This is a genomic window from Pseudomonas sp. A39, assembly GCF_058145955.1.
The window spans coordinates 1-53,564 of sequence record NZ_JBYVMD010000011.1; the positions used below are offsets into that span (position 1 = coordinate 1).

A 53,564-nucleotide genomic window follows, 5' to 3' on the forward strand; every position below is an offset into this window, starting at 1 on the left:
TGTCCCCTTCGTCTAGTGGCCTAGGACACCGCCCTTTCACGGCGGTAACAGGGGTTCGAGTCCCCTAGGGGACGCCATTTGCGGGAATAGCTCAGTTGGTAGAGCACGACCTTGCCAAGGTCGGGGTCGCGAGTTCGAGTCTCGTTTCCCGCTCCATATTCAACGAAAACGCCGATCAGTGATGATCGGCGTTTTTGTTTGCGTGGGATTTATGCCGGACGAAAAAAAACGCCATCGCGACGGGCTCATTCGGCTATCAGAGCTTCGGCAACTGCCCGATACGCCCCATCATTTCAGTAACGATCTGCAGGTCCAGCAAGAACTGGTCGACGGTCTTGAACTCTTTATTGGTGTGGCCGGTGTACTTAACGTCGAGCCTGGCCAGGCCGAACTGCACGCCATTGGGCAGGTCATGCACGGAGGTTGAGCCGGCAGAGGCGCCGAATTTTCGCGGCATGTCGAGGTTTTCGCTGGCGACGTCCAGCAACGCCTTGACCCACTCACCCTCAGGGTCGCGGAGCATCGGTTCGGTCATCAAGTAGTCCACGTCCATTGCAATGGCGTTCTTCGTGCTCCAGGCGCCCAACTTGTCGGCAATCTCGGCTTTCAGCACGTCCAAGCGTTTTCCCTTTGGTATGCGTAGGTTGACCGTCAGCGTGAAGGTCTTTTCATCCATGCCGATAAAGGTCAGTGATGTAGTCAGAGGCCCCATGAATGCATCCGAAAAGCCAATACCCAGTTTGCCTCCCAGGTAATCCAGCCCCCAGTTGTCGGCAGCGTAGCGCGCGGCATCGGAAATAGGGTTTTGCTTGAGTGCGATGTTCCCGTCCAGGCTGTGGATGAAGCCCAACATCCTGGCGACGGGGTTCACACCGGATTCGGGTTCTGATGAATGCGCAGACACGCCGGTAACGGTCAGTTGGACTTCCTTGCCGATGACTTGGGCGATTACGTTGAAATTATCGCCATTGCGCCTCGCATAGTCGTTACCCGCCTTTTGCAGGCGGGCTGCCAATTCAATCGGATTTTCCCCCACCAGTATGGCAACCGAGGTCAGCGGGATCTGGTTGGCGGCGAGGCCTCCGGTCATGGAGATGATTTCGGCGCCGTCGCCCTGTGCAGTACGTCGGGCAAAGTTCGCGGTGACAGTGCCATAGCCTTTCTCGGCAATGACCACCGGATAACCGCCATCCAGAGCCACGTTGTAGTGGGGCGTCGGGTTGCGTTCAAAGTAGTAGGCGATTGCATCGCCGGCGATTTCCTCAGTGGTATCGACCAGCAGCTTGAAGTTTCTCGCCAGCGGTAGCCGCTCCTCCTGGATGACCTTCATGGCGTAGAGCGCCACCACGATGCCGTTCTTGTCATCTTCCGTGCCTCGGCCATACAAGCGGTTGCCGACCTGGGAGACCTTGAAGGGGTCAAGCCGGGTGCCGTCTTCCAATACCCAGTCCTGCGGATTGGCAGGCACGACGTCGGCATGCGCGTGAATGCCCACGATTTCATCGCCGGCGCCGTTGAGCGAGACCTCGAAAACACGGTTGTCGATGTTGCGAAAGGAGAGGTTGAATGATTCTGCCAACGTCTTGAGTGTGTTGCCCATCTTGATGAATTCGGGGTTATCGTGCTGGGCAACACCCTCCACACGAAAGGTCGGAATGGCCACCAGTTCGCGCAGGGTGCCCATGGCGGCGTCGCCGTACTTCAATCGGGCATAGAGGCCAAGCAGGCGATGAATCTGGTTTTGCTGCGCGGTGGAAAGTGCCGTGCCGTCAAGGAAACCGCTGATTGCCGCGCCGAGGTCGCTGCTCATGGGGGGTTCACTCACGCCCAGCTGTCTCAGGAACTCACGGAAGTCAGTGGGCGATGTCTCACTGAAGTGCGTGAGGATGGCGCGGCTTTGTTGCGGGGAAATATTGGCCTGTACGGGCAGGGTGAATGCTGCAAGGGGGACTACCAGGGCAGCGATGAGCAGGTGCTTAAGTGATGACTTCATTGTTGTGGCACTCCTATCTTCGTAGGCAGTTGAGATTGCCTGCCGAAGCTAACACCGTGAGGTAGAAGGAGAGCTGCTCAAAACAAAATGAGATATTTCCTACGAGCGTCTTACCCATGCAAAAACGCCGCTCGGTCACGGGCGGCGTTTTTGTGTGTGCGCAGCCAGGCAGCCAACGCGATGGACCCGCCAGGACGGCGGATCCGAGGGGGCTCAGAGCTTCGGCAATTGCCCGATGCGGCCCATCATTTCGGTAACGATCTGCAGGTCCAGCAAGAACTGGTCGACGGTCTTGAACTCGTTGTCGGTGTGCCCGGTGTATTTCACTTCCGGGCGCGCCAGGCCGAATTGCACGCCGTTGGGCAATTCATGCACGGAGGTCGCACCGGCCGAAGTGCCGAACTTGTGTTCCATGCCCAGATTTTCGCTGGCCACCGCCAATAGGGCTTTGACCCATTCACCTTCCGGGTTGCGGTACATCGGCTCGGCGATCGAGTAGGTGAAGTCCACGTTGACCTTGGTTTTCTTGTCCCAGGCGCTCAGTCTGTCGGCAATCTCGGCCTTGAGCTTTTCCGGGGATTTTCCCTTCGGCACGCGCAGGTTCACCGCCAGCTTGAACGCTTTGTCATCCAGGCCGACAAACGTCAGCGAGGTGGTCAGCGGGCCCATGAACGCATCGGAAAAGCCCACGCCCAATTTGCCGCCCAGGTAATCCAGCCCCCAGTTGTCGGACGCATACCGTGCCGCATCGGTGATGTGGTTGTGCTTGAGGGCGATCTTGCCGTCGAGGCTGTGGATCAGCTCCAGCATGCGCGATACCGGGTTGACTCCGGATTCCGGCTCGGACGAGTGAGCGGACACGCCGGTGACCGTCAGTTTGACGTGCTTGCCGTCGACCTTGGCGGCGACTTCAAAATCACCGCCGTTGCCTTTGGCATATTCAGTCCCGGCCTTTTGCAGGCTGGCGGCCAATTCCGCAGGCTTGTCGCTTACGAACGTGGCAACGGATGCCGACGGAATCTGGTTGGTCGCCATGCCACCGGTCATCGAGATGATTTCCGCGCCTTTGCCTTCACCCTTGCGCCGCGGGAACGTCGCCATCACGGTGCCGTAGCCTTTCTCGGCAATCACCACCGGGTAGCCGCCGTCCAGTGCCAGGTTGTACTGCGGTGTCGGGTTCTTTTCGAAGTAATAGGGAATGGCGTCGCCGGAGGTTTCCTCTGTGGTGTCCACCAGCAGCTTGAAGTTGCGCGCCAGCGGCAGCTTCTCTTCCTTGATCACCTTCATGGCATACATGGCCACCACAATGCCGTTCTTGTCATCCTCGGTGCCCCGGCCGTACATGCGGTCGCCGATCAGCGTGACTTTGAACGGGTCCAGTTGGGTGCCGTCCTTCAGCACCCAATTCTCCGGTGTCACCGGCACCACATCGGCGTGGGCGTGGATGCCGACGACTTCGTCGCCGCTGCCTTCCAAGGAGATTTCGTACACGCGGTTATCGATATTGCGGAAGTTCAGGTTAAAGGCCTTGGCCAAGTCCTGGATCTTGCCGGCGATCTTGATGAATTCCGGGTTTTTGTACTGTGGTAGACCGTCCACGTTAAAGGTCGGGATTTCTACCAGCTCGCGCAGCGTCTCAGTGGCGGCCTTGCCGTATTTCACTCGGGTGTAAATGCCCAGCAGGCGATTGATTTCGTTCTGCTGGTCGGCGCTCAAGGATTTGTTATCAAGGAAGGCACTGATCGCCGGGCCCACATCGCTGGTTTTGCCCAGATCGCCCTTGGCCAGGGTACCGAGGAAACCCCGAAAGTCGGTGACGGACGTTTCGTTGAAACGCTTGATGATTGCCGTGCTTTGCTCTGCGGTGATGTTGGCGAAAGCGGGGCTGGTGATGGCTGAGAGGCTCGCCGCGAACAGGGTGGCCGCGGCCAGTTGCTTGAGTGGAAAGTGCATTGCTGGAGGCATTCCTTTGCAGGTGGTGAGTAGGGTGTTTCTGATCGAACTGTCAGAAATATTTCCACACACTACCACTCTGAAGGAAAGGGGGGGGAGATCTGAATGAAGGAAATGTCCTGCTTTTCATGCGAAAGCGCCGTTCATTACGAACGGCGTGTTTACCGCTTACTGTGGCACCCGATACAAGGTCTGCTTGAATGTTCCATCGGGTCGTGGCTCGGAAGTTACCGACGACAAGGGAGACACACGCCTGGCAGCGCATCAGCCTTTCCCTGGGAGGGCTCGCTCATCACACACAGATAAGGTGTCGTCTCAGTCGATCTCGTAGCGCACCGACAGCGCGCCCTTTTTCTCCGACATCGCGAGGATGCTGACGCGTCCCAACTCGCCCAACGTGTGCACATGAGTTCCGCCGCAGGCGTACGCGGGGAGTTCGCCGAAGCCTACTTGGCGGGTGCCGTCTTCCAAGTTCATGTGGCGCGGGTAGTCTGCGGCGATCCATTGGTTGACCTGCTGCTGGATCGTCTCGGCCTCCATCGCCTGCGCGGCTTCGCCACGGATGAAGGTGATCTTGCCTTCGCCGGGCCAGTGATGGGCTTTGATCGGCATCCAGCCCAAGGTTTCACCCACGTTACCGATCAAATGCCCGGCGGAATGCAATCGGCTGTGCAACGCACGGCGCTGTTCATCGACCCTAGCTGTGACTGGGCCAAGCTCCAGCGGGCGGTCGACGTAGTGCACCACGCGATCGGCTTCCTGGGTCACGCGCAGCACTGAACTCTCACCGAGCCAACCAGTATCGAAAGGTTGCCCACCGCCCTGTGGGTGAAAAATCGTCGACTGCAGGATGACCGCAAACTGGCCCTCATGGGGTGTGCAACTCAGCACTTCCAGCTCGGCAGTCAGGTGGTCGTGGGTGAAAAACAGGCGCTCGGTCATGATCTACATCCGCATCAGGGTTCTGCGGGCAGTATAAATAGTGCGTACATCGGTGATAATCCACTCAACTATCAATGGACCTGTGCACCATGAGCATCAATCTACCGTTGTCGCTGTTGGGCGAAATGGCGATTTTCGTCAACGTGGTGGAAGCCGGCAGCTTCTCCGAGGCCGCTCGGCAGATGGGCGCGTCGCCTTCATCGGTGAGTCGCAGTATCTCGCGACTGGAGAAGGCCCTGGCGACGCGGTTGCTGCAGCGCACCACGCGCAAGTTGCGCCTGAGCGAGGGCGGGGAAGAGGTGTTCAAGCGTTGCCAGGAGATGGTCAACGCCGCGCGTTCGGTGATGGAGGTCAGCGGCCAGTTCAATCATGAAGCCGAAGGGCTGGTGCGGGTCAGCGTGCCCAAGGCGGTGGGGCGATTCGTGGTGCACCCGCATATGCCGGAGTTCCTGCGGCGTTATCCCAAGGTGGACGTGCAGCTGATTCTGGAGGATCGGCAGGTGGACATGATTGATGACAATGTCGACCTCAGCATCCGCATCACTGACAGCCCGCCGCCGGGTTTGGTCGGTCGGCAGTTGTTACCCATCGAGCATCTGTTGTGTGCGACGCCGCAGTATTTAGCGGAGCACGGTACGCCGAGCCACCCCCATGATTTGCTGGAACACAGTTGCATCTATCTGGGAGAAACGCCGGGGGATTCCCGCTGGAAATTTCGCCAGGCCGGCAAGGCTGTGACGGTCTCAGTGCGCGGGCGGTATGCGGCGAACCACACCGGTGTGCGGCTGGATGCGGTGTTGCAGCATGTGGGGATTGGCAGCTTGCCGTACTTTACGGCGCGGCATGCATTGGAGGAGGGGCGGTTGGTGCAGGTGTTGCCGGCGTGGGACTTTATTGCGTCTTACCATGGCGAGGCGTGGTTGCTGCATTCACCCTCGCGGTATTTGCCGCCGAAGTTGCGGGTGTTTATCGATTATCTGGTGGCGTGTATGGCGCGCGAACCGACACTGCGTGGGGTGAGCGGGCTTGTGGAATCGTCGCACGGCCCGCGCTTGGGTTCGAAGCGGCCCTAGAACAGGCAACTGAGATCTGACTAGGTGTTGGCAATGGGGCTGCTACGCAGCCCAGCGCGGGGCAAGCCCGCTCACTGCAGTAAGCCGCGACGTGATGTTCTGCTGATCAGTGCTTGCTCTGGTCGTCCGGCATGGCCAGCAGCTGTTTTTCCTGGTTCCAGTCGAACGGTTCGTCGTTCTGTTCGGCTTCGAAGCGACGTTCTTCCAGGGCCTGGTACAGGTCCAGCTCTTCATCGGGCATGAAGTGCAGGCAGTCACCGCCAAAGAACCACAGCAGGTCCCGCGGCACCAGGTGGGCAATTTGCGGGTAGCGCAGGATGACCTGGCTCATCAGGTCCTGGCCCAGGTACTGGCTTTCGATCGGGTCGATCGGCAGCAGGGCGCGCAATTCGTCGAAGCGCTCCAGGAACAGCGAATGGCTTTCCTCGGGCACCTGTTCGGCTTCGCCGACGGCAACCAGGATGCTGCGCAAATGGTCGAGCAAGACGAGATGATCGGCAACGACGTTGGACACGAGATAAGTCCTCTAAAGCAAAAACGGGCGCGAGAGTATATGCCTCTCGCGCCCGTATTTATATGACTGCCTGTATCAGCGGACTTTACCCTCAGCCTGGGTCAGCTCTTCCTTGCTGAAATCATCCACGTCGATCACCTTGCGCCGCGCTGCTTCAGCGTCACGCAGGGTTTGCGCTTCGGCGGGTTGCAGCACGCCGGCGTGCAGGGCCGCATCGATGGCGTGTTCCCCGGCCGTCGGTTTGACCTGGCCGCTTTTGAGCGCGCTGTGCAGTTTCTTCTGCAGCGGATGGCTGGCGCCGAGCAGGTCGTAGGCATGTTGCAGGGCGCCCACCGGGTCTTCCACGGACTGCGGGCGGTAGCAGCCGGCCAGCAACTCTTCCAGGGTCGGATCACCTTTGGCGCGGCCGATCACCGCCGCCACTTCGGCATCCAGCGCATCGGACGGCCCGGTATGGCGACGCCCGAACGGGAACACGATGACCCGCAGCAGGCAGCCCAGTACCTTGTTCGGGAAGTTGCTGAGCAGTTCATCCAGGGCACGTTCCGATTCGCCGAGGCTTTCTTCCATGGCCCAGGCGAACAGCGGTTCCAGGTGGTCCGGTGAATCCAGGTCGTGATAACGCTTGAGTGCCGCCGAGGCCAGGTACATATGGCTCAGCACATCACCCAAGCGTGCCGACAGGCGTTCGCGGCGCTTCAACTCGCCACCCAGCAGCATCATGCTCAAGTCGGCCAGCAGCGCGAACGCGGCAGCCTGACGATTGAGTGCGCGGAAATAACCCTGGCTCAAACGGTTGCCCGGCGCCTTCTCGAAATGACCCACGCCGAGGTTCAGCACCAAGGTGCTGGCGGCGTTGCTTACGGCAAAGCCGATGTGTTGCATCAACAAGCCATCGAATTCCTTCAGCGCCTGATCATGGTCTTCGCGACCGGCCAGGGCCATTTCCTTCAGCACGAATGGATGGCAACGGATCGCGCCCTGGCCGAAGATCATCAGGTTGCGCGAGAGGATATTCGCGCCTTCAACGGTGATGAAGATCGGCGCGCCTTGCCAGCTGCGACCCAGGTAGTTGTTCGGGCCCATGATGATGCCCTTGCCGCCGTGCACGTCCATGGCGTGGCTGATGCACTCGCGACCGCGCTCGGTCAGGTGGTACTTGAGGATCGCAGACAGCACCGAGGGTTTTTCCCCCAGGTCCACGGCATTGGCAGTGAGCATGCGCGCACTGTCCATCAGCCAGGCGTTGCCGCCAATACGCGCAAGCGCTTCCTGGATACCCTCGAAGGCCGACAGAGGCACATTGAATTGCTCGCGCACTTGGGCGTATTGGCCGGTCACCAGGCTGGTGAATTTGGCCGCGCCGGTGCCGACCGCAGGCAGGGAAATCGAACGGCCCACGGAGAGGCAGTTCATCAGCATCATCCAGCCCTTGCCGAGCATTTCCTGGCCGCCGATCAGGAATTCCAGGGGAATGAACACATCCTTGCCGGAATTGGGACCGTTCATGAACGCGGCGCCCAGGGGCAGGTGGCGACGGCCGATTTCTACACCCGGGGTGTCGGTCGGGATGAGCGCCAGGCTGATGCCCAGGTCTTCCTCTTCGCCCAGCAGGTGGTCCGGGTCATGGGCCTTGAAGGCCAGGCCCAGCAGCGTCGCGACTGGGCCGAGGGTGATGTAGCGTTTTTCCCAGTTCAGGCGCAGGCCGAGGGTTTCCTTGCCTTCCCATTCACCTTTGCAGATCACGCCGGTGTCGGGCATGGCGCCAGCATCGGAGCCGGCCAGCGGGCCGGTGAGGGCAAAGCAGGGGATGTCATCGCCACGGGCCAGGCGTGGCAGGTAATGGTTGCGCTGCTCGTCGGTGCCGTAGTGCAGCAGCAGCTCGGCCGGGCCGAGGGAGTTGGGCACCATCACGGTCGAGGCCAGGTCGCCGCTGCGGGTGGCGAGCTTCATCGCGACCTGGGAGTGGGCATAGGCGGAGAAGCCCTTGCCGCCATATTCCTTGGGAATGATCAGGGCGAAGAAACCGTGAGTCTTGATGTGTTCCCAGGCAGCGGGCGGCAGGTCCATGGCCTGGCCGATTTCCCAGTCGCTGACCATGGCACAGAGTTCTTCGGTCGGGCCGTCGATAAACGCCTGTTCTTCTTCGGTCAGTTGGACCTTGGGGTAGGCCAGCAACTTGTCCCAATCGGGGCGACCACTGAACAGCTCGCCGTCCCACCACACGGTGCCGGCGTCGATGGCGTCGCGCTCGGTCTCGGACATCGGCGGCAGGACTTTCTGGAACCAACTGAACAGCGGCTTGGTGAAGTATTGGCGGCGCAGGTCGGGGAGCAGCAGCGGCGCGGCGACAACGGCAATCAACACCCAGAAGATCAGCAGCAGCCAACCCGGTGCGTGGCTCCAGGCACCCATCGCCAGCAGATAGACAGCCACCACACCCAGGGCGGGCAGGGGGGCGACGCGGCGGTGCGCGAGGTAGGCAATGCCGACCACCAGAACCAGTATCCACAACAACAGCATATTCAATCCTCCGTGAAACCAGGGGCGAAACCACCAGGGAGCTTAGTCGGCATCCGAGCAAGCGGGGTGATCAGGGTGTTACAAGTTGTACTGGGAGCACCTGGCAGCAGGCGCCGACATTTGGCCGAATCGTCGTTATCTCTGTGGCAGACCTGTCGTTAAACTCCAGGCTTCCCCCGGAGATCACGCTCATGGATACGTACCTGAGTCCCAGCCGCTTCATCGATAGTGACCACCCTGCGGTGGTGGAGTTCGCCGAAAAACATCGCGGAACCCGCGCGGCTGCAAGTGACCAGGCAGTCAGCCTTTACTATGCCGTGCGTGAGGCGATTCGCTACAACCCCTACACCTTCAGCCGTGATCCCGACACCTTGAACGCCAGCTTCGCCCTGGCCGCCGGCGAAAGCTATTGTGTGCCCAAGGCCACCTTGCTTGCCGCATGCGCCCGCCACTGCGGCATCCCGGCGCGCATCGGCCTGGCGGACGTGCGCAATCATTTATCGACGCCGCGCCTGCTCGCCTTGCTCAAGAGTGATGTGTTCGCCATGCACGGCTACACCGAACTGTACCTGCATGATCGTTGGGTCAAGGCCACGCCCGCGTTCAACCAGCAACTGTGCGATGTGTTCGATGTACCGCCGCTGGCGTTCGACGGGATCAACGACAGTGTCTTCCACGCGTTCAACCGCCAGGGCCAGCGTTCGATGGAATACGTCATCGACCACGGGCAATTTCCTGACGTGCCCGAGGCGTTTTTCTTCGCCCATATCCGGCAGTGTTACCCCCACCTGTTTGCCGAGGACATGCCGACCCTGCTGGGGGATCTGCAGAGCGATTTAAGCCGCGCGTGAACCGGCGTATGCTGCTGCGTTCATCCAGCCATGTTCATCAACAATAAAGGCGCGGTCATGCTGAAAATCTGGGGTCGTAAAAATTCATCAAACGTCAGGAAAGCACTGTGGTGCGCCGAGGAACTCGGCCTGGACTATGAAGCAATTGATGCGGGCGGGGCTTTTGGTGTGGTCGACACGCCGCATTACCGGGCGTTGAACCCCAACGGTCGAGTGCCGATGATCGAGGACGGCGACTTTGTGCTGTGGGAGTCCAACACCATCGTGCGCTACCTCTGCGCCAAGCAGGCTTCCAGCTGGTATCCCGGTGACCTGAAGGCCCGCGCCAGCGCGGAAAAGTGGATGGACTGGACCACCTCGACCTTCGCTGAACCGTTCAAGACCGTATTCTGGGGCGTGCTGCGCACCCCCGCGGAAAAACAGAACTGGGACAGCATCCACGCCGGTCGCCAGGCCTGTATCGATGTGCTCAAGACGGTTGACCAGGCACTCGCCACACAGCCGTATCTGTCGGGTGAAGAGATCGGCATGGGCGATATCCCCTTGGGCAGCTTCATCTACGCCTGGTTTGAAATGCCTATCGAACGGCCTGCAATGCCCCATCTAGAGGCCTGGTACCAGCGCCTGCAACAACGGCCGGCCTACCGCAAAGCGGTGATGACTGCGTTGACTTAATACCCACTATTAATACGGGTGACTGTACTTGTGCGGCGCGGGCAAGCACCATGCCCGTCATGCGCCGCCGTTGAACTACCTGGGCTGCGCCCTCATCTACTCTTTCTATTCCCTTCTTTTGGTGCGTAATCCGATATGAGTTCCGCTCTGTCCATCCGGCAGCTAACCAAAACCTACGGCAACGGTTTCCAGGCCCTGAGTGGTATCGATCTGGACGTTGCCGAAGGTGACTTCTTCGCCTTGCTCGGCCCTAACGGCGCCGGCAAGTCCACCACCATCGGTATCCTCTCCACACTGGTCAACAAGACCAGTGGCACGGTGAATATCTTCGGCCATGACCTGGACAAATCCCCGGCGGCGCTCAAGCGTTCGATCGGCGTGGTGCCCCAGGAATTCAACTTCAACCAGTTTGAAAAGACCTTCGATATTGTTGTGACCCAGGCGGGCTACTACGGCATCCCGGCGAAAGTCGCCAAGGAACGCGCCGAGCAGTACCTGACCCAGTTGGGCCTGTGGGACAAGCGCGATGTGCCTTCGCGTTCGTTGTCCGGCGGCATGAAACGCCGCCTGATGATCGCCCGTGCACTGGTGCACGAGCCGCGCCTGTTGATCCTCGATGAGCCCACCGCCGGCGTGGACATCGAGCTGCGCCGTTCGATGTGGACCTTTCTCACCGAGTTGAACGAGAAGGGCATCACCATCATCCTCACCACCCATTACCTGGAAGAGGCTGAGCAGCTGTGCCGTAACATCGGCATCATCGACCACGGCACCATCGTCGAGAACACCAGCATGCGTAACCTGCTGGGCCAGTTGCATGTGGAAACCTTTTTGCTCGACCTGAAGAACAACCTGTCGGCGCCGCCGCAATTGCTCGGCTACCCGAGCCGTCTTGTCGACAGCCACACCCTGGAAGTGCAGGTGGACAAAGCCATGGGCATCACCGCGTTGTTCACGCAGTTGGCGACCCAGAACATCGAAGTGCTGAGCCTGCGTAATAAAACCAATCGCCTTGAGGAGTTGTTCGTGTCCCTGGTGGAGAAAAATCTGGCGAAGGTGGCGGTATGAGTTCCGAACTGCAACCCAACCTCGTCGCGCTGCAAACCATCGTTTATCGCGAAGTGAAACGCTTTACCCGGATCTGGCCGCAGACCCTGCTGCCGCCCGCGATCACCATGGTCTTGTACTTCGTGATCTTCGGTAACCTGATCGGCCGGCAGATCGGCGACATGGGTGGCTTCACCTACATGGAGTACATCGTGCCGGGCCTGATCATGATGTCGGTGATCACCAACTCCTACGGCAACGTGGTCTCCAGCTTCTTCGGCAGCAAGTTCCAGCGCTCCATCGAAGAACTGATGGTGTCGCCGGTCTCGCCTCACACCATCCTGATCGGCTACACCTTGGGTGGCGTGCTGCGTGGTTTGATGGTCGGCGTGATCGTGACCCTGCTGTCGCTGTTCTTCACGCACCTGCAGGTGCATCACCTCGGGGTCACCATTCTGGTGGTGGTGCTGACGGCGACGATCTTCTCGTTGCTGGGCTTCATCAACGCCGTGTTTGCACGCAACTTCGATGATATTTCGATCATCCCGACGTTCGTGCTGACGCCGCTGACCTACCTGGGCGGGGTGTTCTACTCCATCACCCTGCTGCCACCGTTCTGGCAGACCGTGTCGCTGGCCAACCCGGTGTTGCACATGGTCAACGCCTTCCGCTACGGCATCCTGGGCGTGTCGGACATCAAGATCAGCGTGGCGATCACGTTCATGTTGGTGGCGACCGTGGTGCTGTACATCGGCTGTGCGAAGCTGCTGGTGAGCGGGCGCGGGATGCGTACCTGACTCAACGGATGTACGCGGTCAAAAATGTGGGAGGGGGCTCGCTCCCGATAGCAGTGGATCAGTCAGTGCATGAGTGACTGACAGATCGCTATCGGGGGCAAGCCCCCTCCCACATTTGTATTGGCGTAACGTCAGGAATTGAGTGCCAGTTCGATCAGCCCATGCAGCGCTTCCACTGTCAGCGGCTCGGTCGAGAACAGAATGCGAAACACTGTGGGCGCTGCGATCAGGTTGATCAAATGGTCCACGCTCGGTGGCGCCGGGTCCGGATAGCGATCGACAATCGCCTGCAACTGCCCACTCAAGATGCTCACGCAGTACCCCGGCGTGATCATGCACTGCAGGTCGCGCATCATGTTGCGCCCCGGCTCCGAACTCATTTCATCCAGGTATTGCTCGGCCCAGGCCTGCAAATCGCCGCGCAGGCTGCCGGTGTTGGCCGGCTCGCTGTCGGGTCGCATGCGTGCCAGGGCCACGTCCGCGAGCAGCACCGAGAGGTCGCCCCAGCGTCGGTAGATGGTCGACGGCGTGACGCCTGCGCGTGCGGCAATCATCGGCACGGTGACGCTGGAACGCTCATGGGTTTCCAGCAGTTCACGCACCGCCGAATGGACGGATTCTTGTACCCGGGCACTGCGGCCCCCCGGGCGAAGGCCTTCTTTTATCGCCATGTTTGTGACCTTAACACAAAGAATTTGCTTTAAGCGCTGACGGGTAGCACACTCCGCAAAAGCAAAATATTAGCTTTAGCGGAGCGTGCGCATGTCCAGTCCTGTTTCCCATCGTTCCAGCCTGGTGTTCCTCGCGATCACCTTGCTGACCTTCCTGGCCGCTTCCAGCGCGCCGACGCCGTTGTACCACCTGTATCAGGAAGGCCTGCATTTTTCGGCGGGCATGCTCACGCTGATTTTCGGTGTCTACGCCTTGAGCCTGCTGGCGGCGCTGTTGACCGTCGGTTCATTGTCGGATCACCTGGGGCGCAAGCCGGTGATTTTTGCCGCACTGGTCCTGGATATGCTGGCGATGCTGCTGTTTATCCACGAAGACAGCGTGGCCTGGCTGATTGCCGCGCGGACCTTGCAAGGGTTTGCCACCGGCATGGCCACCGCCGTGTTGGGCGCGGCACTGCTCGACACCGATCGCCAGCAAGGCCCGCTGGTCAACAGCGTGGCACCGCTTCTGGGTATGGCGTGCGGGGCGATGGGCAGCAGTTTGTTGGTGGAGTTCGCGCCATTGCCGACCCAGTTGATCTATTGGACGTTGCTGGCCTTGATGCTGTTGCAGGCCCTCTATGTATGGCGCCTGCCGGAAACCGTGGACCGTATCCCCGGTGCTCTGGCGTCGCTGCGTCCGACCTTGCATGTACCGCCCCAGGCGCGCCGGGCGTTGTGGTTGTCGTTGCCGGTGGATGTGGCGGTGTGGGCGATGGGCGGGTTCTACCTGTCCCTCGCGCCGTCGCTGGTGCGGGCGGCCACCGGGTCGACCTCCAACCTGATCGGTGGCGGCCTGGTGGCGGTGTTGACCCTGAGCGGCGCACTGATGATTTTTACCCTGCGCAATCGCCCGGCCGATAAGGTATTACGGCTCGGCGCCGGGTTGCTGGCCATCGGGGTAACGCTGATCCTCACGGCGGTGCACAGCGCCAGCCTGCCATTGTTCTTCATCGCCACCCTGATCGCCGGCAGTGGCTTTGGCGCGGGTTTCCTCGGCGCCTTGCGCAGTGTGGTGCCGCTGGCGTTACCCCATGAGCGGGCAGGCTTGATGTCGGCGTTCTATGTGCTGAGCTACCTGGCGTTCTGCCTGCCCTCATTGTTGGCGGGGAACCTGATTCGCAGCTTTGGCCTGATCGAGACCACCGACGGCTACGGCGCAGTCCTGATCCTGTTGTCCCTCGGTGCGTTGATCGCATTGCTGCTGCAGGATTCGGCGCGGGTCAGGGCGACGACAGGCGGCTGATGGGTAATAATCGGTGCTCCGTATTGGCCTGATCGAGATTCAAGCATGAAGATCATCCGCAGCAAGGACTTCACCGGCAGCCGTGCCTGGGAAGCGCTGGACATCGCCACTATGAATGGCATCACCACGCGCCTGCACTGGACCGACCAGCCCTATCGCTGGCATATCAATGACGGCGAAGAAGTGTTTGTGGTGCTGGATGGCCGGGTGCACATGCATTACCGCGATAATGGCTTCGAACGGGTGGCGGAGTTAGAAGTCGGAGACATCTTCTATGCCAGTGTCGGCACCGAGCATGTGGCCCATCCCCAAGGGCAGGCGCGCATTCTGGTGATCGAATGCGAAGGCAGTGTTTGACGCTATATTGGCAAAGTAGATAACAGATAGAGATATTACCCGTTATATAGATATTCGATACGGTTCTACCATGGTCTCAACCTCATGCGAGGAAGAGGATTGCCATCATGACCTGCTCGAATACCCTCAGCTATAAGCCTTTCAGTCACCTCACCCGTCCACGGGAAGTGATCCGCCAGTTCACACCGAACTGGTTTGCCGCCACCATGGGCACCGGCGTGCTGGCGCTGGCCCTGGCGCAACTGCCGGTCCCTCTGCCAGGCGTGCACGCCATCGCCGAAGCGCTGTGGTTTTTCACCCTCGGCCTGTTTGTGCTGTTCAGCGGGTTGTACGCAGCCCGTTGGGTGATGTTTTTCCACGAGGCGCGGCGGATTTTCGGGCACTCCACGGTGTCGATGTTCTTCGGCACTATCCCCATGGGGCTCGCGACGATCCTCAACGGCTTGCTGTTATTCGGCCTGCCGCGCTGGGGCGCCGACGTGATACCGCTGGCCGAGGCGCTGTGGTGGCTGGACGTGGCCATGGCCGTGGCCTGCGGCGTGCTCATCCCGTTCATGATGTTCACCCGCCAGGAACACAGCATCGACCAGATGACCGCTGTCTGGCTGCTGCCCGTGGTCGCCGCCGAAGTTGCCGCCGCCAGCGGTGGGCTGCTGGCACCGCACTTGGCGGACGCGCATTCGCAGTTGGTGATGCTGGTGACCAGCTACGTGCTGTGGGCGTTTTCCCTGCCGGTGGCGTTCAGCATCCTGACCATCCTGATGCTGCGCATGGCCTTGCATAAACTGCCTCACGCCAATATGGCCGCGTCGAGCTGGTTGGCGCTGGGTCCCATCGGCACGGGGGCGCTGGGCATGTTGCTGCTGGGGGGCGATGCGCCGGCGATCTTCGCGGCCAACGGCCTGCCGGGTGTCGGTGAAATAGCCAACGGCCTCGGGCTGGTGGCGGGCATTACGCTGTGGGGCTTTGGCCTGTGGTGGATGCTGATCGCGGTATTGATCACCCTGCGTTACCTGCGCGCCGGTATCCCGTTCAACCTCGGCTGGTGGGGGTTTACCTTCCCACTCGGGGTGTATGCCCTGGCTACGCTCAAACTGGCGAGCCTGTTGCACCTGGCGTTTTTCAGTGTGTTCGGTAGCGTGCTGGTGGTGGCGTTGACGCTGATGTGGCTGATCGTCGCCAAGCGCACCGTGCAGGGCGCCTATAAAGGTGAGCTTTTTGTTTCACCGTGCATTGCGGGACTAGCGAATAAGTAAGCAGGATTAGGTAAAGTCGTGGCCTGAATGCTTTTACAAAAAAATAGGCCACGCAGGAACACGGACGATGAGCCACCCCTCGCAATTCACTTTGCTGCGCACACGGCGTTTCCTGCCGTTCTTCATCACCCAGTTGCTGGGGGCTTTCAACGACAACATCTTCAAGCAATCGCTGATCCTCGCCATTCTCTACAAGCTCACCCTCGACGGTGACCGCTCGATCTGGGTCAACCTCTGTGCGTTGCTATTCATCCTGCCGTTCTTCCTGTTCTCGGCCCTGGCCGGGCAGTTTGGCGAGAAGTTCAACAAGGATGCGTTGATCCGCGCGATCAAGATCGGCGAGATCGTGATCATGGCCGTCGGCGCGACGGGCTTCCTGACCAACCACCTGGAACTGATGCTGCTGGCGCTGTTTGCCATGGGCACGCACTCGGCACTGTTCGGCCCGGTGAAGTACTCGATCATGCCCCAGGCGTTGCACGACGATGAGCTGGTCGGTGGCAACGGCCTGGTGGAAATGGGCACGTTCCTGGCGATCCTGGCCGGCACCATCGGCGCCGGGATCATGATGTCGTCCACTCATTACGCACCGGTGGTGTCCGTGGCGATTGTCGGCGTGGCGGTGTTGGGTTACCTGGCCAGTCGCAGCATTCCGCGCGCGGCGGCGTCGACCCCGCAACTGCGCCTGAACTGGAATATCTTCAGCGAATCCTGGGCCACCCTGCGCCTGGGCCTGGGGCAGACGCCCGCCGTTTCGCGCTCCATCGTCGGCAACTCGTGGTTCTGGTTTGTCGGCGCGATCTACCTGACGCAGATCCCGGCGTACGCCAAAGAGTGGTTGTACGGCGACGAGACGGTGGTGACGCTGATCCTTACCGTGTTCTCGGTGGGTATCGCGCTGGGTTCGATGCTCTGCGAAAAACTCTCCGGCCGTAAGGTCGAAATCGGCCTGGTACCGTTCGGTTCATTCGGCCTGACCGTGTTCGGTCTGTTGCTGTGGTGGCACTCCGGCGGTTTCCCGCAGAACGTGCAGGCCAACGACTGGCTCGCCGTGCTCAGCTACGGTCAGGCCTGGTGGGTGTTGTTCGATATCCTCGGCCTCGGTGTGTTCGGCGGTTTCTATATTGTGCCGCTGTATGCGCTGATCCAGTCGCGTACCGCCGAGAACGAACGCGCGCGCGTGATCGCCGCCAACAACATTCTCAATGCGCTGTTCATGGTGGTCTCGGCCATCGTGTCGATCCTGTTGCTGAGCGTGGCCAAGCTGTCGATCCCGGAATTGTTCCTGGTGGTGTCGCTGCTCAACATCGCGGTCAACACCTACATCTTCAAGATCGTCCCCGAGTTCACCATGCGTTTCATGATCTGGCTGCTCAGCCACTCCATGTACCGCGTGGAGCATCGCAACCTGCAGGCTATCCCGGACGAAGGCGCGGCGTTGCTGGTGTGCAACCATGTGTCGTTTGTCGATGCATTGCTGATTGGCGGCGCGGTGCGTCGGCCGATTCGCTTTGTGACGTACTACAAGATCTATCGTTTGCCGGTGCTTAACTTCATCTTCCGCACCGCTGGGGCGATTCCGATTGCGGGGCGCAACGAAGACATCCAGATCTACGAAAAAGCCTTCACGCGTATCGCGCAGTATCTGAAGGAAGGGGAGTTGGTGTGCATCTTCCCGGAGGGCAAATTGACCGCCGATGGCGAGATCAACGAGTTTCGCGGTGGCGTAACGCGGATTCTCGAAGAGACGGCGGTGCCGGTGATTCCGATGGCGTTGCAGGGGTTGTGGGGAAGTTTCTTCAGTCGCGATCCGAAGAAGGGCTTCTTCCATCGCATCTGGTCGCGGGTGGTGTTGGTGGCGGGTGAGCCGGTGGATGGGCCGACACCTGCCAGGTTGCAGGAGTTGGTCGGTGGGTTGCGGGGGAGTGTCAGGTAGTGTTGGTTTTGGCTATACCGGCCTCATCGGGGGCAAGCCCCCTCCCACATTTTGATCTGTGAATACATTCAAACGGTGGGAGAGGGCTTGCCCCCGATGGCGGTAGTGGCTCAGGTGCTGATCTTGAGCCCAATCAGCCCACAAATGATCAACGCCACACTGGCCAGTCGAAACAACGCCATAGACTCGCCAAACAGGATAATCCCGGCAATCACGGTGCCTACCGCGCCCACGCCGGTCCAGATGGCATAGGCGGTGCCGAGTGGCAGTTCCTTCATGGCCAGCCCGAGCAGGCCGAGGCTGACGGCCATGGCGGCAATCGTCAGGGCGGTGGGCAGCGGCTTGCTGAAACCGTCGGTGTACTTCAGGCCGACGGCCCAGCCGACTTCAAACAGACCCGCAAAAAACAGAATGATCCAGGACATGATGACCTCCTAATATTAGGTGGGGTCGTCCCCGGATTAGGCGCTTGAGAGCGTCGCGGGGTCGTCCCCGCGAAGCCCGGTAGAGTGCCGAAAAGTGCTCGGCTGATCAAGTTTGTGACGTGTTCTCCAGGGCCCGACGGTCTTCCTTTTCGCTCATGCGACGGAAGTAAGTCGACAGCAACGCCCCGGAAATATTGTGCCAGACGCTGAACAACGCACTCGGCACCGCCGCCAGCGGTGAAAAGTGCGCACTGGCCAGCGCGGCGCCCAGCCCGGAGTTCTGCATGCCCACTTCCAGTGCCAGCGACTTGCGCTGCGCCAACGGCAGCTTGAACACGCGGCCGGTGAAGTAACCCAGCAGGTAACCGAAGCTGTTGTGCAGCATCACCACGGCCATGATCAACAGGCCCGACTCGGCGATCTTCGCCTGGCTGGCGGCGACTACCGCCGCGACGATGATCACGATGCTCACCACCGACACCAGTGGCAGCACGTCTACCGCGTGGCGAACCCGATCACCGAGCACGCGTTGTGCCAGTACACCGAGCACGATCGGCAGCAGCACCACTTGCAGGATCGACCAGAACAACTCCATGAACGACACCGGCAGCCAGGCCGAGGCCAGCAGCCAGATCAACGCCGGGGTGAGCAGCGGGGCGAGGAGGGTGGTGACGGCGGCGATGGCCACCGACAGCGCCAGGTCGCCCCGGGCCAGCCAGGTCATCACGTTGGACGAGGTGCCGCTTGGGCAGCAACCGACCAGGATCACACCGACGGCAATTTCCGGCGGCAAGTGAAAGGCCTGGCACAGCAACCAGGCCACGCCCGGCATGATCACAAAATGTGCGACCACGCCCAGCGCCACGCGCCATGGATGGCGGGCGACTTCGGCGAAGTCATCGAGTTTGAGGGTCAGCCCCATGCCGAACATCACCAGGCCCAGCAACGGGACGATGGCGCTTTTGAGGCCGATGAACCAACCGGGTTCGAGGAAGGCGACGACGGCGAAAATCAACACCCAGTAGGCGAAGGTGTTGCCGACGAAGCGGCTCAAGGCGGCGAGTGCACGCATGGGGGTGTCCTTTGTTGTTGGATTGAATCAAATGTGGGAGGGGGCTTGCCCCCGATTGCAGTCTGTCAGTCATAGGTGTTTTAACTGACAGAACGCTATCGGGAGCAAGCCCCCTCCCACATTTTGATTTTCACATGGTTTAGATGCCCTGCGGCGTCTCTTCACCGCCCAGCGCTTCAACCAACGCCGGCAGGAAGTCGCCGAACGTCAGCATCATGAGGGTAAAGCTCGCGTCCAGTTGGCCCAGGGCTTCTTCACCGCCGTCCTGTTCCGCCTGGTCTTGCAGCAGGTCTTCGAACTTCAGGCGCTTGACGGTCATCTTGTCGTCGAGCATGAAGGACAGCTTGTCCTGCCAGGCCAGGGACAGTTGGGTCACGACTTTGCCGGTGGTCAGGTGCAGCTGGATTTCTTCGCTGGTCAGGTCCTGGCGCTTGCAACGCACGATGCCGCCGTCTTCGTGGGTGTCGCGCAGTTCGCATTCGTCGAGGACGAAGAAGTCATCGGCCGGTTTCTGGGTGGTGACCCAGTCGGTCATGATCGCTGTCGGCGCGGTTTTCACCGTCAGTGGGCGAACCGGCAGGGTGCCGATCACTTCACGCAGGGTCGACAGCAGGTCTTCGGCGCGTTTCGGGCTGGCGGAGTTGACCAGGATCAGGCCTTGTTTCGGCGCGATGGCGGCGAAGGTCGACGAACGACGGATAAAGGCGCGCGGCAGGAAGGCCTGGATGATTTCATCCTTGATCTGGTCGCGTTCCTTCTTATAGACCTTGCGCATTTGCTCGGCCTCGATCTCTTCGACTTTCTCTTTGAGTGCGTCACGCACCACGCTGCCCGGCAGGATGCGTTCTTCCTTGCGCGCGGCGATCAGCAGGAAGTCACCGCTGACGTGAACCAGGGGAGCGTCTTCACCTTTACCAAAAGGTGCGACGAAACCGTAAGTGGTCAACTCCTGGCTTGCACAAGGGCGCGCCAGTTTGGTGGCCATGGCCGCTTCCAACGCCTCGGCATCAACAGGCAGATCTTGGGTCAGGCGATAGATAAGCAGGTTCTTGAACCACATGGGGTGAGTCTCTCCTTTATACAAAGGGGGGCATTATTCTCTTGATCACGCCCCAGGCCAACCCTGCCTAAGCCATTGGAAGCTATCAAAAAAAAGATTTAAGAAAGTGCTTGCCAGACCCAGGGTCGCTCCGTAGAATGCGCGCCACACCGAAACGAAGGGTGATTAGCTCAGCTGGGAGAGCATCTGCCTTACAAGCAGAGGGTCGGCGGTTCGATCCCGTCATCACCCACCATTCGCTTCATGTGTTACGCGCAGCGGTAGTTCAGTCGGTTAGAATACCGGCCTGTCACGCCGGGGGTCGCGGGTTCGAGTCCCGTCCGCTGCGCCATATTCGGTTACCTGGAACGCTGAACGCCAGGTCACCACAGAAAGCCCGCTCAATGAGCGGGCTTTTTGCTGTCCGGGATATGGAAAAAATCGCGCGGTAAACTTTTTTTAAATAAAGTACATTTAAATCAAGACATTACGATTTTTTGGTGTATGATGCGCCCACACCGAAACGAAGGGTGATTAGCTCAGCTGGGAGAGCATCTGCCTTACAAGCAGAGGGTCGGCGGTTCGATCCCGTCATCACCCACCACTTCTTGAGAGTTTTGCCCCAGGGCAAGACGCAACGTTAAAGGTTGCACCGACGCGCAGCGGTAGTTCAGTCGGTTAGAATACCGGCCTGTCACGCCGGGGGTCGCGGGTTCGAGTCCCGTCCGCTGCGCCATATTTTCCAGGTTCGATTCGTCGGGCTTGAGATCGAACAGCCGAGGCTGATCGGTCAGATGTTTAAAGACGGTTGAGGCTTTGAGCTCAGCTGGTCAAGCGATACGCAGCGGTAGTTCAGTCGGTTAGAATACCGGCCTGTCACGCCGGGGGTCGCGGGTTCGAGTCCCGTCCGCTGCGCCATATCTGCCTCAAGGCCCACTGAACGCCTTGAAGCACAAAGAAAGCCGTTGGCTACTTTGATCCGATAGCAAAGACCCTGGTCGAAAGACCGGGGTTTTTTGTGTCTGCGATTTGGCTCGGGGTGCGCCTCCATCAAACGGTGGCAGCAAGTGCGCTCCCACGATTGAGTTGGCTCAAAACCCCAGTTTATCCCGCAGCCCGTAATACCAGGCCCCCAACGCCGCGAACGGGGTGCGCAGCAGTTGCCCGCCCGGGAACGGATAGTGCGGCAGGTCGGCAAACGCATCAAAGCGCTCTGCCTGGCCTCTGAGTGCCTCCGCCAGTACCTTGCCCGCCAGGTGCGTATACGTTACGCCATGACCACTGCAGCCCTGTGAATAGTAAATGTTGTCGCCCAGGCGACCCACCTGCGGCAAGCGCGACAGGGTCAGCAGGAAGTTGCCGGTCCAGGCGTAGTCAATCTTTACGTCTTTGAGCTGCGGAAACGCCTTGAGCATCTTCGGCCGGATGATCGCCTCGATGTTCGCCGGGTCGCGCGCGCCATACACCACGCCACCGCCGAAGATCAGGCGCTTATCGTTGGTGAGGCGGTAGTAGTCGAGCAGGTAGTTGCAGTCTTCGACGCAGTAGTCCTGCGGCAGCAGCGTTTTTGCCAGTTCGTCGCCCAAGGGGGCGGTGGTGATCACTTGTGTGCCGCACGGCATCGACTTGGCCGCCAGCTCTGGCACGAGATTGCCCAGGTAGGCATTGCCTGCGACGATGATGAACTTGGCCCTGACCTTGCCTTCGGCGGTGTGCACCACCGGGTTGGCGCCGCGCTCGATTCGCACCGCTGCCGATTGCTCGTAGATCGTACCGCCCAGAGACTCCACGGCTGCCGCTTCGCCGAGTGCCAGGTTGAGGGGATGGATGTGTCCGCCACTCATGTCCAGCAAACCGCCCACATAGTTGTCACACGCCACTACTTCGCGGATACGGCGCTCGTCCAGCAACTCCAGTTGCGTGTGGCCGTAGCGCTCCCACAGGCGCTTCTGTGACTCCAGGTGGCCCATGTGCTTGCTGTTGAGCGCGGCGAACACACCGCCGTCCTTCAGGTCGCATTGGATCTGATACTTGGCCACCCGCTCGCGGATGATCCTGCCGCCCTCAAATGCCATCTCCCCCAGCAGCTGTGCCTGTTTGGGCCCGACGCTGCGTTCGATCACATCGATATCACGGCTGTAGCTGTTGACGATCTGCCCGCCGTTGCGGCCTGAGGCGCCAAAACCCACCTTGGCGGCTTCCAGCACCGTTACGCGAAAACCGTTCTCCAGCAGGAACAAAGCACTGGAAAGACCGGTGTAGCCGGCGCCAATCACGCACACATCGGTTTCGACTTCGCCTTGCAGCACGGGGCGAGGTGGAACGGCATTCGCGGAAGCGGCGTAATACGACTGGGGGTAGGGGGTGTTCGCCATCCTGCAACCTCTGTTTTATATTTTTTACGAGTGCGCCGATCCTACCTGAGTTGAAAATTGCCTGCCAGCCACCCGAAATCCACAGGTGTGCTCCACGCAAATAAAAAATTCGCATATTCATAGGGTTAGCTGCAAAAAAGATGTTGACACCCCTCCGGAATTCCGTAGAATGCCGCCTCACAGCAGGCACGTAGCTCAGTTGGTTAGAGCACCACCTTGACATGGTGGGGGTCGTTGGTTCGAGTCCAATCGCGCCTACCAAACAAAATCCGCTCTGCTGGGCGGTCTAGAAGGGCTCACCGAAAGGTGGGCCCTTTTTTGTTGCTTGTGATTTGAAAAACGTTTGCAAGCGCCAATCAAAAAGGAAGATGGTCATGGCGAGTAAAAAACTTGAATCGTTCCGGGCGTGGTTTACGCCGAAGCGCCGTCGAGGAGCAGGCGGTGCTTTATTGATTATGTGGATCATCGGACTGGTTGCGTATCCAAGCAACCGCTGGCTCTATGTGATGATTCCAGCGGTGATTTTTTTCTTCAGCGCCTGGCCGCCTGAGGTTCAGGATAAACGTTGAAGCACAGCGCCACCCACCGAGTTGGCTCACTCAACGTCGCGTCAACACGCTTTCCCCCGCCTGCGCCGGTAACCGATACACGTCCACCAGCGCCAACATCCCCAACACGGCGACCCCGACAAACGCTACCCGAAAATCCGTGACCTGGGCTTGAACGTCATGCCCCTGCACGCTCATGGACGCGCGCAACAACAACGCCGCCACCGTTACGCCCATGCCCATGGCCAGTTGGAACGACATGCTGAACAACGCCGACGCTTCGCTCATCCGCGCTTTCGGCACGTCGGCGAAGCCAATCGAGTTGTAGCAGGTGAACTGCATCGAGCGTGACAGGCCGCCGACGAACAACACCGCCGCAATCACTGCCAATGGCGTCTGCGCGGTGAACAAGGCGCAGGCTGCAATTGACACCACCCCGATCACACCATTGAGCATCAGCACCTTGCGAAACCCGAAGCGCTGCATGAGGGTCGTGGTAAATGGTTTCATCGCCAGGTTACCGGCGAATACCGCCAGCACCAACAGACCCGCGTCCACTGGCGATAAGCCGAAGGCGACCTGGAACAGCAACGGCAGCAGGAAGGGCAGGGCACTGATGGCCAGGCGGAACAGTGAGCCGCCGTAGATGCTGACGCGGAAGGTATTGATGGAGAGGGTTTCCAGCGGCAACAACGAATCGGGGTAATGCCGGCAATGGTGCACTGCCCACACCGACAGCAGTAGGCCTGCCGCCACCAGCCCGGCGCCAGGGATGAGCATTTCGCCAGCTTGGCTACCCAGCCATTCCAGCCCGCCGAGCAGCGCCACGCAGGCGCCTGCCAGCAGCACAAAGCCCTTGGCGTCGAACTTGCGTACGCTGGCCTCGCGGCCTTCAGGCACCAACCACAGCGCGACGATCAGTGCCAATGCGCCTAACGGCAGGTTCACGTAGAAGATCCACGGCCACGAGGCATGGGTGACGATCAACCCACCTGCCAATGGACCCAGAATCGGTGCGACCAGCCCTGGCCAGGTGATGATCGCGATCATGTTTACCAAGTCTTTTTTGTCGGTATTGCGCAGCACCGCCAAACGCCCCACAGGCACCATCAGCGCGCCACCGATGCCTTGCAGGAGGCGGGCAAACACGAACATCTCAAGGTTCTGGCTCAGGCCGCAAAGCAGTGACGCGAGGGTGAAGACGATGATCGCACCGGCAAATACCCGGCGCGCGCCAAATCGGTCGGCGATCCAGCTGGACAGCGGTATGAAGATCGCCACGGCGAGTAGGTAGGCGGTGATGCCGATGTTCATGTCGACCGGCGTCACGCCGAAGGCCGATGCCATGGTCGGCAGGGCGGTAGCTATCACCGTGGCATCGAGGTTTTCCATGAAGAAGGTCACGGCGACCACCAAGGCAATCAGGCGGGTTTGTACGCTGAGGCCGGTGTCGGCGCGGGTATCTGAAGGGGGTGTAGTCACCGATGCAGGCCCTTGTTCAGTGAAGGTCGCTTGGGCCTGACAATACCGGGTGGCCGTCTCAGCCGCTATCTCCGAGGAAAATCTGCAGCAACACCGGTTCAACGACCACCACCCCTTCAAGCCGCCTGTACGCCAAACCGATGTGCTTCCCGATACATTCGAGACATGCGCGCTCGGTGACGGTTTACTTGGCCTTGGCGTTCTTGATGTCGCTGATCATCTGCTTGGCAATGGCCTGTACTTGCTTCTGTGTCATGGCCGAGGCAATCCCTTCCCAGGCGGACGATGACGTGTCGTAGGTGCGCGAGCCAATGGGCGCGCCAGTCTTCAGGTCTGAGTAGTCGGCGCGGGAGAACACCCAGGCGTTGCCTACCAGCGCACCGGCGACGTACCGCGAGCCCGGTTCGATGTAACGGAACTTACTCACATTGATGCTGATGCCGACACCCTCTTCGCCACTCGGCGTCACCGAGGCACTTGGCGTGACATTGAAACCTGCCTGGCGGGCTTCCACCTGGAGTGCGTTGTTCCAGTCACGGGTCAGCAGGTTCCAGTCCGGGTTTTGCTCGACCTGACTGTCGCCTTTGATGCTGACCACCAGGTTTTGCTTGGCGGCTTCCGGGATGGCCAGTGCGACGCTGCCGCCGCTTTTGACCTTGGCGGCACATCCGCCCAGCATGGACAACGCCACAGCGCAGGAGAGCGCGATCAGGACCTTTTGGGTTTTCATAGAATTTCCATATCCATAACAGTAATGGGGAGGCGTGTGCTGATTTGAGGCGCACGCCTCGTAAAACAGGCGGCGCTAAGATGCGCGAATCCCTGCTGGTCTGTCCACATCTCGTTACATGCGCGCGCTTCAATCACCCACAAAATTTATTGGTTCGCAGCAACAACTTTTCTTGTTGGACACCTCCCGCTCTCAGGCAGCAAAGTTGCCGCCACTGACGCTCACCCTTTCGGGTCAACAATAAAAAACCGAGCCGACTGTACGCCACTTCTTGCTGTGAACCCTTTGTTCACATCCTGCTGTAATGGCGCCGCAGCGCGCACTTAAGGACCTCACCGCCATGCAAACTGTTGTGAACTTATGGCCGTTGATCGGCGTACTTGTGATCGTGGTTGGCTTCGTTTTGCGCTTCAACCCGCTGTTGGTGGTCACCGCCGCCGCTATCGCCACCGGGCTTGCCGCCCATTTCCCGCTGGAAAAAATCCTCGCCACCATGGGCGATGGCTTCCTTCAGACCCGTGCCCTGCAATTGATTCTGTTATTGCCCCTGGCGGTCATCGGCCTGTTGGAGCGCCATGGGCTGCGCCTGCATGCGCAGAACTGGATTGCACGGTTCGAGCGCGCCACCGTGGGGCGCTTGTTGATCATCTATCTGTTTGTGCGTGAATCCACGGCGGCCATGGGCTTGACCAGCCTGGGCGGGCACCCGCAGATGGTGCGCCCGTTGCTGGCACCGATGGCTGAGGGCGCGGCGGAAAAGCGCTACGGCAAACTGCCGGACAAACTGCGTCACAAGGTGCTGGCCATGTGCGCCGCGACGGACAACGTCGGCCTGTTTTTTGGTGAAGATATTTTTGTCGCCTTTGGTGCGATCGCGTTGATGCACACCTTCCTGCTCGGCTCGGGAATTGATGTGGAGCCGCTGCATATTGCGGTGTGGGGTATTCCTACGGCGATCTGCGCTTTCATCATCCATGCCATTCGCCTGCATCGGTTCGACCGACGGTTGACCCGTGAGATGACGCCGGCCGCCACGGCTGTGGAGGCCGCGCAATGATCATTTCCATTCAATACCTGTACTGGCTGGCCGGGGTTCTGCTGCTGATCACGGCGGGTATGATCCTGTTGGACAGGACCCACCCTAAACGCTGGTCCACTGCTTTGTTCTGGCTGTTGTTCGCCATTCCATTCCTGGTGGGGGAGCGCCTGCCGTCGGTGGTCATTGGCGCTGGCGTAGTGGTGATGGCGTTGATCGCAGGTTTAGGCGGTGTCGGCCGTGGCACGCATGTCGAGCTGCATGACAAGGCGTCCCGTGCCAGTGCCGGTCGGCTGGGTCACAAGCTGTTTATCCCGGCGCTGGCCATTCCGCTGACCACGGTGATCGGCTCGGTGGTGCTCAAGCACACCGAGATCGGCGGCGTACCGCTGTTGGACCCGAAAAACACCACCTTCGTCTCCCTCGGTATCGGCTGCCTGATCGCCCTTGGCCTGGCCTGCTGGCTGACCCGCGATACGCCGGTGCAAGCCTTGCGCGAATCCCGGCGCCTGACAGAAGCCCTGGGCTGGGCCATGGTGCTTCCGCAAATGTTAGCGATGCTTGGCTTGCTGTTTAACGAGGCCGGCGTCGGTACGGCTGTCGCGCATGTGACCACGACCTATATCAACCTGGATTTCAAGTTAGTGGCGGTGATGGTCTACGTGCTGGGCATGGCGTTGTTTACAGTGATCATGGGTAATGGCTTCGCGGCTTTCCCGGTGATGACCGGCGGCGTCGGCGTGCCAGTGCTGGTGGGTATCTACGGCGGCAATCCAGCAGTGATGGCAGCCATCGGCATGTTCTCCGGCTACTGCGGTACCCTGATGACCCCTATGGCTGCCAACTTCAATATCGTACCGGCGGCGTTGCTCGAACTGCCCGACAAGAACGCGGTGATCAAGGCCCAGCTGCCGACCGCGCTGATGATGCTGGTGGTCAATATTGTGCTGCTTTATCTGTTGATGTGAGGCCGAGATGCGAATCGTACTGCTGACGGGTTTCGAGCCCTTTGATCAAGACCCGGTGAATCCGTCCTGGGAGGCGGTGCGCCAATTGGAGGGGGTTCAACTGGCTGATGATGTGCAAATTATTGCGCGTCGACTGCCCTGCGCGTTTGCCACGGCGGGCGCGCGCCTGGCCCAGTTGATCGACGAATTGCATCCGGAGATGGTGATTGCTACCGGCCTGGGGCCGGGGCGGAGCGATATTTCCATCGAACGGGTGGCGATCAATGTCAACGATGCACGCATTCCCGATAACCTGGGCGAGCAACCGATTGATACGGCGGTGGCGCCTGACGGCCCGGCGGCTTATTTCACGACCCTGCCGATCAAGGCGATGGTCAGGGCCGTGCGCGGGGCGGGGATTGCCGCCTCGGTATCGCAGACGGCCGGCACGTTTGTGTGTAATCAGGTGTTTTATTTATTGCAGCATGCTTTGGCCGCGACGGCCGTACGCAGTGGGTTTATCCATGTACCGTATCTGCCGGAGCAGGTGACAGGTTCGCAGCGGCCCTCGATGGCGCTGGAGACAATGGTCGCCGGATTGCATGCCGCCGTACTGGTGGCGTGGCAAACGCCGGTGGATGCGAAAGAAGCGGGCGGGCAGGTCAGCTGACCGGCCCGACGCGTCTCAACCGGCAAACAGTCGGGTGAGCCCGAAGGTGATAGCGCAAGCCAGGCCTGTCATTGCGAATGCGGTTGCCACGTACCACTTGATAAGGTTCAGTTCAGTGGTTGCCAGGTCTGCCTTGGAAGCGAAGTGCTTATCCATGGAGTCTGCCCGGCCCGAAACGGTGATCAGCTTCTCTTTCATCTCAGCCAGCCCCTTTTCCATTACACCCAATCGTATTTCCATTCCTGAATCTCCATGTTCGTTGTTGCAGGCTCAGCCTTGAGCCAGAATGTGCTTGAGACGCGAGCGTAGTGTGGCGTGAGTCCAACGTTAAGAGGCAAACCTTTGCAAAATAACACCAGCCTTCTACGGCGAGTCCTCCCGCCGTGGAAAGAACAGCTCAAAGCACGTGACCCCCGCTTCACTGCTCACACTGTACCGTCCGTTATGCAGCTGCATGACGGTCGCCACAATCGACAAGCCCAGTCCGTTGGACTGAGCCGAGCGTTCCCGTGACTCATCTACTCGGTAAAACCGTTCGAACAGTCGCGGCAGGTGCTCGGCTGCAATGGTTTCGCCTCGATTGCTGACCCTCAGGTGAATGCCCTCGGCATTGGGCACCGCCTGGATCACCAGCTCAGTACACGGCGCACCATATTTAATGGCGTTGGCGCACAGGTTTGCCAGGGCCCTGCGCAGCAGCATCGGCTCCGCCCAGATCACCCCTTCACCTTCGGCGTGAATGCTGATCTGCACATCACCCGCCAAACCTTCAAAGTAGTCGGCGATGCGTTCTACCTCATCCGCTGCACTCAGCTCCTGACGCTGACGCAGCGCGCTGGCCGGGTCGGTCCTGGCCAGGAACAGCATGTTGTCGAGCATCCGCGCCAGGCGTTCAAGTTCTTCGACATTAGACGCCAGCAGTTGCTGATAGCTCTCGATGCTACGGCTCTGTTGCAGCGCGACCTGGGTTTCTCCCAGCAGATTGTTGATGGGCGTGCGCAGTTCGTGGGCCATGTCGGTGGACACCTGGCCCAGTTGAACAAAACCCTTGGCCAGGCGCTCGAGCATGGTGTTGAACGAGTCGATCATCGGCAGCAGTTCTTTCGGTGCGCCGTGGCTGTCGAGGCGTTCGGCGAGGTTGCCGACGCCAATGCCTTGGGCGTGTCGGGCCAGACGGCGCAACGGCAAAAGCCCGCGATGAACCAGCAGGTAACCCACCACGGCCAGGATGATTGCGGCCATGCTCGCCAGGATATAAACGCTCAAGCGATAGCTGGCGAGCACGGCGGTGCGCTCGGTCATCAGGCGTCCCGTAGTGACTTGCAGGCTGCCCAGGTCGCCGGAGTCGATGGAGGCCGCGACGGTGGCGAAGGGCACGCCATTGATGCTGGGAAAATGGTGCACGTCGGCGAACGTCAGTGCGTGGTTCTTGGGGACCGGAGGCACGGATGGCAGTTCGATATTGCCAGGGTTGACCGTCAGCAGCGGCTTTTGCCCCGGTGCGACAATCCTCAGTACCGACTCGCGGTTGCCCAGCATGTTCTGGAACAGTTCCGGCTTGGTCTTGATCAGGTCCAGGGTATTGCTGTCATTGAGCAGGTTGCGCAATTGATCGATGCGGTTGATCAAGGCCGCGTCGTCACGCATGATCAACTCCCGCTCCAGCTCGCGGTACAGCGCCACACCCAGGGTCGCCAGCAGCGCGAAGGCGAGGAGGGCGAAGATTAACGCCAAGCGCAGGGTCAGGGAGTAGTGACGGCGCTTATTCATGGTTGGGTATCGAAACGGTAGCCGATGCCACGCACGCTGTGGATCAGTTTGAGCTGGAAAGGGTCGTCGATTTTCAAGCGCAGGCGCCGCACGGCCACGTCTACCACGTTGGTGTCGCTATCGAAATTCATGTCCCACACCCGCGATGCAATCAGCGAGCGGGAGAGCACCTGGTCCTGGTGGGTCGCGAACAGGTGCAGCAAGGCGAACTCTTTGTTGGTCAAGGTGATGCGCGTGCCGGCGCGGGTGACGCGACGCTTCAGCACGTCGATTTGCAGGTCGGCGATCTGCAACTGCTCCTCTTCGCGGCTTGGCCCGCGGCGGGTCAGGGTGCGCAAGCGTGCTACCAGTTCAGCGAAGGAAAAGGGCTTGATCAAGTAGTCATCGGCGCCCAGTTCCAGGCCCTTGATACGGTCAGCGATGTCGTCGCGGGCCGTCAGAAAAAGTACCGGCGTGTCGGCTTCCTTGCGCAGACGGCGCAGCACTTCCCAGCCGTCCATTTTCGGCATCATCACATCCAGCACGATGACGTCGAACGGCGTTTCAAGGGCTTGGTGCAAGCCGTCCACACCGTCGCGGGCGAGGCTGACGGAGTAGCCGAGTTCCTGCAGGCCGTTGAGCAGGTAATTGCCGGCCTTGGGTTCGTCTTCGACGACGAGAATGTTCATGGGAAGTGCCCTGTCTCAGTGCGTGGCGCAAGTGTAGCCCGATCAATTGTCACTGGCGCAACCGATGCCTTGGACTTGGTAATCCAGCACGTGCTCGCGGCCCTGGCTGTCCAGATAGTCGAGTCGCGCCGGGACGATGCCGCATTGGCCGTAGGTGTCGGTGCTCGACAACACTTTGGCTACGTCCAGGTGTACGAAGAAGCCGGTTTTGTCGTGGATCACCGGTTCAGCAGCCAGTACGGAGCCGGTAGCGAGTAACGCGGCAAAGCCGAGGATAAACAGTTTCATGGTGGTCTCTCTTTTAAAGGGGTGGCCGCCGGTTCGTGGCGGTGAGTTCACAGTAACCAGGCGCCCCGAACAGCCAACCAACAGGAGGATGACAAGTTTGTAATGCAGTGTTTTTTAATGCAGGGCTTCGGGCGGACGGCCAGAGGCTTCGAGGATCAGGTCGGTGATTTCCTTGGCGTGGGACACCAGCGACAAGTGGCTCGACGGCAACTCGATGGTCGTGGCGTTCATGCGCTTGGCGAGGAAGCGCTCGAGGTCCGGGTTGATCGTCTGGTCATTCGCCGACACCGCATACCAGGACGGCTTGGTGTGCCAGGCAGCATTGACGGTACGGCCGCTGAACAGGGTCTTGGTGATGGGTTGCTGCACGGCGTACAACGCCAGGGCCTTGGCCTGCGGTACATCGGCGGCGAAGTACTTGAGGAAGGCGTCCTGGCTCAAGGTGAGGTAGCCGTCGTGATCTTCAACGCCAGCCCGCACCGGCATGCTCGGGTACTGGGCGGAGAGCGCGACGAAGTCTTCATTGGCGTCCGGTGCGCGGGCGGCCACGTACACCAGGGCGCTGACTTTCGGGTCGACTCCGGCATCGCTTACTACCGTACCGGCGTAGGAATGGCCGACCAGCACGGTAGGGCCGTCCTGTTGGTCCAGCACACGTTTGGTGGCGGCGACATCGTCGGCCACCGAGGTCAGCGGGTTCTGCACGGCGGTGACGTGCAGGCCGGCGGCCTGGAGGCGGGTGATCACCTCGGACCAACTGGAGCCGTCAGCCCAGGAACCGTGCACCAGCACTACGTTATTGGCTTTGACCGACGCGACAGTGCCGGCCAGTGCCGTGTCCGTGCCCAGCATCAGCAGGCCGGCGGCGATCAGGCAGAGTTTGCTTGCAGGTTTCATGGGGTACCCCTTTTCATCACTAGGAAGTGGCGTCATCCGGTGAGGGCGACTGACGACTCCACTGTATGAAGTGAGGGGGCCGACAAGACTTACAGCTTGATTACAAACCTGTAATGCAATCTATGTCGGTAGCGTTTACAAGCCCCGACGTGATCCGTAGATTGCACCGGGCTCATCATTTGTCACCGCCTATGAGGAACCGCACAGTGTCGATCCGAGGTCCCGCCGTATTCAACCGCCGTTACCGTGCCTTTCTGTTTGATATGGATGGGACTTTGCTCAACTCCATCGCCGCCGCCGAGCGGGTGTGGAGCATCTGGGCTGAACGCCATGGCCTGGAGGTGGCAGCGTTTTTGAAGACCATTCACGGTGCCCGCGCGATTGACACCATCACGCGCCAGGCACTGCCTGGCGTCGACCCTGAGGTTGAGGCGCAATGGATTACCGAGGCTGAACTCAATGATGTCGAGGGGGTTGTAGCGATTCCCGGCGCCGTCGCGTTTCTGAGCAGCTTGCCGGGTGACCAATGGGCGCTGGTCACCTCTGCACCCCGGGAATTGGCGTTGCGTCGACTGCAAGCGGCGGGCATTGCGCCGCCGGCGGTGCTGGTCACGGCCGAAGATGTGGCAATCGGCAAGCCGAACCCCGACTGTTACGTGCTGGGTGCGCAACGTTTGGGTGTACCGGTGCGGGAGTGCCTGGTATTTGAAGATGCGACGGTGGGCATTCGTGCGGGAGAAGCGGCGGGGGCGGACGTGATGGTCGTGACGTCGACGCATCACACGCCGATGGTTACCGAACATCCTTCGATTGACAGTTACGCGCAGCTAAACGTACAGCGCGACACGCAAGGCTTGTTGTACGTGCAGAACGCGGTGGGCTGATACGAAAAGGCCGAGCCCGTTACCGGTCTCGGCCTTGTTCCAGGCTGGCTGGGTCGGGGGGTTGCATTCGATTATTCCTAATGCCCTGGCGTGACAGCACCATCTCCCTGAGGATTTCATTCGCCAGCCGCGCAATCGCTTCGGCACCACGATAATGCGCGCGCACGATTCCGGTAATTGCGAAATGGTCGGTTTCCGGGCCGCTGAGCACGGCTGAAAGAGTCCCGTCGGCGTGCAACGTGCAGGTCACTTGATAGCTGGGCAGGCGGGCCGCCAGTGCTGATTCGATTTGGGATTTACTCAGGGTGTCCATCTGCTTGCGCGCCTTTTACGGAGGGGGCACGCCCAAGCATAGGTCCTGTTGCGGCGCTGTAAATACCGGTGATCTAATTACGGAGAACGACGCTTCAGCGTGTCGTTTGTCCATTAGTCCGTCGACACAATCTACGCTGCACGGTCTTCTGGATAGGCTTGAGACAAAACAGGAACAGGTACCCGCAGAGCATCAGCGTCAGGTCCAGCCAGGAGTGGGGTTCGGCAGAACCCGTGTCTTCTATTGCACACCTTAAGGCATAAGCCAGTCCGAGGAAGGCCAGCCCTATCAATAAGGCGATCATCCAAGACCTGTAGGCAAATGGTGGTGCGTTCGTAGGCCTCATCGACGTGCTCCTGAATGCACACGAATGGCGGGGGTGTCAGTCAGGAGATTCGGCTGTAAATGAAACAACAAGTTCCAGGCGTGAAGACAGTTTCATCTTTCCATGAAGATGAACACATTGGCGAGGTCAATCACGCAACAACACAAGATCAGTCCGAAGGCGTTTTCGCCAGCCGTTACAGTGAACGAAAGGGCTGGCTACTGAGGGGGCTTCAAGGCGTCTGGTTTTTGTCCGGAGCGGTCAGGCCAGCCTGGATGCGCTGGTAGATCTCCTCGCGATGCACGGCAACATCCTTGGGTGCGTTGATGCCGATTCGTACTTGCTGGCCGCTGACGCCCAGGATGGTGATCGTGATGTCATCACCGATGTTTATGCTTTCACCAACTTTGCGGGTGAGTATAAGCATGGACTTCTCCTTGATTACTTTTAAGGACACATGTTTCAGACAGGGCAGGTGTCGGATGTGTGTAGCTTACTGCTAAGCGCTTCCCTGTGACTGCCTCTTTTAGGACGCATAGAGGCGACATTAATTCCCATGGCGGCATCATACAGGTCTGCGATACATCATTCGCATTGTTTAAGCCAACGTTTATGACGGCCAGAATAGACAGTGAATGATAAAGTCGCCTCTTTATCTTTTAAGGAGCAGGGCAGTGCGTAAAGTAGCGATGGCAATTGCGGTGTTGGCATTGGCCGGTTGCGGTGAAGGCAAAAGCGTCGAGGCGCCCAAGGCCAAGCCTGCCGTGACCGAAAGCCAGCCCCAGACCGGTGCGATTGCCGCCCAGGAATGGGACGTGTGGGTAGGCCCGCCTGACCACAAGTTACAGGCGATCACCGACCTGACGGCCTGGTTGCTGGAGCACGGTTTCAATTTCTACATCGTGAAAGTGGACGGCAAGGACGAAGTCCTGCTGGGGCCGTTCGCAACCAAGGCTGAGGCTGAGGCCAAGCAGACGCTGCTCAACGAGAAGATGGCGCGCGCCAAGAAAACTGACACGATCTCAGAGGTCGTTGAGCATAAAACCGCGCAGTAACGGCCTGGCGGGGCGCAAGTCCCGCCCACGTTCAACCGCAGGCTTTCAGGTTCACCGGGCCGACAAACTCATTGCCACGCCCCATCACACACGCCACGGTCTGGTTGCGCTGGCGCTCCCAGGCCTGCACCGGGTAGGTCTTGTTCCAGGCTTCGTACAACTGGCGATCCTGTTTTGACAGGCGCAAGCCGTATTGCTTGCTCATGTAGAAGTAGGTGCGGGCGATCATTCCACGGATGGAGGGGCGCGGCATAACCTTCTTGGCCTTGAAGTCCACTTGGGTCAGGCATGAACCGTACTGCCCGCTTTGCACCGGCAGCCAGCCAAAACTGAAGTTGTTACGGTCACCGTTGACTTCGCCGATGCTCGGCACCAGGTTGTGCAGGTCGGCTTCGGCACGCTTGAACACGTCATCGTGGCGCGTGCAGTTTTTGCGCCCTCCGTCCTGCCAGCACTGGCGCTGATGCCCGATCTGCCAGGCTGGAACGATATGCTCCCACTCGATGCGCGCGGCGCGGCTGGCGTTTTTGCGCGGGACGTAGCCACAGGCTTTCAAGTCCACGCGGTTGCCGGTGTATTTACAGCCGCAATAGAACTCGGTGGATTGTGGGGCGTAAAGCTTCCAGGCGACTTTCTTGGCTTCGCTGAACGTTCGGGGGGCCTGGGCGTGGGCGGTGACGGCGAAAAACAGGCAGCACACCGCGATAAAACGGACACTCATTGAATCAATCTTCCTTCGGTACAACCCAGAAAATTTGCACACCACCGTCGTCCCGATAGGCGAGGGTGACGTTGTCGTTCTCCGCGATTTCCTCCAGCAAACGCGCCCACTCATCCTCTGGCTCATCCGGCAAGCGGAAGATCAACGCCGCCTTGGATTTCTGGGCGTTGGTCGAATTGATGATCTTTTGCACACGGATTGCCAGGCGTTGGTAGGCATCGGGCGGGGTTGGCACTGCGGAAGAGGACTTTGCCACGGAGTGTTCCTTAGTTTGCTGTACGCACATACAGTATTTAACTGTAGGCGATTTCGCAACTGCTTAAACTTCAAGGAGTTCGTCTGACAGCAGATCAGGCAATTTTATGTAGGGCGAAAGTGTATGTATCGAGGGTTTTTTGCGAGGAAGCAGGGGCGGGTAACCGCCCCTGCCAAGGTGTCACCAGGAATCAATATTCCCAGAACATCCGTTGCAACTCTTTGCTGTCCTGGGTCTTGGTCAGGGCGACCATTGCCAGGATGCGGGCTTTCTGTGGGTTCAGGTCGAGGGCAGCCACCCAATCGTATTTGTCGTCAGGCTGCTCGGCGTTGCGCAATACCATGCCGCCGGCATTGACGTGGGAAGAACGAATGATTTGTACACCTTGCTTACGCAGTTCCACCAGGGCGGGTACGACTTTGGAAGAAACGGAGCCGTTGCCGGTACCGGCGTGGATGATGGCTTTGGCGCCCGCTTGAGCCAGGGCCTTGTAGGCCGTGTCGCTCACGTTGCCGTAGCCATAGGCGATCTCAACATCAGGCAGGCTCTTGATGTTCTTGATATCGAACTCCGAATCCATGGTGTGACGCTTGGCCGGCAGGCGGAACCAGTAGGATTTGCCCTCAACCACCATGCCCAGCGGACCCCATGGGCTCTTGAACGCTTCGGTCTTGATATTGATCATCTTGCTGACGTCGCGACCCGACTGGATCTCGTCGTTCATGGTGACCAGCACGCCCTTGCCGCGCGCATCTTTGCTACCGGCCACAGCCACGGCGTTGTACAGGTTGAGCATGCCGTCCGCCGACATCGCAGTGCCTGGGCGCATGGAGCCGACCACCACGATTGGCTTGTCGGTCTTCTCCACCAGGTTCAGGAAGTAGGCGGTTTCTTCCAGGGTGTCGGTACCGTGGGTGATCACGATGCCGTCCACGTCCTTGCTGTCGGCCAGTTCGGCGACGCGGCGACCCAGTTGCAGCAGGTTTTCATTGTTGATGCTTTCGGATGCAATTTGCATCACTTGCTCGCCACGCACATTGGCGATCTGGCTAAGCTCAGGAACACCGGCAATCAATTGCTCGATGCCGACTTTGGCCGCTTGGTAGGTGGCACTGTTGGCCGCGCTGGCGCCGGCGCCGGCAATGGTGCCGCCGGTGGCGAGGATCACCACGTTGGACAGTTTGGTCTTGGTTTCAGCTTCCTTTGCCTGGGCGGCAACGGGGAACAGCAGCAGCAGGGCTAACGCGCCCGGAACAAAAGTCTTCAGTGCAGATTTCATTATTTTTCTCTCTGGTTTTTGATGAGTGCTGTAGCAGGTTCATCTAGAACACCCGGGCGGTTCTGAATGCCACGAGGTGATGGGGTAGAGCAGGATCTGTACCAGGCTGATTGTGTTCGCGGATATAAAACAACTTATTGATTTAAAACAGATTATATTGATGTTTTGTGGCGACGGCGCCAGTAGGCGTCCGGCTTTCCGAACATCGGACTGCCTTGCGTTCGGTTGTCCGAAAAAGTGGACGGTGCGTACTCGGCTAAGGCGTGAGTGACACCTACGGCCTGTCGTTTTAGAGAACGACCGTGCGCGCGCGATGTTTAGCGGCTGCCTTTGCAGGACAAGAGGGCGGGGCTCGATGGCTTGGATGAAAGGCTGTTTTCAACCGTTGACAAATCTCGACAAGGTTCTCATAGTTTGAATAACGCAAACGTTTGCGAGATGTTTCACGGAACACTCCTGGAGTATCGTGACAGCTCGTATCAGCCACCCAGGTGGGACGGCTGCCGAAGCGCTCTTCGGTGCAAGCGTTGCTCACAATAATCATAAGATCGGAGTGAACCCATGAAGCTGCCATTTGCTGGACGTCTTCTCGCTGTCGCTGTGCTAGCTGCCGCATCCGCCGCTTTACCTCTTTCCTCTGCATTTGCTGATGACGCCGCCGCCAAACCGAAGGTCGGCCTGGTAATGAAGTCCCTCGCCAACGAATTTTTCGTGACCATGCAAGATGGCGCCAAGGCCTATCAGAAAGATCACGCCGCCGATTTCGACATGATCACCAACGGGATCAAGAACGAAACCGACACCAGCGCGCAGATCGACATCGTCAACCAGATGATCCTCTCCAAGGTCAACGCTATCGTCATCGCACCCGCCGACTCCAAGGCGTTGGTGACCGTGCTGAAGAAGGCTTCGGATGCCGGTATCAAGGTCGTCAACATCGACAACCGCCTGGACCCGGACGTGCTCAAAAGCAAAAACCTCAATATTCCGTTCGTAGGCCCGGACAACCGCAAAGGCTCCAGGCTGGTGGGCGACTACCTGGCCAAGCAACTGGCCTCGGGTGACAAGGTGGGCATCATTGAAGGTGTACCGACCACCACCAACGCCCAGCAACGTACCGCAGGCTTCAAGGATGCGATGGATGCTGCCGGCATGAAGATTGTCTCCACCCAATCCGGCAACTGGGAAATCGACCAGGGCCAGAAAGTGGCGTCCGCCATGCTGAGCGAGTACCCGGACCTCAAGGCCCTGTTGGCCGGTAACGACAACATGGCCCTGGGCGCTGTCTCCGCCGTACGTGCGGCAGGCAAGGCCGGCAAGGTGTTGGTCGTGGGTTACGACAATATCGAAGCCATCAAGCCAATGTTGCAGGACGGCCGTGTGCTGGCAACCGCTGACCAGGCTGCTGCCCAGCAAGCCGTGTTCGGTATCCAGAACGCGCTCAAGTTGGTCAAGGGTGAGAAAGTCGACTCCAAGGATGGCGTGATCGAAACCCCGGTCGAACTCGTCCTCAAGAAGTAATCCTGGCAGCACCCAACAGCGTCCGCTCGTCCTGAGCGGGCGCCTGGAGATTTTCCTATGTCATCTTCCGCCCCGAACGCTGTCCTCTCGGTCAGCGGTATCGGCAAGACCTATGCCCAGCCGGTTCTGTCCGACATCACCCTGACGCTCAACCGCGGGGAAGTGCTGGCGCTGACCGGTGAGAACGGCGCAGGCAAAAGTACCTTGTCGAAGATCATCGGCGGCCTGGTCACCCCGACCACTGGGCACATGCAGTTCAATGGCCAGGCCTACACGCCGGGCAGCCGTACCCAGGCCGAAGAGCTGGGCGTGCGCATGGTCATGCAGGAGCTCAACCTGCTGCCGACGCTGACCGTCGCCGAAAACCTGTTCCTGGATAACCTGCCCAGTCATTGTGGCTGGATCAGTCGCAAACAATTGCGCAAGGCTGCGATCGAGGCCATGGCCCAGGTCGGCCTGGACGCCATCGACCCCGATACCTTGGTTGGCAGCCTGGGGATAGGCCATCAGCAGATGGTCGAGATCGCCCGCAACCTGATCGGCGATTGCCACGTACTCATCCTCGACGAGCCCACGGCCATGCTCACGGCGCGTGAAGTCGAGATGCTGTTTGAACAAATCACTCGCCTGCAGGCCCGGGGCGTGGCGATTATTTATATCTCGCACCGGCTGGAAGAGCTGGCCCGTGTCGCCCAACGCATTGCGGTATTGCGCGACGGCAAGCTGGTCTGCGTCGAGCCGATGGCCAACTACAACAGCGAGCAACTGGTCACCTTGATGGTCGGTCGTGAGCTGGGCGAGCACATTGACCTGGGCCCGCGCACCATCGGTGGGCCGGCCCTGACGGTGAAAGGCCTGACGCGCTCGGACAAGGTCCGCGACGTGTCCTTTGAAGTGCGCGCGGGCGAGATCTACGGTATCTCCGGCCTGATCGGCGCCGGACGCACTGAATTGCTGCGTCTGATCTTCGGCGCCGACCTGGCCGATAGCGGTACTGTGGCGCTCGGCTCGCCCGCCCAGGTGGTGAGCATTCGCTCGCCCGTGGACGCGGTGGGTCATGGCATTGCCCTGATCACCGAGGACCGCAAGGGTGAGGGCCTGTTGCTGACTCAGTCCATCAGCGCCAACATTGCCCTGGGCAACATGCCGGAAATCTCCGGCGGCGGCGTGGTCAACAGCCGCGACGAAACGGCGTTGGCCAAGCGTCAGATCGATGCCATGCGCATCCGCAGTTCCAGTCCGGCGCAATTGGTGTCGGAACTGTCCGGCGGCAACCAGCAAAAGGTGGTGATTGGCCGCTGGCTGGAGCGCGACTGCTCGGTGATGCTGTTCGACGAACCCACCCGCGGCATCGACGTCGGTGCCAAATTCGATATTTATGCCTTGCTGGGCGAATTGACCCGTCAAGGCAAAGCACTGGTGGTGGTGTCCAGCGATCTGCGTGAGCTCATGCTGATCTGCGACCGCATCGGTGTGTTGTCCGCCGGGCGCTTGATCGAGACGTTCGAGCGCGACAGCTGGACCCAGGACGAATTGCTCGCCGCCGCCTTCGCCGGCTATCAGAAACGTGATGCGCTGCTCAACGACGCAGTGCTTAGGGATACCCCATGAAAACCACAACTTCCCCCGGTAAAACGGGCGGCAACTTCTACGGCCTGGGTACTTACCTGGGCCTGGCCGGCGCCTTGTTGGCGATGATTGCGCTGTTCTCGGTGCTCAGCGATCACTTCCTGTCCTATGACACCTTCAGCACCCTGGCCAACCAGATTCCGGACCTGATGGTGTTGGCGGTGGGCATGACCTTCATCCTGATCATCGGCGGTATTGACCTGTCGGTGGGCTCGGTGCTGGCACTGGCGGCATCAGCGGTCAGCGTGGCGATTCTCAGCTGGGGGTGGAGCGTGCTACCGGCTGCGGTGCTGGGCATGGGCTGTGCCGCATTGGCCGGAACCATCACCGGCTCGATCACCGTGGCCTGGCGCATCCCGTCGTTTATCGTATCCCTCGGCGTGCTGGAAATGGCCCGTGGCGTGGCGTACCAGATGACCGGCTCGCGCACCGCTTATATCGGTGATTCATTTGCCTGGCTGTCCAACCCGATTGCCTTTGGTATCTCGCCGTCATTCATCATTGCCTTGCTGGTGATCATCGCCGCGCAGCTTGTACTGACGCGTACGGTGTTTGGTCGTTACCTGATCGGTATCGGCACCAATGAAGAGGCCGTGCGCCTGGCGGGCATCAACCCCAAACCGTACAAGATCCTGGTGTTCAGCCTCATGGGCCTGCTGGCCGGTGTGGCGGCGTTGTTCCAGATTTCGCGCCTGGAAGCGGCGGACCCGAACGCCGGTTCAGGCTTGGAGCTGCAAGTGATCGCGGCCGTGGTGATCGGCGGTACCAGCCTGATGGGCGGGCGCGGTTCGGTGATCAGTACCTTTTTTGGTGTGTTGATTATTTCGGTATTGGCCGCTGGCCTGGCGCAGATCGGTGCCACGGAACCTACGAAACGCATCATCACGGGTGCCGTGATCGTGATTGCCGTGGTCCTCGATACCTACCGCAGCCAACGCGCCAGTCGGCGAGGCTGAACCATGGCGACGATCAAGGATGTGGCAGCGCTTGCAGGTATTTCCTACACGACGGTGTCGCATGTGGTGAACAAGACACGGCCGGTCAGCGAGCCGGTACGCATCAAGGTCGAAGCCGCGATCAAGCAGCTCGACTACGTGCCCAGTGCCGTCGCGCGTTCGCTCAAGGCGAAGACCACGGCCACCATCGGCTTGCTGGTGCCCAACAGCCTCAACCCGTATTTTGCCGAGTTGGCGCGTGGTATCGAGGATTACTGCGAGCGTAACGGTTACTGTGTGATCCTCTGCAACTCCGACGATAACGCGGAAAAGCAGCGCAGCTATTTGCGCGTGTTGCTGGAGAAGCGCATCGACGGCTTGATCGTGACCTCGGTTGGCGGCGACGACAGTGGCCTGGCCGCCGGCTTGAGCGCGGTGCGCACGCCCATGGTCATTGTCGACCGGGCGCTGGATGGCATAGACGTGGACCTGGTACGTATCGATCACGAGGAGGGCGCCTACCTGGCGACCCGGCACTTGCTCGAACTGGGCCACCGTGACATCGCTTGCATCGGCGGTCCCGCCCATACCCGTGTCGCGCAAATGCGTCTGGCGGGGTATCACCGTGCGCTGCAAGAGGCGGGCGTGGCTGTGGCGGCCAATCGCACCCAGGAAAGCGATTTCACCAGTACGGGCGGTTATGCCGCCGCCGTGCAGTTGCTGGCGAACAACCCGCCCAGCGCGATTTTTGCCAGCAACGACATGATAGGTTTCGGCGTATTGCGCGCGGCAGCCGAGCGCAATATCCGGGTGCCGGGTGAGCTGTCGGTGATCGGTTTCGATGACATTCAAATGGGCCGTTACGTCTACCCGGCGTTGACCACGGTCGGGCAGTCGATCGTGCAACTGGGCGAGACGGCGGCCGAACTGTTACTGCGTAGAATTGCGACACCCCAACTGCCGATCGATCAACGCATCGTGACGCCGAGCATCGTGTTGCGTGAGTCGACGGCGCCCGTCGCCGGTACGTTCGCCCAATACCGCTGAACCGAATTGATGAGTACTGATGTATGCCAGCAAAAGTAGTGGTAGTAGGCAGCTTGAACATGGACCTGGTGACCCGCGCCAGCCGGTTGCCGCGTGCCGGTGAGACCTTGATCGGCCAGACGTTCTCCACCGTGCCCGGCGGCAAGGGCGCGAACCAGGCGGTAGCGTCGGCACGCCTGGGGGCCGATGTGTCGATGATTGGCTGTGTCGGTACCGATGCCTATGGCACGCAATTGCGTGATGCGTTGCAGGTGGAGGGCATCGATTGCCAAGCCGTCAGTACCGTAGACGGCTCCAGTGGCGTGGCCCTCATCGTGGTCGATGACAGCAGCCAGAATGCGATTGTGATCGTGGCGGGCAGTAACGGCGAACTGACGCCAGCCTCGTTGCAGGCGTTCGATGCGGTGCTGCAAGCGGCTGACGTGATCGTCTGCCAGCTGGAAGTGCCGATGAATACGGTGGGTTATGCCCTCAAGCGCGGTCGTGAACTGGGCAAGACGGTGATCCTTAACCCGGCTCCGGCCAGCGCTCCGTTGCCGGCTGAATGGTATGCCTCGATCGACTACCTGATCCCGAATGAAAGCGAAGCCACCGCACTGAGCGGCGTGACGGTCGACTCCATTGACAGCGCCAAGGCAGCGGCAACCCACCTGATCCAGGCGGGCGCCGGCAAAGTCATCATCACCCTGGGGGCTCAGGGCGCGCTGTTTACTGACGGCCAGGGCTTTGAGCACCTGCTGGCGCCGAAGGTCAAGGCGGTCGACACCACCGCAGCGGGCGATACCTTCGTCGGTGGCTTTGCTGCGGCACTCGCCAATGGCAAAAGCGAGGCCGAGGCCATTCGTTTTGGCCAGGTCGCTGCGGCACTGTCGGTCACCCGCGCCGGCGCGCAACCCTCTATTCCAACGCTGCACGACGTACAAGGTTTTGTGCCCTCATGAAAAAGACACCTCTGCTCAATATCGCCCTGTCGCGTGTCATCGCCTCACTCGGACACGGCGACATCCTGGTGATCGGCGACGCTGGCCTGCCAGTGCCGCCGGGCGTCGAGTTGATTGACTTGGCGTTGACCCAGGGCATCCCGGATTTCATCAGCACCTTGCGCATCGTGCTCAGCGAGATGCAAGTGGAAAGCCATGTGCTGGCCGAAGAAATCCTGCTCAAGCAGCCGCCTGCGCTGAACGAGCTCAATACGCTCAGCGACGAGGCGGCCCTGGGTGAGCGGCGCCTGGTCAGCCATGAAGCGTTCAAACAGCTCAGCCGCAAGGCGCGCGCCGTGGTGCGCACCGGCGAATGCCAGCCTTACTGCAATATCGCGCTGGTGTCCGGCGTAACGTTCTAACGTTCTCAACGACAAGGAGTGTTTTATGCAACGTGGTCTCCCAACCCTGAAAAACCTGTTTCGGAGTGTTCTGCTTTTGTCCGCACTCACTGCTGCAAGCGCCCAGGCGGCGGAAAAAATCGACCTGATCATCGATACCGATCCCGGTGCTGATGATGTGGTGGCGTTGCTGTTCGCGATGGCTTCGCCGGATGAACTGAGCATCCGTGCATTGACCACCGTCGCCGGCAACGTGCGCCTGGACAAGACCTCCCGCAACGCCCGCCTGGCCCGCGAATGGGCAGGGCGCGAGGACATCCCGGTGTACGCCGGTGCGCCAGCGCCGCTGCTGCGCACGCCGATCTACGCCGAGAACATCCATGGCAAGGAAGGTATTTCCGGTGTCACCGTGCATGAGCCTAAAAAGGGCTTGGCTGAAGGCAATGCCGTCGACTACCTGATCAAGACCCTGAGCACCGCCAAGCCTCACAGTATCACCATCGCCATGCTCGGCCCGCAGACCAACCTGGCGCTGGCGCTGACCCAGGCACCGGAAATCACCCAGGGCATCAAGGAAGTGGTGGTGATGGGGGGCGCGCACTTCAACGGCGGCAATATTACGCCGGTGGCGGAGTTCAACCTGTTTGCCGACCCCGTGGCGGCCGAGATTGTGCTCAAGAGTGGCGTCAAGCTGACCTACCTTCCGTTGGACGTGACCCACAAGGTACTGACCAGCGAAGCCCGCCTGAAAGGGATCGCCGACCTCAAGAACAACGCAAGCAAGGTGGTTAGCGATATTCTCAATGAATACGTCAAGGGCGACATGGAGCACTACGGTATTCCAGGCGGCCCGGTGCATGACGCGACCGTCGTCGCTTACCTGCTCAAGCCTTCACTGTTCACCGGCCGTGAAGTCAACGTGGTAGTGGACAGCCGGGAAGGCCCGACCTTCGGCCAAACCATCGTCGACTGGTACGACGGTCTGAAGCAACCGAAGAACGCGTTCTGGGTGGAGAACGGTGATGCCCAAGGCTTCTTCGATCTGTTGACCGAGCGCCTGGCGCGTCTGAAGTAAGGTGTTGACCGGTCGGCGTTCGCCGGCCGGTTCTTATTCGCGCTCGGGGTTGTGTGCCCCCATGTGGTCGGCCGGGTATTTCTCGAATATCTGGCCGATGAACGCTTGCGCCGCTTGTGTACCCAGCTCCTTGACCAGCAGGTCGATACCAATGATCGCCAATTCCTCCGGGCTTCCGGGGCTGTAGGAGCTCTGTCCTTGGGGCCACTTGGCTTTGATGTCGGCTTGGAGCGTTACGGTGGTCATGACTGTCTCGCGGGGCTGAAAGTACTGGGCAGTGCGCTGGAACGCGGTTCTTACCGGCCCAGTTAACCATTTTGCATCGTATTTGGCACTGATACTTAGGCATGAGGCGATTCGGAATGACGGTCGCGCTGTGCGACACTGGCCGCCTGTTTAATTGCCGGGGAACACCGCGTGCAGATCGACTTGAACAACCCCGAGAACCTGACGCTGGCGAATGTTCGCCAGCTTCTCGCCAGTGCTAATGACGACGAACATGCCCAACTGCGGGTGACCCAGGCCGGAATCGCCTATATCTCCTCAGGGAAGGTGGTGGGCGGTGTGGACATCGACGGGCTGCTGTTTCGCCTGGAGACCTGGGCCAAGGGCTCCGGATGCGTAGGGAATGTGGCCGCCAGCGACGAAGTCTGGGTGACGCAGATCTTCAATGCACTGAAGGAAAATTGGCCGAAGCCGGCGTCTGACTACATCGACATCTACTGATTTCGTTCATATCTGGTCACGATTGACCGGGCGAATGCCTGTCGAGAGTCAGGCAGACTTGCCCTGCGGCGGTTTACGTCTTGAAACCAATCCGCCCAATCGCTGTCGCACGATCTCTGTCCATTTTTTATCATAGGAGGCTTCATGCCTTGGAAGCTCGCATCATTCGGTACTTTGTTGGCAGCACTCGCGTTGGCGGGTTGCAGCACCCCGGGTGCCTCTGAGCCAGCCAAAGACGCCGCCGTGGCCGATACCGGTCATAGCCGCTGTGAGTCGAAGGCCGCCGAATTCACCATCGGCCAGAAAGCTTCGCCCCAATTGCTGGAGCAGGCGCGTACCCGCGCCGGTGCGCAGAACGCACGGATCCTCAAGCCTAACGACATGATCACGCTGGAATACCGTTCCGACCGCCTGAACCTGAACACCGATGACAACCTGGTGATCACGCGAGTCAATTGCGGCTAGGTCTTTCAAGGCTTTTGCAGCGCCCATAAAAAACCCCGTCACATGGACGGGGTTTTTTTAGCTCAGCGGAGAATTACTCGCCGCGAACCTGTGCAGCTTGCATACCCTTTTGGCCTTTCTCAGCCACGAAGGAAACGGTTTGGCCTTCTTTCAGGCTTTTGAAACCGTCGCTTTCGATAGCTTTGAAGTGTACGAACAGGTCGTCACCGCCACCTTGAGGAGTGATGAAGCCGAAGCCTTTTTCATCGTTGAACCATTTAACGGTGCCGGTTTGGCGATTAGACATGGTGTATCTCCAAGAAACATATATTTTCAGTAGTGCTGTGCTGCTCAGGCCAACTGGGCACACCGGGCTATCATAGTCGAAATGTTCGGCTTGGGAGCCCCCCCAAGGCATTGTTTGCTAATCAATAGCGTTGCGTTTAGTGCCTGATCCGGCTGAAAGCCCCGATTTACGGGGCTTTGGCTCGAAATATCAACTGGTAAAAAAAGCCGTAAAAGCTGCGTAATTTGTGAGAAACGGCAGTTTTAAGCCTGTTTTACCGCCAAAAAAGCCGTGAGATCAGCGGCAAATCTTACTTTTTCTTCACGACTTTGCAGGACGAAATAGCCGCGACTGCCTTGTTTTTCAGCTCCGGGCTGGCGTTCTGGTTGGTCATGAGCTCTTTGATTTCCGCAGTGCTCAATTCGGCGTTGATCTTGTCAGCGCCACATTCGCAGTGGGCTTTGGCAGTTTTGGCGTCCACGTTCTGGCTGGCGGCTGCGCTGCAATCGCTGACGAAGCTGTCACGGGCACCGGCTGGCCAGTTCGACGGGGCTGCTGCCTGCGCGCCGAGGGAAAGGAGGGTCAGGGAAGCGGCGAGAGCGAGGGTGGAGGTAAAACGCATCATGAGGATGCTCCTTTGGGTCGAGGACGAACGGCGATTCTCAGTGGGTTTGAGGCATTGCGTACAGCTCAAGTTCACTTTTGCAGCTATAAAGGCTGGAATTTGTCTTTACGCAAGATAGCAGCCCCGCGATGACCGTTCATCTGTGCTAGGATCTTGCGCTTGGCTATTTCCAGGCGCGCCAATTGCCGCCTTGCCATGTTCTTTTTAGCTCACTCCAGTCACTCTGGTTCGATTATCGGTTGGCCGAAAGGCTCCTGCCGCTGTAAGGCAGGCGTTCATCACTGAACGGCCTGGTGTTGGATCTTGTACTGGCTCATCCCAACCCACGTGACCTTTGGTAGGGGTCACCACTAGGAGAGGAGGCGCCATGCCAACTATTACTCTTCCCGACGGCAGTCAACGTTCATTTGATCATTCGGTTTCCGTAGCCGAGGTTGCCGCATCCATTGGTGCAGGCCTGGCCAAGGCCACCGTGGCCGGCAAGGTCGACGGCAAGCTGGTTGACGCCAGCGACCTGATCACCAACGACGCCAGCCTGCAAATCATCACGCCCAAGGATCAAGAGGGGCTGGAGATCATTCGCCACTCTTGCGCTCACTTGATTGGCCACGCGGTCAAGCAGTTGTATCCAACCGCGAAGATGGTAATCGGCCCGGTCATCGACGAAGGCTTCTATTACGACATCGCCTACGAGCGTCCTTTCACCCCGGACGATCTGGCCGCCATCGAACAACGCATGCACGCGCTGATCGAAAAAGATTACGACGTGATCAAGAAAGTCACGCCGCGCGCCGAAGTGATCGACGTGTTCACCGCCCGTGGCGAAGACTACAAGCTGCGCCTGGTGGAAGACATGCCGGACGAGCAGGCCATGGGCCTGTACTACCACGAAGAATACGTCGACATGTGCCGTGGCCCGCACGTGCCGAACACACGCTTCCTCAAGTCCTTCAAGCTGACCAAGCTGTCCGGCGCCTACTGGCGTGGCGACGCGAAGAACGAGCAACTGCAGCGGATCTACGGCACTGCCTGGGCTGACAAGAAGCAGCTGGCGGCCTACATCCAGCGCATCGAAGAAGCCGAAAAACGCGACCATCGCAAGATCGGCAAGCGCCTGAACCTGTTCCACCTCCAGGAAGAAGCGCCGGGCATGGTGTTCTGGCACCCCAACGGCTGGACCCTGTACCAGGTGCTCGAGCAGTACATGCGCAAGGTTCAGCGCGAAAACGGCTACCTGGAGATCAAGACTCCCCAGGTCGTTGACCGCAGCCTGTGGGAGAAATCCGGGCACTGGGCCAACTACGCCGACAACATGTTCACCACCCAGTCGGAAAACCGCGATTACGCCATCAAGCCAATGAACTGCCCATGCCACGTGCAGGTGTTCAACCAGGGCCTGAAGAGCTACCGCGAGTTGCCGATGCGCCTGGCCGAGTTTGGTGCCTGTCACCGTAACGAGCCGTCGGGTGCGCTGCACGGCATCATGCGTGTGCGTGGCTTCACCCAGGACGACGCCCACATCTTCTGCACTGAAGAGCAGATGCAGGCCGAATCCGCGGCGTTCATCAAACTGACCATGGACGTTTATCGCGATTTCGGCTTCACCGAAGTTGAGATGAAACTGTCCACTCGTCCGGAAAAGCGCGTCGGCTCCGACGAGCTGTGGGATCGCGCCGAAGCTGCATTGGCCGCAGCGCTGGACAGTGCGGGGCTTGCGTACGACCTGCAGCCGGGTGAGGGCGCGTTCTACGGTCCGAAGATCGAGTTCTCGCTGAAAGATTGCCTTGGCCGCGTCTGGCAGTGTGGTACCCTGCAGCTCGATTTTAACCTGCCGATCCGTCTGGGAGCCGAATACGTCTCCGAAGACAACAGCCGTAAACACCCGGTTATGCTGCACCGGGCGATCCTCGGCTCGTTCGAACGGTTCGTCGGGATCCTGATCGAGCACTACGAGGGTGCATTCCCTGCGTGGCTGGCGCCGACTCAGGCAGTGATCATGAATATCACTGATAAACAGGCAGATTTTGCCGCTGAAGTTGAAAAAACACTCAACGAAAGCGGATTTCGTGCCAAGTCCGACTTGAGAAATGAAAAGATCGGCTTTAAAATCCGCGAGCATACTTTGCTCAAGGTTCCCTATCTCTTGGTTATCGGAGATCGGGAAGTCGAGATGCAGACTGTCGCTGTGCGTACTCGTGAAGGTGCTGACCTGGGCTCGATGCCCGTCGCCCAGTTCGCTGAGTTCCTCGCGCAAGCGGTTTCCCGGCGTGGTCGCCCAGATTCGGAGTAATTATTATTAAGCGTGAAATGAGACAAGATAAACGAGCTGCACCGAAAGCCCCGATCAACGAGAATATCTCGGCACGCGAGGTTCGGTTAATTGGCGCTGACGGCGAGCAGATTGGCATCGTCTCGATTGATGAAGCGCTTCGTATTGCTGAAGAGTCCAAATTGGACTTGGTGGAAATTTCCGCCGATGCAATCCCACCCGTTTGCCGGGTGATGGACTACGGCAAGTCGATCTTCGAAAAGAAGAAGCAGGTTGCCGCAGCGAAGAAGAACCAGAAGCAGATTCAAGTAAAAGAAATCAAGTTTCGTCCAGGGACGGAGGAAGGGGATTACCAGGTAAAACTGCGCAACCTGGTACGTTTCCTGAGTGATGGGGACAGGGCCAAGGTATCCTTGCGATTCCGCGGCCGTGAGATGGCCCACCAGGAGCTGGGGATGGAACTCCTCAAGCGGGTTGAAGCTGACCTGCTGGAGTACGGTTCCGTCGAGCAGCATCCTAAGATGGAAGGACGCCAGCTGATCATGGTCATCGCCCCGAAAAAGAAGAAGTAATCAACAGGGCACGGCAGGCCTTCTGATTATGTTTATCAACTGAATGCGGAGTATCCGAACATGCCAAAGATGAAGACTAAAAGTGGTGCTGCTAAGCGGTTTCTGAAAACTGCTAACGGTATCAAGCACAAGCACGCTTTCAAGAGCCACATCCTGACCAAAATGTCGACCAAGCGTAAGCGTCAACTGCGCGGTAGCAGCTTGCTGCATCCGTCTGACGTGGCAAAAGTCGAGCGCATGCTGCGCCTTCGTTAATTTTTGGATCAAGAATAGAGGAAGTAACTCATGGCTCGTGTAAAGCGTGGCGTCATTGCCCGTAAACGTCACAAAAAAATTCTGAAACTTGCTAAAGGCTACTACGGCGCGCGTTCACGCGTATTCCGTGTTGCCAAGCAAGCGGTAATCAAGGCAGGCCAATACGCCTACCGCGACCGTCGTCAGAAAAAACGTCAGTTCCGCGCTCTGTGGATCGCTCGTATCAACGCCGGTGCACGTGTTAACGGTCTGTCCTACAGCCGTTTCATCGCTGGCCTGAAAAAAGCGTCCATCGAAATCGACCGTAAGGTTCTGGCTGAACTGGCCGTGAACGAAAAAGCGGTGTTTGCTGCGATTGTCGAGAAAGCTAAAGCCACCTTGGCTTAAGTACCCCCGACAGTCACCTTGGGCTACTCCTGTGGTCCTCGGTGGTAAACGTCATAAATAGGGGAAGAGCCTTCAAGCTCTTCCCCTATTTTGTATCTGGAGTCTGTACATGGAAAACCTGGACGCGCTCGTTGCTCAAGCCCTTGAGGCAGTGCAAAGCGCTGAAGATGTAAATGCCCTGGAGCAAATCCGGGTTCACTACCTTGGCAAAAAAGGTGAATTGACTCAGGTGATGAAGACCCTGGGGAATTTGCCGGCTGAAGAGCGTCCGCAAGTCGGTGCGCTGATCAACGTCGCCAAGGAGCGTGTCACAGAGGTTCTCAATGCGCGCAAGGCGTCGCTCGAGGAGGCCGATCTTGCGGCCAAGCTCGCCGCCGAGTCCATTGACGTAACCCTGCCTGGCCGTGGCCAGGCCTCGGGCGGTCTGCACCCGATCACCCGGACTCTGGAACGTATCGAGCAGTTCTTCACCCACATTGGCTACGGCATCGCCGAAGGCCCTGAGGTCGAAGACGACTATCACAACTTCGAGGCGCTCAACATCCCAGGTCATCACCCGGCCCGGTCGATGCACGACACCTTCTATTTCAACGCGAACATGTTGTTGCGCACCCATACCTCGCCGGTACAGGTCCGCACCATGGAAGCGAACAAGCCGCCGATTCGCATTGTCTGCCCAGGCCGTGTGTACCGCAGCGACTCCGATATCACCCACTCGCCGATGTTCCACCAGGTCGAAGGCCTGCTGGTTGATCGCGATATCAACTTCGCCGACCTCAAAGGCACCATCGAAGAATTCCTGCGGGTGTTCTTCGAGAAAGAGCTGGCGGTGCGTTTCCGTCCATCGTTCTTCCCGTTCACCGAACCCTCCGCTGAAGTCGACATGGAATGCGTGATGTGCAGCGGTAAAGGCTGCCGCGTCTGCAAGCAGACTGGCTGGCTGGAAGTGATGGGCTGCGGCATGGTTCACCCCAACGTGCTGCGCATGTCCGGCATTGATCCGGAAGAGTTCTCGGGCTTTGCCTTCGGCATGGGCGTTGAGCGTCTGGCCATGCTGCGTTACGGCGTGAACGACTTGCGTCTGTTCTTCGACAACGACTTGCGGTTCCTCGCGCAATTTCGCTAGTCGTAACGAATCTTTAGGAGAGCAGGATGAAATTCAGTGAACAATGGCTGCGTGGCTGGGTAAGCCCGCAGGTAGATCGCGACGAGCTGGTTGCTCGTCTGTCGATGGCCGGTCTTGAGGTCGATAGCGTCACTCCGGCGGCCGGCGTTTTCAGCGGCGTCGTAGTGGGCGAGGTGCTGAGCACCGAGCAGCATCCCGATGCCGACAAGTTGCGTGTGTGCCAGGTCAGCAATGGCGCGGAAACCTTCCAGGTCGTGTGCGGAGCGCCTAACGTGCGCCCGGGCTTGAAGATCCCATTCGCCATGATCGGTGCCGAGCTGCCAGGCGACTTCAAGATCAAGAAAGCCAAGCTGCGTGGCGTCGAGTCCAACGGCATGCTGTGCTCCCAGGCGGAGCTGCAGGTCGGCGAGGGCAATGATGGCCTGATGGAACTGCCGGCCGATGCGCCGGTGGGCCAGGACATCCGCGTTTACCTGGAACTGGAAGACGCCAGCATCGAGGTCGACCTGACCCCGAACCGTGGCGACTGCCTGTCCCTGGCCGGCCTGGCGCGTGAAGTGGGCGCGTTGTACAACGCTCCGGTCACCCGCCCTGTGGTTGCCGCCGTGCCTGCAGTACACGATGAAGTACGCCCGATCGACGTGTTGGCGCCAAACGCCTGCCCGCGTTACCTGGGTCGTGTGATCCGTAACGTCGATCTGTCCAAGCCAACCCCGCTGTGGATGGTTGAGCGCCTGCGCCGTGCTGACGTGCGCAGCATCGACGCGGCCGTCGACATTACCAACTACGTGATGCTGGAGCTGGGCCAACCGCTGCATGCGTTCGACCTCGCCGAAATCAACGGCGGCATCCGTGTACGCATGGCGGAAGAAGGCGAGAAGCTGGTGCTGCTCGACGGCCAGGAAGTCAGCCTGCGTGCCGACACCCTGGTCATCGCCGACCACTCCCGCGCCCTGGCGATTGCCGGCGTGATGGGTGGCGAGCACAGCGGTGTGTCCGAGACCACCCGCGACGTGTTCCTTGAGAGTGCCTTCTTCGACCAGATCGCCATCGCCGGCAAGGCCCGTTCCTACGGCCTGCACACCGATGCGTCGCACCGCTACGAGCGCGGCGTGGACTGGAAGCTGGCGCGTGAAGCCATGGAGCGCGCCACTGGCCTGCTGCTGGAAATCACCGGCGGCGAAGCGGGTCCGATCACCGAAGCCGTCAGCGAGCAGTACTTGCCGTCCGTTGCGCCGATCACCCTGCGTGCCAAAAGTGTCGAGCAGATGCTCGGCCTGGTCATCGCGCCGGCTGAAATCGAGCAACTGTTATCCGCTCTCGGCCTGGGTATTTCCGCAGGCGGGGAAGGGCAGTGGACCGTTGAAGTGCCAAGCCATCGCTTCGATATCAGCCTGGAAGTCGACCTGATCGAAGAGCTGGCTCGCCTCTACGGCTACAACCGCCTGCCGGTTCGTTACCCGCAAGCGCGCCTGGCGCCGCAACCCAAGGCCGAGGCGCGTGCGCACCTGCCTGAGCTGCGTCGTCTGCTGGTTGCCCGTGGCTACCAGGAAGCGGTGACCTACAGCTTCATCGATCCTAAACAGTTCGAGCTGTTCAACCCTGGCGTCGAGCCGCTGCTGCTGGCGAACCCGATCTCCAACGACATGGCGGCCATGCGTTCGTCCCTGTGGCCAGGCCTGGTGAAAGCACTTTCCCATAACCTGAACCGTCAGCAAGATCGCGTGCGTATGTTCGAAAGCGGCCTGCGTTTTGTCGGCCAGCTCGACGGCCTGAAACAAGAGCCAATGCTCGCTGGCGTGGTGTGCGGTAGCCGTCTGCCGGAAGGCTGGGCGCAGGGCCGCGATGCCGTGGACTTCTTCGACGTCAAGGCTGACGTAGAAGCGGTGCTGGGCTTTGCCGGTGCTCTGGATGCCTTCACCTTCGTTCCTGGCAGCCATCCGGCATTGCACCCGGGCCAGACGGCACGTATCGAGCGCGAAGGGCGCCTGGTGGGCTTCGTCGGTGCCATTCACCCTGAACTGTCGAAAACCCTCGGTCTCGACCGTCCGGTCTTCGTGTTCGAACTGGTCCTGGCTGAAGTCGCCTCGGGCAAAATGCCTAAATTCAGCGAGCTGTCGCGCTTCCCTGAAGTGCGCCGTGATTTGGCGCTGATTGCCGACTGCGAAGTGGCCGCCACTGCCGTTCTGGACGTAATCCGTGAAAATGCAGGGGAATGGCTGACAGACCTCAGGCTATTTGACGTCTATCAGGGTAAAGGTATTGATCCGCATAGAAAAAGCCTCGCAGTTGGCTTGACCTGGCAGCATCCATCGCGCACTCTTAATGACGATGAGGTGAATACCACGACACAAAATATCCTCACCTCGCTCGAACAAAGGTTGAACGCCACGTTAAGGAAGTGACGTATGGGGGCTTTGACGAAAGCTGAGATGGCGGAACGTCTGTACGAAGAGTTGGGTCTGAACAAACGCGAAGCCAAGGAATTGGTCGAGCTGTTTTTTGAAGAGATCAGACACGCTCTGGAAGACAACGAACAGGTCAAATTGTCCGGTTTCGGCAATTTTGACCTGCGGGACAAACGCCAGCGGCCTGGCCGCAATCCAAAAACGGGAGAAGAAATCCCGATCACGGCTCGCCGTGTGGTCACCTTTCGTCCAGGGCAGAAGTTGAAGGCCCGAGTTGAGGCTTAT

58 protein-coding genes and 8 tRNA genes (2 of these 66 only partly in view) are annotated in these 53,564 nt (G+C 59.5%); 40 read left to right on the top strand and 26 right to left on the bottom strand.

Features of this window, described 5'->3' with window-relative positions:
• Position 1 precedes the first annotated feature (1 nt).
• Both AC3ZU9_RS10890 and AC3ZU9_RS10895 read left to right on the top strand, forming a co-directional pair.
• A tRNA-Glu gene (locus tag AC3ZU9_RS10890) sits at positions 2-77 on the top strand.
• A gap of 3 nt (positions 78-80) precedes the next feature.
• Positions 81-156, top strand: a tRNA-Gly gene (locus tag AC3ZU9_RS10895).
• A 100-nt stretch (positions 157-256) separates the two neighbouring features.
• Here AC3ZU9_RS10895 and AC3ZU9_RS10900 read toward each other — a convergent pair.
• The 3 genes from AC3ZU9_RS10900 to AC3ZU9_RS10910 form a co-directional block, all read right to left on the bottom strand.
• The gene (locus AC3ZU9_RS10900) at positions 257-1,993 is read right to left on the bottom strand and encodes a dipeptidase (RefSeq protein WP_490090693.1); all 1,737 of its coding nucleotides are present in this window, start codon (positions 1,991-1,993) and stop codon (positions 257-259) included.
• A gap of 213 nt (positions 1,994-2,206) precedes the next feature.
• On the bottom strand, positions 2,207-3,946 hold the full coding sequence (locus AC3ZU9_RS10905) for a dipeptidase (RefSeq protein ID WP_490090694.1): 1,740 nt from the start codon (positions 3,944-3,946) through the stop codon (positions 2,207-2,209).
• A 315-nt stretch (positions 3,947-4,261) separates the two neighbouring features.
• Complete coding sequence (locus tag AC3ZU9_RS10910; protein ID WP_012723128.1) at positions 4,262-4,888, bottom strand: alanyl-tRNA editing protein; 627 nt, start codon at positions 4,886-4,888, stop codon at positions 4,262-4,264.
• A gap of 89 nt (positions 4,889-4,977) precedes the next feature.
• On the opposite strand from AC3ZU9_RS10910, the gene AC3ZU9_RS10915 reads away from it, so the two are divergent.
• On the top strand, positions 4,978-5,961 hold the full coding sequence (locus tag AC3ZU9_RS10915; protein ID WP_490090695.1) for a LysR family transcriptional regulator: 984 nt from the start codon (positions 4,978-4,980) through the stop codon (positions 5,959-5,961).
• Positions 5,962-6,067: 106 nt separating this feature from the next.
• On the opposite strand, the gene AC3ZU9_RS10920 is transcribed toward AC3ZU9_RS10915, so the two are convergent.
• Positions 6,068-6,475 (bottom strand): PA2817 family protein, encoded by a 408-nt coding sequence (locus AC3ZU9_RS10920; protein WP_010211653.1) that lies wholly within the window; start codon positions 6,473-6,475, stop codon positions 6,068-6,070.
• Between the two features lie 75 nt (positions 6,476-6,550).
• On the bottom strand, positions 6,551-8,998 hold the full coding sequence (locus tag AC3ZU9_RS10925; RefSeq protein ID WP_043205039.1) for an acyl-CoA dehydrogenase: 2,448 nt from the start codon (positions 8,996-8,998) through the stop codon (positions 6,551-6,553).
• A gap of 191 nt (positions 8,999-9,189) precedes the next feature.
• Here AC3ZU9_RS10925 and AC3ZU9_RS10930 point away from each other — a divergent pair, with 191 nt between their 5' ends.
• The 4 genes from AC3ZU9_RS10930 to AC3ZU9_RS10945 all read left to right on the top strand — a co-directional run bounded on the left by AC3ZU9_RS10930 (position 9,190) and on the right by AC3ZU9_RS10945 (position 12,368).
• Entirely contained in the window at positions 9,190-9,849 is a 660-nt protein-coding gene (locus AC3ZU9_RS10930) for a transglutaminase-like domain-containing protein (protein ID WP_102061080.1), read from the top strand.
• 57 nt (positions 9,850-9,906) lie between these two features.
• Positions 9,907-10,524 (top strand): glutathione S-transferase family protein, encoded by a 618-nt coding sequence (locus AC3ZU9_RS10935; RefSeq protein ID WP_046036837.1) that lies wholly within the window; start codon positions 9,907-9,909, stop codon positions 10,522-10,524.
• A 135-nt stretch (positions 10,525-10,659) separates the two neighbouring features.
• Positions 10,660-11,592 carry an ABC transporter ATP-binding protein gene (locus tag AC3ZU9_RS10940; RefSeq protein WP_010211649.1) on the top strand — a complete coding sequence of 311 codons (933 nt, stop codon included), beginning with the start codon at positions 10,660-10,662 and terminating at the stop codon, positions 11,590-11,592.
• Positions 11,589-12,368 (top strand): ABC transporter permease, encoded by a 780-nt coding sequence (locus AC3ZU9_RS10945; protein ID WP_012723134.1) that lies wholly within the window; start codon positions 11,589-11,591, stop codon positions 12,366-12,368. Before AC3ZU9_RS10940 ends, AC3ZU9_RS10945 begins: the two co-directional genes overlap by 4 nt.
• Positions 12,369-12,499: 131 nt before the next feature.
• Here the strand turns inward: AC3ZU9_RS10945 and AC3ZU9_RS10950 are convergent, their stop codons facing one another.
• The gene (locus AC3ZU9_RS10950; RefSeq protein WP_064052279.1) at positions 12,500-13,039 is read right to left on the bottom strand and encodes a TetR/AcrR family transcriptional regulator; all 540 of its coding nucleotides are present in this window, start codon (positions 13,037-13,039) and stop codon (positions 12,500-12,502) included.
• A 91-nt stretch (positions 13,040-13,130) separates the two neighbouring features.
• Between AC3ZU9_RS10950 and AC3ZU9_RS10955 the strand changes: the two genes are divergently transcribed.
• From AC3ZU9_RS10955 to AC3ZU9_RS10970, 4 genes are all read left to right on the top strand, one after another.
• A complete protein-coding gene (locus tag AC3ZU9_RS10955) occupies positions 13,131-14,324 on the top strand; it encodes an MFS transporter (protein WP_490090696.1) in 1,194 nt (397 codons plus the stop codon).
• A gap of 45 nt (positions 14,325-14,369) precedes the next feature.
• On the top strand, positions 14,370-14,681 hold the full coding sequence (locus AC3ZU9_RS10960; RefSeq protein WP_012723137.1) for a cupin domain-containing protein: 312 nt from the start codon (positions 14,370-14,372) through the stop codon (positions 14,679-14,681).
• A 107-nt stretch (positions 14,682-14,788) separates the two neighbouring features.
• Positions 14,789-15,937, top strand: a complete 1,149-nt coding sequence (locus tag AC3ZU9_RS10965) for a TDT family transporter (protein ID WP_102061082.1) — start codon at positions 14,789-14,791, stop codon at positions 15,935-15,937.
• Between the two features lie 67 nt (positions 15,938-16,004).
• Entirely contained in the window at positions 16,005-17,873 is a 1,869-nt protein-coding gene (locus AC3ZU9_RS10970; RefSeq protein WP_093546647.1) for an MFS transporter, read from the top strand.
• Positions 17,874-17,983: 110 nt separating this feature from the next.
• Here AC3ZU9_RS10970 and sugE read toward each other — a convergent pair whose 3' ends face one another.
• From sugE to rdgC, 3 genes are all read right to left on the bottom strand, one after another.
• Positions 17,984-18,298: a quaternary ammonium compound efflux SMR transporter SugE gene (sugE, locus tag AC3ZU9_RS10975; RefSeq protein ID WP_010211634.1), complete on the bottom strand. Its 315-nt coding sequence runs from the start codon at positions 18,296-18,298 to the stop codon at positions 17,984-17,986.
• 106 nt (positions 18,299-18,404) lie between these two features.
• Positions 18,405-19,370: a bile acid:sodium symporter family protein gene (locus AC3ZU9_RS10980; RefSeq protein WP_046036527.1), complete on the bottom strand. Its 966-nt coding sequence runs from the start codon at positions 19,368-19,370 to the stop codon at positions 18,405-18,407.
• 139 nt (positions 19,371-19,509) lie between these two features.
• Complete coding sequence (gene rdgC, locus AC3ZU9_RS10985) at positions 19,510-20,430, bottom strand: recombination-associated protein RdgC (RefSeq protein ID WP_012723141.1); 921 nt, start codon at positions 20,428-20,430, stop codon at positions 19,510-19,512.
• A gap of 159 nt (positions 20,431-20,589) precedes the next feature.
• Between rdgC and AC3ZU9_RS10990 the strand changes: the two genes are divergently transcribed.
• From AC3ZU9_RS10990 to AC3ZU9_RS11010, 5 genes are all read left to right on the top strand, one after another.
• A tRNA-Val gene (locus AC3ZU9_RS10990) sits at positions 20,590-20,665 on the top strand.
• A gap of 19 nt (positions 20,666-20,684) precedes the next feature.
• Positions 20,685-20,761 (top strand) — tRNA-Asp (locus tag AC3ZU9_RS10995).
• A gap of 176 nt (positions 20,762-20,937) precedes the next feature.
• Positions 20,938-21,013: transfer RNA gene (locus AC3ZU9_RS11000), tRNA-Val, on the top strand.
• A 55-nt stretch (positions 21,014-21,068) separates the two neighbouring features.
• Positions 21,069-21,145, top strand: a tRNA-Asp gene (locus AC3ZU9_RS11005).
• 105 nt (positions 21,146-21,250) lie between these two features.
• Positions 21,251-21,327 (top strand) — tRNA-Asp (locus tag AC3ZU9_RS11010).
• A gap of 173 nt (positions 21,328-21,500) precedes the next feature.
• On the opposite strand, the gene AC3ZU9_RS11015 is transcribed toward AC3ZU9_RS11010, so the two are convergent.
• Complete coding sequence (locus AC3ZU9_RS11015) at positions 21,501-22,784, bottom strand: NAD(P)/FAD-dependent oxidoreductase (protein WP_064055137.1); 1,284 nt, start codon at positions 22,782-22,784, stop codon at positions 21,501-21,503.
• Between the two features lie 184 nt (positions 22,785-22,968).
• Here AC3ZU9_RS11015 and AC3ZU9_RS11020 point away from each other — a divergent pair.
• A tRNA-Val gene (locus AC3ZU9_RS11020) sits at positions 22,969-23,045 on the top strand.
• 113 nt (positions 23,046-23,158) lie between these two features.
• Positions 23,159-23,353 carry a hypothetical protein gene (locus AC3ZU9_RS11025; protein ID WP_043205656.1) on the top strand — a complete coding sequence of 65 codons (195 nt, stop codon included), beginning with the start codon at positions 23,159-23,161 and terminating at the stop codon, positions 23,351-23,353.
• A 30-nt stretch (positions 23,354-23,383) separates the two neighbouring features.
• On the opposite strand, the gene AC3ZU9_RS11030 is transcribed toward AC3ZU9_RS11025, so the two are convergent.
• Positions 23,384-24,814 (bottom strand): MFS transporter, encoded by a 1,431-nt coding sequence (locus tag AC3ZU9_RS11030; RefSeq protein WP_490090697.1) that lies wholly within the window; start codon positions 24,812-24,814, stop codon positions 23,384-23,386.
• 184 nt (positions 24,815-24,998) lie between these two features.
• Entirely contained in the window at positions 24,999-25,544 is a 546-nt protein-coding gene (locus AC3ZU9_RS11035; protein WP_015884961.1) for a DUF4410 domain-containing protein, read from the bottom strand.
• 340 nt (positions 25,545-25,884) lie between these two features.
• Here AC3ZU9_RS11035 and AC3ZU9_RS11040 point away from each other — a divergent pair, with 340 nt between their 5' ends.
• Genes AC3ZU9_RS11040 through pcp form a run of 3 tightly spaced genes read left to right on the top strand, consistent with a single transcriptional unit; the run spans position 25,885 to position 28,197 of the window.
• Positions 25,885-26,601 (top strand): DUF969 domain-containing protein, encoded by a 717-nt coding sequence (locus AC3ZU9_RS11040; RefSeq protein WP_015884960.1) that lies wholly within the window; start codon positions 25,885-25,887, stop codon positions 26,599-26,601.
• Complete coding sequence (locus tag AC3ZU9_RS11045) at positions 26,598-27,548, top strand: DUF979 domain-containing protein (RefSeq protein WP_015884959.1); 951 nt, start codon at positions 26,598-26,600, stop codon at positions 27,546-27,548. Before AC3ZU9_RS11040 ends, AC3ZU9_RS11045 begins: the two co-directional genes overlap by 4 nt.
• A gap of 7 nt (positions 27,549-27,555) precedes the next feature.
• On the top strand, positions 27,556-28,197 hold the full coding sequence (gene pcp / locus AC3ZU9_RS11050) for a pyroglutamyl-peptidase I (protein WP_490090698.1): 642 nt from the start codon (positions 27,556-27,558) through the stop codon (positions 28,195-28,197).
• A gap of 15 nt (positions 28,198-28,212) precedes the next feature.
• Here the strand turns inward: pcp and AC3ZU9_RS11055 are convergent, their stop codons facing one another.
• From AC3ZU9_RS11055 to AC3ZU9_RS11075, 5 genes are all read right to left on the bottom strand, one after another.
• On the bottom strand, positions 28,213-28,437 hold the full coding sequence (locus AC3ZU9_RS11055; protein ID WP_015884957.1) for a hypothetical protein: 225 nt from the start codon (positions 28,435-28,437) through the stop codon (positions 28,213-28,215).
• 123 nt (positions 28,438-28,560) lie between these two features.
• A complete protein-coding gene (locus AC3ZU9_RS11060; RefSeq protein ID WP_490090699.1) occupies positions 28,561-29,967 on the bottom strand; it encodes a heavy metal sensor histidine kinase in 1,407 nt (468 codons plus the stop codon).
• On the bottom strand, positions 29,964-30,635 hold the full coding sequence (locus AC3ZU9_RS11065; protein WP_015884955.1) for a heavy metal response regulator transcription factor: 672 nt from the start codon (positions 30,633-30,635) through the stop codon (positions 29,964-29,966). Before AC3ZU9_RS11065 ends, AC3ZU9_RS11060 begins: the two co-directional genes overlap by 4 nt.
• A 42-nt stretch (positions 30,636-30,677) precedes the next feature.
• Complete coding sequence (locus AC3ZU9_RS11070; RefSeq protein ID WP_046035329.1) at positions 30,678-30,923, bottom strand: DUF2790 domain-containing protein; 246 nt, start codon at positions 30,921-30,923, stop codon at positions 30,678-30,680.
• Positions 30,924-31,037: 114 nt separating this feature from the next.
• The gene (locus AC3ZU9_RS11075) at positions 31,038-31,820 is read right to left on the bottom strand and encodes an alpha/beta fold hydrolase (RefSeq protein ID WP_490090700.1); all 783 of its coding nucleotides are present in this window, start codon (positions 31,818-31,820) and stop codon (positions 31,038-31,040) included.
• Between the two features lie 206 nt (positions 31,821-32,026).
• Between AC3ZU9_RS11075 and AC3ZU9_RS11080 the strand changes: the two genes are divergently transcribed.
• On the top strand, positions 32,027-32,704 hold the full coding sequence (locus AC3ZU9_RS11080) for an HAD family hydrolase (protein WP_490090701.1): 678 nt from the start codon (positions 32,027-32,029) through the stop codon (positions 32,702-32,704).
• A gap of 19 nt (positions 32,705-32,723) precedes the next feature.
• Here AC3ZU9_RS11080 and AC3ZU9_RS11085 read toward each other — a convergent pair whose 3' ends face one another.
• From AC3ZU9_RS11085 to csrA, 3 genes are all read right to left on the bottom strand, one after another.
• On the bottom strand, positions 32,724-33,017 hold the full coding sequence (locus AC3ZU9_RS11085; RefSeq protein ID WP_015884951.1) for a DUF1652 domain-containing protein: 294 nt from the start codon (positions 33,015-33,017) through the stop codon (positions 32,724-32,726).
• Positions 33,018-33,111: 94 nt separating this feature from the next.
• A complete protein-coding gene (locus AC3ZU9_RS11090) occupies positions 33,112-33,363 on the bottom strand; it encodes a hypothetical protein (protein WP_015884950.1) in 252 nt (83 codons plus the stop codon).
• A 211-nt stretch (positions 33,364-33,574) separates the two neighbouring features.
• Positions 33,575-33,769 carry a carbon storage regulator CsrA gene (gene csrA, locus AC3ZU9_RS11095; RefSeq protein ID WP_003192511.1) on the bottom strand — a complete coding sequence of 65 codons (195 nt, stop codon included), beginning with the start codon at positions 33,767-33,769 and terminating at the stop codon, positions 33,575-33,577.
• A gap of 262 nt (positions 33,770-34,031) precedes the next feature.
• Between csrA and AC3ZU9_RS11100 the strand changes: the two genes are divergently transcribed.
• The gene (locus AC3ZU9_RS11100) at positions 34,032-34,397 is read left to right on the top strand and encodes a hypothetical protein (RefSeq protein WP_043205649.1); all 366 of its coding nucleotides are present in this window, start codon (positions 34,032-34,034) and stop codon (positions 34,395-34,397) included.
• Positions 34,398-34,428: 31 nt separating this feature from the next.
• Here the strand turns inward: AC3ZU9_RS11100 and AC3ZU9_RS11105 are convergent, their stop codons facing one another.
• The 3 genes from AC3ZU9_RS11105 to AC3ZU9_RS11115 all read right to left on the bottom strand — a co-directional run bounded on the left by AC3ZU9_RS11105 (position 34,429) and on the right by AC3ZU9_RS11115 (position 36,653).
• Positions 34,429-35,118 (bottom strand): endonuclease, encoded by a 690-nt coding sequence (locus AC3ZU9_RS11105; RefSeq protein ID WP_015884948.1) that lies wholly within the window; start codon positions 35,116-35,118, stop codon positions 34,429-34,431.
• Positions 35,119-35,122: 4 nt separating this feature from the next.
• Complete coding sequence (locus AC3ZU9_RS11110) at positions 35,123-35,374, bottom strand: DUF1654 domain-containing protein (protein ID WP_015884947.1); 252 nt, start codon at positions 35,372-35,374, stop codon at positions 35,123-35,125.
• A gap of 190 nt (positions 35,375-35,564) precedes the next feature.
• Positions 35,565-36,653: an asparaginase gene (locus AC3ZU9_RS11115; RefSeq protein WP_015884946.1), complete on the bottom strand. Its 1,089-nt coding sequence runs from the start codon at positions 36,651-36,653 to the stop codon at positions 35,565-35,567.
• A 561-nt stretch (positions 36,654-37,214) separates the two neighbouring features.
• Between AC3ZU9_RS11115 and AC3ZU9_RS11120 the strand changes: the two genes are divergently transcribed.
• The 7 genes from AC3ZU9_RS11120 to AC3ZU9_RS11150 are packed head-to-tail and all read left to right on the top strand — an operon-like array spanning position 37,215 to position 44,181.
• On the top strand, positions 37,215-38,174 hold the full coding sequence (locus AC3ZU9_RS11120; protein WP_015884945.1) for a sugar ABC transporter substrate-binding protein: 960 nt from the start codon (positions 37,215-37,217) through the stop codon (positions 38,172-38,174).
• 57 nt (positions 38,175-38,231) lie between these two features.
• The gene (locus AC3ZU9_RS11125) at positions 38,232-39,785 is read left to right on the top strand and encodes a sugar ABC transporter ATP-binding protein (RefSeq protein WP_231809071.1); all 1,554 of its coding nucleotides are present in this window, start codon (positions 38,232-38,234) and stop codon (positions 39,783-39,785) included.
• Complete coding sequence (locus tag AC3ZU9_RS11130; RefSeq protein ID WP_015884943.1) at positions 39,782-40,759, top strand: ABC transporter permease; 978 nt, start codon at positions 39,782-39,784, stop codon at positions 40,757-40,759. The genes AC3ZU9_RS11125 and AC3ZU9_RS11130 overlap by 4 nt, the downstream gene beginning before the upstream one ends.
• A gap of 3 nt (positions 40,760-40,762) precedes the next feature.
• On the top strand, positions 40,763-41,785 hold the full coding sequence (locus tag AC3ZU9_RS11135) for a LacI family DNA-binding transcriptional regulator (protein ID WP_064053336.1): 1,023 nt from the start codon (positions 40,763-40,765) through the stop codon (positions 41,783-41,785).
• 23 nt (positions 41,786-41,808) lie between these two features.
• Positions 41,809-42,726, top strand: a complete 918-nt coding sequence (gene rbsK / locus AC3ZU9_RS11140) for a ribokinase (protein ID WP_046035335.1) — start codon at positions 41,809-41,811, stop codon at positions 42,724-42,726.
• A complete protein-coding gene (rbsD, locus tag AC3ZU9_RS11145) occupies positions 42,723-43,127 on the top strand; it encodes a D-ribose pyranase (protein ID WP_046035336.1) in 405 nt (134 codons plus the stop codon). Before rbsK ends, rbsD begins: the two co-directional genes overlap by 4 nt.
• Before the next feature lie 25 nt (positions 43,128-43,152).
• Entirely contained in the window at positions 43,153-44,181 is a 1,029-nt protein-coding gene (locus AC3ZU9_RS11150; protein ID WP_015884939.1) for a nucleoside hydrolase, read from the top strand.
• A gap of 33 nt (positions 44,182-44,214) precedes the next feature.
• On the opposite strand, the gene AC3ZU9_RS11155 is transcribed toward AC3ZU9_RS11150, so the two are convergent.
• Positions 44,215-44,427 (bottom strand): hypothetical protein, encoded by a 213-nt coding sequence (locus AC3ZU9_RS11155; protein WP_015884938.1) that lies wholly within the window; start codon positions 44,425-44,427, stop codon positions 44,215-44,217.
• A 171-nt stretch (positions 44,428-44,598) separates the two neighbouring features.
• Between AC3ZU9_RS11155 and AC3ZU9_RS11160 the strand changes: the two genes are divergently transcribed.
• Together AC3ZU9_RS11160 and AC3ZU9_RS11165 are read left to right on the top strand one after the other, a co-directional pair.
• Entirely contained in the window at positions 44,599-44,907 is a 309-nt protein-coding gene (locus AC3ZU9_RS11160) for a hypothetical protein (protein WP_102060002.1), read from the top strand.
• 144 nt (positions 44,908-45,051) lie between these two features.
• Positions 45,052-45,372: an I78 family peptidase inhibitor gene (locus AC3ZU9_RS11165; protein ID WP_015884936.1), complete on the top strand. Its 321-nt coding sequence runs from the start codon at positions 45,052-45,054 to the stop codon at positions 45,370-45,372.
• A 73-nt stretch (positions 45,373-45,445) separates the two neighbouring features.
• On the opposite strand, the gene AC3ZU9_RS11170 is transcribed toward AC3ZU9_RS11165, so the two are convergent.
• Together AC3ZU9_RS11170 and AC3ZU9_RS11175 are read right to left on the bottom strand one after the other, a co-directional pair.
• On the bottom strand, positions 45,446-45,658 hold the full coding sequence (locus tag AC3ZU9_RS11170; RefSeq protein WP_003234260.1) for a cold-shock protein: 213 nt from the start codon (positions 45,656-45,658) through the stop codon (positions 45,446-45,448).
• A 289-nt stretch (positions 45,659-45,947) separates the two neighbouring features.
• Positions 45,948-46,262 carry a hypothetical protein gene (locus tag AC3ZU9_RS11175; protein ID WP_015884935.1) on the bottom strand — a complete coding sequence of 105 codons (315 nt, stop codon included), beginning with the start codon at positions 46,260-46,262 and terminating at the stop codon, positions 45,948-45,950.
• A 367-nt stretch (positions 46,263-46,629) separates the two neighbouring features.
• Between AC3ZU9_RS11175 and thrS the strand changes: the two genes are divergently transcribed.
• A complete protein-coding gene (gene thrS, locus AC3ZU9_RS11180) occupies positions 46,630-48,552 on the top strand; it encodes a threonine--tRNA ligase (RefSeq protein ID WP_093541207.1) in 1,923 nt (640 codons plus the stop codon).
• Positions 48,552-49,103 carry a translation initiation factor IF-3 gene (infC, locus tag AC3ZU9_RS11185; protein WP_015884933.1) on the top strand — a complete coding sequence of 184 codons (552 nt, stop codon included), beginning with the start codon at positions 48,552-48,554 and terminating at the stop codon, positions 49,101-49,103. The genes thrS and infC overlap by 1 nt, the downstream gene beginning before the upstream one ends.
• A 60-nt stretch (positions 49,104-49,163) precedes the next feature.
• Positions 49,164-49,358, top strand: a complete 195-nt coding sequence (gene rpmI, locus AC3ZU9_RS11190; RefSeq protein ID WP_002553160.1) for a 50S ribosomal protein L35 — start codon at positions 49,164-49,166, stop codon at positions 49,356-49,358.
• A 30-nt stretch (positions 49,359-49,388) separates the two neighbouring features.
• Positions 49,389-49,745: a 50S ribosomal protein L20 gene (rplT, locus tag AC3ZU9_RS11195; RefSeq protein ID WP_003174975.1), complete on the top strand. Its 357-nt coding sequence runs from the start codon at positions 49,389-49,391 to the stop codon at positions 49,743-49,745.
• A gap of 109 nt (positions 49,746-49,854) precedes the next feature.
• Positions 49,855-50,871 (top strand): phenylalanine--tRNA ligase subunit alpha, encoded by a 1,017-nt coding sequence (gene pheS / locus AC3ZU9_RS11200; RefSeq protein WP_003192486.1) that lies wholly within the window; start codon positions 49,855-49,857, stop codon positions 50,869-50,871.
• Positions 50,872-50,897: 26 nt separating this feature from the next.
• Positions 50,898-53,276, top strand: a complete 2,379-nt coding sequence (gene pheT / locus AC3ZU9_RS11205; RefSeq protein ID WP_490090702.1) for a phenylalanine--tRNA ligase subunit beta — start codon at positions 50,898-50,900, stop codon at positions 53,274-53,276.
• Between the two features lie 3 nt (positions 53,277-53,279).
• Positions 53,280-53,564, top strand: partial view of an integration host factor subunit alpha gene (gene ihfA / locus AC3ZU9_RS11210; RefSeq protein ID WP_002553164.1) — the 5' portion only. 18 nt of this gene lie beyond the right edge of the window; the window shows 285 of its 303 coding nt (coding positions 1-285); the start codon lies at positions 53,280-53,282; its stop codon lies beyond the right edge, outside the window.
• Positions 53,563-53,564: a 2-nt sliver of a MerR family transcriptional regulator gene (locus tag AC3ZU9_RS11215; protein ID WP_003174972.1), read on the top strand. It continues 355 nt past the right edge of the window; just 2 of its 357 coding nucleotides fall inside the window; its start codon straddles the right edge of the window (only 2 of its three bases are visible, at positions 53,563-53,564); its stop codon lies beyond the right edge, outside the window. The genes ihfA and AC3ZU9_RS11215 overlap by 20 nt, the downstream gene beginning before the upstream one ends.

Excerpts from the sequence above, each read along its gene's own strand:
- AC3ZU9_RS10900 (WP_490090693.1), bottom strand. The coding sequence starts at position 1,993 with ATGAAGTCATCACTTAAGCACCTGCTCATCGCTGCCCTGGTAGTCCCC.
- AC3ZU9_RS10905 (WP_490090694.1), bottom strand. The coding sequence starts at position 3,946 with ATGCACTTTCCACTCAAGCAACTGGCCGCGGCCACCCTGTTCGCGGCG.
- AC3ZU9_RS10910 (WP_012723128.1), bottom strand. The coding sequence starts at position 4,888 with ATGACCGAGCGCCTGTTTTTCACCCACGACCACCTGACTGCCGAGCTG.
- AC3ZU9_RS10915 (WP_490090695.1), top strand. The coding sequence starts at position 4,978 with ATGAGCATCAATCTACCGTTGTCGCTGTTGGGCGAAATGGCGATTTTC.
- AC3ZU9_RS10925 (WP_043205039.1), bottom strand. The coding sequence starts at position 8,998 with ATGCTGTTGTTGTGGATACTGGTTCTGGTGGTCGGCATTGCCTACCTC.
- AC3ZU9_RS10930 (WP_102061080.1), top strand. The coding sequence starts at position 9,190 with ATGGATACGTACCTGAGTCCCAGCCGCTTCATCGATAGTGACCACCCT.
- AC3ZU9_RS10935 (WP_046036837.1), top strand. The coding sequence starts at position 9,907 with ATGCTGAAAATCTGGGGTCGTAAAAATTCATCAAACGTCAGGAAAGCA.
- AC3ZU9_RS10940 (WP_010211649.1), top strand. The coding sequence starts at position 10,660 with ATGAGTTCCGCTCTGTCCATCCGGCAGCTAACCAAAACCTACGGCAAC.
- AC3ZU9_RS10945 (WP_012723134.1), top strand. The coding sequence starts at position 11,589 with ATGAGTTCCGAACTGCAACCCAACCTCGTCGCGCTGCAAACCATCGTT.
- AC3ZU9_RS10950 (WP_064052279.1), bottom strand. The coding sequence starts at position 13,039 with ATGGCGATAAAAGAAGGCCTTCGCCCGGGGGGCCGCAGTGCCCGGGTA.
- AC3ZU9_RS10955 (WP_490090696.1), top strand. The coding sequence starts at position 13,131 with ATGTCCAGTCCTGTTTCCCATCGTTCCAGCCTGGTGTTCCTCGCGATC.
- AC3ZU9_RS10960 (WP_012723137.1), top strand. The coding sequence starts at position 14,370 with ATGAAGATCATCCGCAGCAAGGACTTCACCGGCAGCCGTGCCTGGGAA.
- AC3ZU9_RS10965 (WP_102061082.1), top strand. The coding sequence starts at position 14,789 with ATGACCTGCTCGAATACCCTCAGCTATAAGCCTTTCAGTCACCTCACC.
- AC3ZU9_RS10970 (WP_093546647.1), top strand. The coding sequence starts at position 16,005 with ATGAGCCACCCCTCGCAATTCACTTTGCTGCGCACACGGCGTTTCCTG.
- sugE (WP_010211634.1), bottom strand. The coding sequence starts at position 18,298 with ATGTCCTGGATCATTCTGTTTTTTGCGGGTCTGTTTGAAGTCGGCTGG.
- AC3ZU9_RS10980 (WP_046036527.1), bottom strand. The coding sequence starts at position 19,370 with ATGCGTGCACTCGCCGCCTTGAGCCGCTTCGTCGGCAACACCTTCGCC.
- rdgC (WP_012723141.1), bottom strand. The coding sequence starts at position 20,430 with ATGTGGTTCAAGAACCTGCTTATCTATCGCCTGACCCAAGATCTGCCT.
- AC3ZU9_RS11015 (WP_064055137.1), bottom strand. The coding sequence starts at position 22,784 with ATGGCGAACACCCCCTACCCCCAGTCGTATTACGCCGCTTCCGCGAAT.
- AC3ZU9_RS11025 (WP_043205656.1), top strand. The coding sequence starts at position 23,159 with ATGGCGAGTAAAAAACTTGAATCGTTCCGGGCGTGGTTTACGCCGAAG.
- AC3ZU9_RS11035 (WP_015884961.1), bottom strand. The coding sequence starts at position 25,544 with ATGAAAACCCAAAAGGTCCTGATCGCGCTCTCCTGCGCTGTGGCGTTG.
- AC3ZU9_RS11040 (WP_015884960.1), top strand. The coding sequence starts at position 25,885 with ATGCAAACTGTTGTGAACTTATGGCCGTTGATCGGCGTACTTGTGATC.
- AC3ZU9_RS11045 (WP_015884959.1), top strand. The coding sequence starts at position 26,598 with ATGATCATTTCCATTCAATACCTGTACTGGCTGGCCGGGGTTCTGCTG.
- pcp (WP_490090698.1), top strand. The coding sequence starts at position 27,556 with ATGCGAATCGTACTGCTGACGGGTTTCGAGCCCTTTGATCAAGACCCG.
- AC3ZU9_RS11055 (WP_015884957.1), bottom strand. The coding sequence starts at position 28,437 with ATGGAAATACGATTGGGTGTAATGGAAAAGGGGCTGGCTGAGATGAAA.
- AC3ZU9_RS11060 (WP_490090699.1), bottom strand. The coding sequence starts at position 29,967 with ATGAATAAGCGCCGTCACTACTCCCTGACCCTGCGCTTGGCGTTAATC.
- AC3ZU9_RS11065 (WP_015884955.1), bottom strand. The coding sequence starts at position 30,635 with ATGAACATTCTCGTCGTCGAAGACGAACCCAAGGCCGGCAATTACCTG.
- AC3ZU9_RS11070 (WP_046035329.1), bottom strand. The coding sequence starts at position 30,923 with ATGAAACTGTTTATCCTCGGCTTTGCCGCGTTACTCGCTACCGGCTCC.
- AC3ZU9_RS11075 (WP_490090700.1), bottom strand. The coding sequence starts at position 31,820 with ATGAAACCTGCAAGCAAACTCTGCCTGATCGCCGCCGGCCTGCTGATG.
- AC3ZU9_RS11085 (WP_015884951.1), bottom strand. The coding sequence starts at position 33,017 with ATGGACACCCTGAGTAAATCCCAAATCGAATCAGCACTGGCGGCCCGC.
- AC3ZU9_RS11090 (WP_015884950.1), bottom strand. The coding sequence starts at position 33,363 with ATGAGGCCTACGAACGCACCACCATTTGCCTACAGGTCTTGGATGATC.
- csrA (WP_003192511.1), bottom strand. The coding sequence starts at position 33,769 with ATGCTTATACTCACCCGCAAAGTTGGTGAAAGCATAAACATCGGTGAT.
- AC3ZU9_RS11100 (WP_043205649.1), top strand. The coding sequence starts at position 34,032 with ATGGCAATTGCGGTGTTGGCATTGGCCGGTTGCGGTGAAGGCAAAAGC.
- AC3ZU9_RS11105 (WP_015884948.1), bottom strand. The coding sequence starts at position 35,118 with ATGAGTGTCCGTTTTATCGCGGTGTGCTGCCTGTTTTTCGCCGTCACC.
- AC3ZU9_RS11115 (WP_015884946.1), bottom strand. The coding sequence starts at position 36,653 with ATGAAATCTGCACTGAAGACTTTTGTTCCGGGCGCGTTAGCCCTGCTG.
- AC3ZU9_RS11120 (WP_015884945.1), top strand. The coding sequence starts at position 37,215 with ATGAAGCTGCCATTTGCTGGACGTCTTCTCGCTGTCGCTGTGCTAGCT.
- AC3ZU9_RS11125 (WP_231809071.1), top strand. The coding sequence starts at position 38,232 with ATGTCATCTTCCGCCCCGAACGCTGTCCTCTCGGTCAGCGGTATCGGC.
- AC3ZU9_RS11130 (WP_015884943.1), top strand. The coding sequence starts at position 39,782 with ATGAAAACCACAACTTCCCCCGGTAAAACGGGCGGCAACTTCTACGGC.
- AC3ZU9_RS11135 (WP_064053336.1), top strand. The coding sequence starts at position 40,763 with ATGGCGACGATCAAGGATGTGGCAGCGCTTGCAGGTATTTCCTACACG.
- rbsK (WP_046035335.1), top strand. The coding sequence starts at position 41,809 with ATGCCAGCAAAAGTAGTGGTAGTAGGCAGCTTGAACATGGACCTGGTG.
- rbsD (WP_046035336.1), top strand. The coding sequence starts at position 42,723 with ATGAAAAAGACACCTCTGCTCAATATCGCCCTGTCGCGTGTCATCGCC.
- AC3ZU9_RS11150 (WP_015884939.1), top strand. The coding sequence starts at position 43,153 with ATGCAACGTGGTCTCCCAACCCTGAAAAACCTGTTTCGGAGTGTTCTG.
- AC3ZU9_RS11155 (WP_015884938.1), bottom strand. The coding sequence starts at position 44,427 with ATGACCACCGTAACGCTCCAAGCCGACATCAAAGCCAAGTGGCCCCAA.
- AC3ZU9_RS11165 (WP_015884936.1), top strand. The coding sequence starts at position 45,052 with ATGCCTTGGAAGCTCGCATCATTCGGTACTTTGTTGGCAGCACTCGCG.
- AC3ZU9_RS11170 (WP_003234260.1), bottom strand. The coding sequence starts at position 45,658 with ATGTCTAATCGCCAAACCGGCACCGTTAAATGGTTCAACGATGAAAAA.
- AC3ZU9_RS11175 (WP_015884935.1), bottom strand. The coding sequence starts at position 46,262 with ATGATGCGTTTTACCTCCACCCTCGCTCTCGCCGCTTCCCTGACCCTC.
- thrS (WP_093541207.1), top strand. The coding sequence starts at position 46,630 with ATGCCAACTATTACTCTTCCCGACGGCAGTCAACGTTCATTTGATCAT.
- rpmI (WP_002553160.1), top strand. The coding sequence starts at position 49,164 with ATGCCAAAGATGAAGACTAAAAGTGGTGCTGCTAAGCGGTTTCTGAAA.
- rplT (WP_003174975.1), top strand. The coding sequence starts at position 49,389 with ATGGCTCGTGTAAAGCGTGGCGTCATTGCCCGTAAACGTCACAAAAAA.
- pheS (WP_003192486.1), top strand. The coding sequence starts at position 49,855 with ATGGAAAACCTGGACGCGCTCGTTGCTCAAGCCCTTGAGGCAGTGCAA.
- pheT (WP_490090702.1), top strand. The coding sequence starts at position 50,898 with ATGAAATTCAGTGAACAATGGCTGCGTGGCTGGGTAAGCCCGCAGGTA.